This is a genomic window from Amycolatopsis sp. NPDC005961 (assembly GCF_040629235.1).
GTDB lineage: Bacteria > Actinomycetota > Actinomycetes > Mycobacteriales > Pseudonocardiaceae > Amycolatopsis > Amycolatopsis camponoti.
The window spans coordinates 1-56743 of the sequence record NZ_JBEXVF010000061.1 but is presented as its reverse complement, the minus strand read 5'-3'; the positions used below and the strand labels follow the sequence as shown (position 1 = coordinate 56743).

Below are 56743 nucleotides of genomic sequence, written 5' to 3'. Positions count from 1 at the left end.
GCGGCACGTGCAGCCGCGTGTAGGCGAGGTAGTGCGCGATCCCGGCGGGCACCAGCGGGACGAACGGCCGCACCCGGGCCCACAGCGGGCCTCCCCGGGCCGCGTCCGCCACGCAGAGCGCGAAGGCGAGCAGGGCGAGCGCGGCCGGGAGGAAGGACGCGATCGTCGCCAAGGGGAAGACCTCGGCGTAGAGCCCGGGGCCGTTGCCGAAGTCCCATTGTCCCCAGGACTTCTGCAGGGTCTTGATGATCACCGTGTCCGGCACCGCCGACCCGAGCACGACCCAGCTGAAGGCGAACCAGGGGAGCGCGACCGCCGCCGCGGCGAGCACCGACTGCCACGCCTTCTCCCAGAACCGGCGTCGCAGCGCGAAGAGCACCAGCGCGACCACGACCAGATCGAGCCGGACGAGGGCGAGCAGCCCGGTCAGGACGCCGAGGGCGACCGGCCGCCGTTCCCGCGCGAAGACCAGCAGCCAGGCGATGCCGGCCGCGCCGAGCTCGACCTCGAGCCCGATCGACGACAGCAGCAGCGGGTTCACCGTCACCAGGGCGACGGCGGCCGGCGCGAACCAGGCCGGCAGCCCCGCCCGGTCGCCGGCCCGGCGCAGCGCGAGGGCCAGCGCGACCTGGCAGAGCACGAACAGCGCGCCGGCGGCGAGCACCGCGTCGCGCAGGACCAGGGTCAGCGCGGCGAGGAGCAGGACGTTCAACGGCGACGTCGCGGTGTTCGACGTCTCGGCCGCGATCAGCCCCCAGTGCCCGTGGAAGGCGAGGTTGCGCGCGTAGGCCAGCGTGATGAACGTGTCGTCGACGAGGTGCGGGCGCACCACCGCGAAGACCAGGGCGGACACCACGGCCACCGCGCCGGGCAGCACCCAGCGCCGCGGCCGGGACTCCGGGGCCGCGATCTCGGCGGCGGGGTCCCGCCGCTGTGCCACGGTCACGGTTCGCGGGTGAGGGTGAAGTGGCCGACGCCCTTGGCCGCGGACTGCACCTGCCAGCTGTCCGGCCCGGTCGCGGGCCCCGAGCCGTACTGCAGCCGGTAGTCCGGCTTGCGCGGGGTGATCGAGCGGTCCAGCCAGTGGTAGTTCATCCGCAGCGCGAGGCTCATCAGCGGGTTCGCCGTCGCGATCCGCTGCTCGACCAGCTCTTTCGCGTGGCCGCGGTCGGAGAACTCGTCGATGATGGCGCACTCGCAGTAGTACGCGAGGGTGCCGATCTCCCCGGGACTGGCCACGCTCGCGCCGTCGAGCCGCGCGTCCAGCTCCTTGCCGACCCGCGCGTAGTCCTGCGCGCTGGCCCAGTTCCCGAAGATGACCGGCGACTTCCACGGCACGCCCTGCGCGGCGTCGACGGCCGCCGCGCTCAGCACCAGCACCCCGGTCAGCCCGAGCGCCAGCAGCGGGGGACCGGTGCGCAATGCCGTCCGCGCGCGTGCCTGCCCGAACCAGGCCCCGAAGGCCGCGACGGCGAAACTGCTCACCGTCGTCGTCGGAGCCACGTAGTACCAGTGGAACGGGCCGACGCCGATGAACGAGTAGGCGACGAAGTAGAGGATCCCGCCGGCACCCAGCGCCGCGACCGGGCCGAGCGCGGGGAACTCCGGCCAGCGCACCGAGAACCGCGCCACCGCCCACACGGCGAGCGCGACCACGCCGAGCAGCGCCGGGACGAACGCCACGAGCACGGTGACCGGGTAGCCGAGGTAGTACATCACCGGCCCGGTGCTGTAGGTCCACGGCGCGAACAGCCCCACCTGCGTCTGCTTGATCGCCAGCGTGTCGGGCACGAACGAGCCGAAGGCGACCCAGCTGAAGACGAACCACGGCGCGGCCGTCAGCACGGCGAAACCGGCGGCCGGCAGCAGCCGCCGCCGGATCGCGGGCGCGCTGAGCGCGATCACCACGACGAACACGACGAGGTCGAGCCGGGTGAGGACGGTGAGCCCGGCGGTGACGCCGAACAGGATCGGCCGGCCTTCGAGCGCGAAGACCGTCAGCACCAGCAGGACGGCGGGGATCAACAGGACTTCGAGACCGATGGCGGACAACACGAACGGGTTGACCAGGACCAGCGTGACGCCGAGGACGCCGGCGGCGGGAGGCAGGGCGAGGGTGCGGCCCAGGCGCTGCCAGGCCCAGCCCAGCGCGCCGCCGCACAGGACCGTCAGGATCCCGAGCGCGACGACCGGGTGCGGGTCGCCGGCCACCCGCGTCACCAGGGTGAGCGCCGCGAGGAGCAGGACGTTCAGCGGGGAGGTCGCGGAGTTCGCGGGCGAGCCGGGGATGATGCCCCATTCGCCGTGCACGGCGAGGTTCTTCGCGTAGGCGAGGGTGATGTAGCTGTCGTCGGTGAGACTGCCGCGCACCACCAGGAAAAGCCCGGCGCCCAGCACCGCGCCGAAGACGGGCAGCCACCATCCTCGCGCGTTCACCTGCTCCGCTTCCGTTTCCGGTAGTGCCCGTTGGCCTCTGGGAAGCGCCACCGGCGCCGGATCCGTCATCTGCCCGATCGACATGTCCCGGGGACCGTAGTGACGCTTCATTACGGCGGTGCTACGTCTCGGTTAGGTCCGGCTGCGCTGTGCAACATCACCCGGTCGTGGCACGGCCGGGTGGGCTCGCGGGGCGACCGGGTTCCACTGTGGACGACCGGAGCAGGGCTTCGGGGCCTGCGCCGCGGATCGACGTCTTGACGCCGGCCCGCTGTTCGTCGATAGTGGTAAGCCAATCCGGACGCCCGAGCACGGACGAGTCGGCGCTGAAATGTTAGCGTTAACATTTTGGAGCGACAGCCCCACGACGAGGTCGAGGGCGCTACTTGATGTGCCGGAAAACGGCCGGACGGCGCGCTGTTCCTTACCGATGAACAAAGGAGTTCATGGTGTCTGCGCTGCAAACGTTTCGCCGATTGCGCCCGCGGGCTGATCGCGGCCTCCGCCGGTCCGGTCGCCTCCGGCGCCTCCCAAGTACGCGGCAGGCAACGCCGCCGCGCAGGACTTCCTTCTGTGCCAACACCAGCTGCGTCATCCGGCTACTTCGGCGACAACACGGGTTACGGCCCCGGCCCATGGGGCATGGCCGACCTGGAGCACGACAGCACGTCCTACCCGGCGATCGGGTGACCCTTCCGGCTCCTTCCGCGCTGAACGGAGAACTTCGGTGACCGGTTCCTACACCCGGCGGCAGTGGCTGCGCGCCGTCGGTGCCACCACTCTCGCTTCCACCGCCGGACCGGCCTTCGGGGGAGTATTCGCCGACGCGGCGACCGGGGCGGTGCCCGCGGCGGTCGGCGTGGCCGCCTCCCCGTTCGCCCTCGGGCAGGTGCGGCTCACCGCGAGCCGGTGGCTGGACAACCAGAACCGGACGCAGAGCTACCTGCGCTTCGTCGACGTCGACCGGCTGCTGTACAACTTCCGGGCCAACCACCGGCTCTCCACCAACGGTGCCGCGAGCAACGGGGGCTGGGACGCGCCGAGCTTCCCGTTCCGCAGCCACGTGCAGGGGCACTTCCTGACGGCGTGGGCGCAGCTGTGGGCGGTCGCCGGCGACACCACCTCCCGGGACAAGGCCACCTACCTGGTCGCCGAACTGGCCAAGTGCCAAGCCAACAACGCCGCGGCCGGGTACACCGCCGGGTACCTGTCCGGCTTTCCCGAAGCCGACTTCGACAGCCTCGAGGCCGGACGCCTGTCGAACGGCAACGTGCCCTACTACTGCGTCCACAAGACCATGGCCGGCCTGCTCGACGTGTGGCGGTACATCGGCAGCACCCAGGCCCGCGACGTCCTGCTGAACCTGGCGGCGTGGGTCGACCGGCGAACCGGCCGGCTCGGCTACAGCCAGATGCAGTCGGTGCTGGGCACCGAGTTCGGCGGCATGAACGCCGTGCTGACCGATCTCGCCCTGGACACCGGCGACACGCGGTGGCTGGCCGTCGCCCAGCGGTTCGACCACGCAGCCGTGTTCGACCCGTTGGCGGCCGGCCGTGACCAGCTCAACGGGCTGCACGCCAACACCCAGATCCCGAAGTGGATCGGCGCCGCGCGGGAGTACCAAGCCACGGGCACCACCCGCTACCGGGACATCGCCACCACCGCGTGGACGATCACCGTCGGCGCGCACACCTACGCCATCGGCGGCAACAGCCAGGCCGAGCACTTCCGCGCACCCAACGCCATCGCCGCGTACCTGAACCAGGACACGTGCGAAAGCTGCAACACCTACAACATGCTCAAGCTGACCAGGGAACTGATCACGCTCTACCCGGACCGCGCCGACCTGGCCGACTACTACGAGCGGGCGGTGCTCAACCAGATGATCGGCCAGCAGAACCCGGCCGACGGCCACGGGCACGTCACCTACTTCAGCTCGCTCAACCCCGGCGGCCGCCGCGGCCTCGGCCCGGCGTGGGGCGGCGGCACGTGGAGCACCGACTACAACTCGTTCTGGTGCTGCCAGGGCAGCGGGCTGGAGACCCAGACCAAGCTCGCCGACTCGATCTACTTCCGCACCGGTACGACACTGATCGTGAACCAGTTCCTGCCCTCGGTGCTGAACTGGACCGAGCGCGGCATCACCGTCACCCAGACGACGTCCTTCCCGGCCGGCGACACGACCACGCTGGGGATCACCGGGAACGTCGGCGGGACCTGGGACCTGCGCATCCGCATCCCGGGCTGGACCAGCGGGGCGACCGTCGCCGTCAACGGCGTGGCCCAGAACATCGCCACCACCCCCGGCAGCTACGCCACCGTGACCCGCTCGTGGGCCACCGGCGACACGGTCACCGTCCGGCTGCCGATGAAGGTCGTCCTGCGGCCGGCCAACGACAACACGAACGTCGCGGCGGTCACCTACGGGCCGGTGGTCCTGGCGGGCAACTACGGGAACGGCACGCTCACCGGGCTGCCCACCCTCGACCCGAGCTCGATCACCCGGACCAGCGGCAGCACGCTGTCCTTCAGCGCCAAGGCGAACGGTGCCACGGTGGGCCTGGTGCCGTTCTACGACGCGCAGGGCTTCACCTACACGGTGTACTGGAACACCGGCGGGCCGGCCTCCCACTTGGTCAACGTGGGAAGCGGGCTGCTGCTGGGCATCGAGAACATGTCCACCGCCGACGGCGGCCGCGCGCTGCAGTGGACCGACAACGGCACCGCGGACCACAACTGGGAGATCGTCGCCGACGGGACCGCGGTCCGCTTCCGCAACGCCAACAGCGGCAAGGTGCTCGGCGTGCAGGACATGTCCACAGTGGACGGCGCGCAAGTCCTGCAGTGGGCGGACAACGGCACCGCCGACCACCGGTGGACGGTCGTCGACCAGGGCGACGGCACGGCGAAGATCCGCAACGTCAACAGCGGCAAGCTGCTGACGGTGGCGAACGGCTCGGCCACCGCCGGCGCGTTCGCCGTCCAGGGACCCGACAACGGCGCCGCCGCCAACCGGTGGCGGATCGTCTCGACCGGCTGATCACCGCGGGCAGGCTGATCTCGGTGCCGGATCGCCGGGATCAGCCACCGCCGCAGCCCCGGCGTGCGGCGAGAGTGACTACGTCATGGCGTGAAGACCGCGAAGAACCCGCTCCATGAAGCTGATGCTGGGACGATCGCCGGGGGCCAGTCGCATGTCCTGCACTGTCACCAGGCCACGGTCGGCGAGGTCGGACACCAGGACCCGTGCGACGCCCAGGGGAATTCGCCGATACGCGGCGATCTCCGCGACCGATTGCGACGAGCGGCACAGGAGGCAGATCGCTGCCTCTTCCCGGGAGCAGCCGTGCTCCGGAGTACGGCCTCGCTCGGTTGCCGCGATGAGCGTTTCGACGGGGAGCGTGCGCGTGGGCCGCGTACGTCCATGGGTGCGGAAGTACGGCCGGACAAGATCTGCCGTGTCCGGGTCGAGCCCTAACGCCGGCTCCACTTCGGCTCCTCACTGAAATTATCGACTGCCGGAAATTATTTGCCGGTCACCAATCGTCGGCAAGCGACCGAACGGGTAAAGCGCCGGTAACAGTCGGCGACTTCGCCGCTCGCCGCCCTCCGGTGATCGACCGTTGACGCCGTTCACCCAGGCTCCGCCCCGCAGGACGAGGTCGGAGTCCTCGTCCCGCAGCGCGGCGATCCGACGTGCGTGGCCCGGCCATCACCGTCGTCGTGGCCAGGGCCCCGACCGCCGGCAGGGCGATCCCCAGCTCCGCGCCGGGGCTCATCGGCGTCCTTCCGGCATCACCGGCGAAGTATCCCAGTCGAACGCGAGGCCGGCCTATTTGCTCGGCGCTGCCGGTTTCGCGGGTGCGGCGGCCTTCTCGATGAGCGCCTCGTCGAGTTCGACGATGCTGGTGAACTTCTTGCTCATCGGGTGCTGCGGGGTCCGGTAGCCGACCCCGTCGACCAGAACGACCGTGCTCCGCAAGGTGAACCCGGCCGTCTCGGCCGGCGTGCGCGCGGACGTCAGCAGGTCCACCAGCACCTGGAGGATCGAGGCCACCGGCACCCGCCGGACGAACTTCAGGTACAGGTAGAGGCACTGGGTCGCGCCGTCACCGTGCCCGCCGATGAGCACGTGCGTGAGCAGGCCGGGGGTGCCCGGGTTCACGAAGAAGTGGCTGCCGATGTCGAACGGCGACGGGGCCTTGCGGTTGGGCAGCCAGCCGTTCTCGAAGATGTAGAACGGCTTGCCGTCGACCCGCATCACCGGCCGCCAGAACTCCTCCTTGGCCAGGTCGTCGATCCCCTTGACCAGCTTGTTGCCGACCAGCGCGGAGACGAGCGCAGCCAGGTGCTCGAACTTGCCGGACTTGACGAACTTCAGCACCACCTCGTCGCCGGTCTCCTCGACGACCTTCTTCTTGTCCGGGCCGACCCCCGCCTTGAGCGCGGCGAGGTTGAGCACCTTGTCCTTCTTGATCCTCAGCTCGTGGTGGGAGTCTCCCGCCTCGGTCGCGAACTCGAGCGGGATGAACAGATCCCGGCGAGCGGGCAGCTTGGTCTGCAGGTAGACGCCCCGGTCACTGGTGACGAGGTTGAAGATCGGCCGGGGTGGCCGGTCCCGGGTGAAGCTCTCGAACGGGGCGTTGACGAACTCGATCCCGACCGCCCGGTTGTTGGTGTGCTCGCCGTGGAACACCTTGGTGGCGACGTCCACGAACTGCAGAATGCTCCCTTTTCCCTTGGCGTCCAGGTTGTTGACGCAGAAGTGCGGGATCAGGAAGTCCCCTTCGGCGGACTTCCGGATCCCGGCGATCGAGAGGTCACCGAAGCCCGCGGTCTCGTGGAGGAGGATCTGCGACGGCATGCCCACCGTGCGGACCCCGATACTCGGGTTGTACTTGCCCAGATCCGCGACGTCCTTCCAGTTCTTGAAGGTCAGCGCGTCGGAGGCGATCGGGTACTCCTCGGAGTAGCCGACGAGGGTGTTCCCGTCGACCGGGTCGAACTCGTGCACTTTCGCCGGGTTCGACGCCCGAGCGGGGTCGTAGGGCTTGTAGAACTTCTTGATCACCGCGTTGGTGGCCTGCACCCACCTCAGCGAGTAGGCACTGAAGTAGGAGATGTCGCCACGCGGTTCCGCGACGGGGTGGCGGGTGTCGGCGATCGGGAAATCGGTGACACCCGATCTGTTGCGGACCAGGTCCAGATAGGCGCGTGCGAGGGTCCCGTGTACCTCGAAGGTCTCCTTCGTGGCGTTGTTGGAGAAGAAGACGACGTAGTGGATGTCCGCGGGGACGCTCGGGTTGGGGTAGCTGTCGATCTTGAACTTGCCGAACGGGGACAGCACCTCGATGACGGTGTCCGGCGTGCTGGGGTGCCCGGCGAAGAAGTCCCGTTCCTTGTCGGCGAACGCCGCCGACTCCGCCGGGCTGTAGCTGTCCATCCGTCGCGGCGTCGGCGGCGTTATCCCACCGGGCGAGGTCGGGGTGGCCATCCTACACCTGCTGACCGGTCTTGGGGTCGTAGGTGACCTCCACCGCGACGACCTGGTCGGTGGGCAGGACCTCGACCCACTGGTCGAAGATCTGGTACGGGTCGGCGGGCCGGAACCCGCCGTCCAGCGGGTCGAACCCGGTCTGGTACACGGTCTCGGTGGCCAGTGTGTTGGCCATCGTGGTGTTGGCCGCCTCGAGCTCCGCGGCCAGCAGCGTGAGCACCTCGCCGATCTGCTTGCCCCGCCACTCCGGCGGATCCCCGGCCTGCCAGTCGTAGGTCAGCGTGAGGTTCTCGGTGCCCTCCACACCGGCCTTCGTCAGCCAGTCGTACGCTGCCGACTCGAAGCCCGGCCGGATGGGCAGCACCGCCTTGACCCACGCGGCGTTGAGGAACTCGTTGCGCCGCGCGTCGCCGTCGGTCTGGATAAGCCAGCCCAGCGAACTGCCCATCGGTGCCGGCTGCGAGCTCCCGGTGATCAGGTAGTTGACCCGGTACTCCTGCTCGGACGGCGGCTTGCCCGGGTCGTACCCGTCCCCGAGGTTCGTGGCGATCGCGCCCGGCTTGTTCTCCGACGACGTGTGCGAGTACCAAGTCAGCACGGTCTCGCCGAGCAGCGGGTCGTTCTTGTTCATGTACTGCGGCGCGTCGGACGGGAGCCAGATGGCCGGCGGCACCTCGTACCGGCCCAGCGAGGTCGCGCCGGCCGCGCCGGTCGAAGCGCCGGGGCGCCAGTAGTCGGGCGCCACGAAGTACAGCATCTGGTCGACGTCGAACATCTGGCGGATCAGTTCGGACGCCAGGTGCTTGTCCGGGACGATCGACTCCAGCTTCTGGATCAGCTGGGCGTAGACGGCCTGCCGCTCCTCGTTGCGCAGGTCCTCGGACGGACGCGGTTTGACCCCGCTGACCGTCTTGAGCCGGTCGGCCACCGCGTTCGCGTACGCCTGCCGCAGGATCAGCGCCACCGACCGGTCGTAGTCCGCCTGCGCGGCGGCGTTCGCTTCCTTGATCGCCTGCACGGTCGCGGACAGCGGCTCGTACACGATCGTCGCGTCGAACGGCAGGGCCATGGCGCCGTGGAAGTTGGCGTGGGTCAGCCGGATCGAGAACGAGTTCTGCGCGACGTCCGGGTTCGGCTTGCCGTGGTCCGGGTTGTCGATGACGAACCGGACGTCCGCGCCGTGGAAGTCGAGCAGGCCGATCTTGCTCACCTGGTACCCGTCGGGCGGGTCGGGCAGCGGGTTCGGGAACCAGAACTGGATGATGTTCGCCTCGCCCGCGACCGGCTTGTTGATGCCGTGGTCCTGGTTCTCCGGCTCGGTCTCGTAGTCCAAGTCGTTGTCCGGGCCCCCGCCGTGCGACTGCTGGAACGGCACCGACAGGTGGTACACCACCGACTTCTCCCCGGGTATCGGCTGCGGGGCCGGCTTCGTCACCGAGGTGAGATCGGGCGCGGGCACCACGCTGACCATCTCCCCGATGCCCAGGTGCAGGCCGGGCGCCGTACCGGTGAGGGTGCCGCCCGCGTCCGTCGACAGCCCCAGGAACACCTGCCAGGACAGCTGGTTGCCCAGGTGCTGCAGTTGCACGCCCACCTTGCGCATCTTGCGCCGCAGCTCGTAGTTGACGAGCTTGTCGGTGGTGTTCTGCACCACGTAGCGACGGCTGTTGGTGTCGGTGGTCTCGGTGCTGGTCTTGAACGTGGTCTTGAAGTTGCGCGTGATCTCGCTGGACACCTTGCTGCTCTGGGTCCGGGTGTACTTGTGGGTCAGCTCGGACGAGTGGTTGGTCGTGGTCTTGTTGCTGAACGAGGCGCTGCCCTCGGCGTGCCAGATTCCGGCGAAGCCGCCGCCGCCCGACGCGCCGGCACCCAGTGTGGTGTCGTTGGCGTTGGACTCCTTGACGGCGTCGGCGACGTCGCTCTGGTCGGTCAGGCTCTCCTCGACCTTGCGATCGGTCGTCTCGGACTGCTCCGCGGTCTGCTCGGTCAGCGTGCGCCGGGTGCTGGTCTCGATGAGCTCGACGGTGCCGCCGGGGCTGAGCCACAGGTGCCCGGCCGGCGTACCGAGGAACGTGTCGAACTCGAAGAAGTACTCCCGGAACAGGTTCACCAGGCCGACCGGGGAGAGAACCGCGTCGGTGAGCGGGTGCTCGTCGGCGATCGCGGTGAGCTCGTCGGGGGTCAGCGCGCCGGCGGTGAAGTGCTGCGCGTTCTGCCGGCCGCGCCAGCCCATCAGCGGCTGGTACACGCCGAACACCTCGCTGGCGTAGGGCAGCGTGCCGGCGAACTGGTTGACGGGGCGGCCGTTCGCGACCGGCGGCGCGGCCTTCGGCGCCGGGAGCGTCTGCACGTTGGCCACCGGACCGCCGGCCGCCGTGGCGTACGGCAGGACCGTCCACGGCCGGCCGCCGGCCCCGCCGGCCAGCAGTACCTCCCGGTCGGTCTGCCCGGCCGGTGCCACGAACGAGATGGTCTGCGGCCCGATCGCCGGCGTGGTCAGCGTCTTGCCCACGTACTGCCGGCTGAGGTTCGCGTCGTGTTCGAGGAACGCGCCGCTCAGCGCGGCCACATTCGGATACCGGCGCGGGTCCTGGACGTCGATGTCGGCCGGGACGGCCAGCGCGATGCGCGGTACGGTCGCCAGGTCGTTCTGCGACGACTGGACGGTGTAGGTCCAGACCTGGTATTCGGCGTCCGGTCCGCTTTTGGCCAAAAGTACCTTGCCGGTGAACGTGACGAGCAACGACACGTCTGCCCCCTCCAGTGAATGCAGCTTGACGGACAAGGTGCGGATGGCACGCCCACCCCCGCCTTCGGTGCTCGACCAATTCCGGTTGCCGGGCCCGATTACCAAGCTAGCCTTTTCTTCGATCGAATCCGCGAAACGCCCGCAAGTTCGCACGAAGAGGCATGAATGTGCGAACGTGGAATCAGGAAACGTCGCACTTTGGGGTCGTTTCGGCGCCGTGCGGTATTTCCGGGGCCCGTTCGGCGACCGGCACGCTATCGATCGTGCGAGACGGCGGCGCCCGGAGCTGCTCTTTCTCGACGGCGTAAGCGGCTCGCACTTCGACGTGTAGCCGTCAGCGGCCGCGCAGGAAACGGGCGAGCGTGCTTTGCTTGGGCGCCAGCCATTCGGCGATGTCGGCGACCACCGCGGATCGACGTGCTGCGGCGACTCGTCGTCCGCGACGGTCACGCGGTGGCCGCCCTCGTCGCCGAATTCATCGCCTACCTCGAGCGGACACCGCCGACCCGAGCACCGACCCCGTCGGCTACCAGCAACACGCGATCTGGCTCGACTGCGACGCATCCTCTTCCCCAGCGAGCAACCCACCCCCGACTGAGCCACGGCGCAGAACCCGGCTCGGCTAGCTTCCGCGTCGGCCGAGCAAGGCGAACCCGACGACGGCCTGCACCGCCAGGACGAGCGCCTGCGTCACGGGTGAATTGATGGTGAGCAACGCAATGGTCGTGTTGACGCCGAAGTGGACCGCGATCGACGCCGGGACGCCGCCGCGTTCGTAGGCGTAGCCGGTCAGCAGCGCCATGGGGACGACGCTGAGCGTGAACAGCAGCCCGCTCCAGCTGAGCAGGCCGAACGCGGCCTGGACGGTTCCGGGGATGAAGAACAGCGGCACGTGCCAGACGGCCCACACGACACCCAGCAGCAGGCCGGCCCGCAGGCGGGTCATCGACGCGCGCAGGCGGGGGTAGGCCGTGCCCCGCCAGCCGGGCTCCTCGGCCAGCGGGCCGCCGATCAGCATGCTGACCACGAACGGAACCGGGCCGCCGAGGGTCGCGATCAGGTTCTGTCCCGCCGTCAAGCTGAGCTCGGGACCGCCGAGGAGCTTCGCGAGCAGCGCGGCCACGACGACGGTGGCCGAGGCCAGCACCAGCAGGGGCAGCACCCACAGCCACCGCGCGCCCGGCCGGGAGCTCACCGCGTGCGCCGGGGCGGGTTCGCCGCGGCGGGCACGGCGGATCCGGAGCACGATCGCGCCGATCACCGGACCGAAGCCGCCGAGCAGGTAGGGGACGACCGTGGGAAAGCTCGTCGGCGGGCCGCCGAGCAGGATCGCGACGAGCCAGCAGGCCCAGCTCGTCGTGAACGTGACGGCCCAGAAAAGAGCGAGGCCACTTCTTTGCCGAACCGGGGAAGCGAGGGACACGTTTTCGCCTTTCCTTCGAAAAATGGGCAGCATCGAGCCCGGGAACAATTGCGGAATGGGATTTCGTCAGTGCCGGTCGGCGGCCGGAGCCGCGCCGAGCCGGCGGGCGAGCCAGCCGGAGACCTGGGCCAGCAGGTCGGCGTCGGCCGGGCGGCGCAGCTGCCGGGAGTAGGACCGCACCGACGGCCGGCCGGGGTCGCGGCGCAGCAGGTGGGTGAGGTCGTCGATCCGGTGGACCTCGACGTCGCCGGGCACCAGGCGGCGGATCACGTCCAGGTCCGCGGGGTCGACCTGGATGTCCTTGCCGCCGGTGATCGCCAGGACGGGGACGCGGATGTTCGCCAGGTCCGCGCGCGGGTCGTGGGCGAGCAGCTCGCGCAGCCACCGGGCGTTCACCGGGACTCCGGCGACGCGCGCGACGTCCGTGCTCGTCGTCTTGAGCCGGGCCAGCTGCCGCCCGCCGAACGCGCGCAGCGCCGGCCGGGCGAACGCGGGGAGATCGCGGGCGATCATCCCGGCCTGCCGGCGCAGGGCGTCCTCGCCCGGGCGGGCGAACCCGGCCAGCAGCACCACCGCGGCGACGTCCGGGTGCGCGCCGAGGGACATGGCGTGGATGGCGCCTTCGCTGTGCCCGACGACGCCGACGGCGTTCGCGCGGATGTCCGGTCGCGCGGCCAGGGCGCGCACGGCGGCGGCAGCGTCGCGGCGGTTGTCGGTGAACCCGGTCGCGCGCCAGTCGCCGGGCGTGGCGCCGACCCCGCGCCGGTCGTAGCGCAACGTGGCGATGCCGTCCTTCGCGAGCGCGGCCGCCATGGGCGCTCCATACGCCATGCGGAGCCGGCCCGTGTTGGCGTCGCGGTCCAGCCGTCCGGATCCGTGCAGCAGCACGACGGCGGGGTGCGGGCCGGCGCCCGCGGGCAGGGTCAGGGTGCCGGCCAGCCGCAGTCCGTCGTCCGCGGTGACCGTCATGTCGACGTCCCCCATGAGTGCTTCTCCCATCATTATCAATCATGCGAATGTTCTCAGTGGTGGGAACAGTATCGCATGTGAGAACATTCGTCCATGGCAACCGCGGACCTTCTCCTGCACCCCGTCCGGATGCGCATCCTGCAGGCGCTGTTCGACGCCGATCCGCTGACCACGGGGCAGCTTCGCGAGCGCATCCCCGACATCGCGCCGGCGACGATGTACCGGCAGATCGCGGTGCTGGCCGAGGCGGGCGTGCTGGAGGTGGCCGAGGAGCGGCGGGTGCGCGGCACGACGGAGCGCAGCTACCGGGTGCGCAAGGAGGAGGCGGTCGTCGACCCCGCGGCGCGCGCGGCGATGACCCTGGCGGAGCACCGCCGGGCGTACACGACGTTCGCGGCCTCGCTGATGGGCGATTTCGACCGCTACCTCGCCCACGAGAACGCCGACCCCCACGCCGACGGCGTGGTCTACCGGCAGGCGGCGGTGTGGCTGTCCGACGAGGAGTTCGCCGCGATGGTCGAGGAGATCGAACGGGCGGTCGTCTCGCGGATGGGCAACGCCCGGGAAGGCCGGATCCGCCGCGTCGTCAGCCTCGTCGTCGTGCCGGACGAACCCGGGACGGAGGCCGATACCGAGCCCGGTGGCTGAGCCGTTCGCGCCGGGAAGACCCGGCGATCGGGTGACATCGCGCGGCGCCGGGGAGCGCTAGCGTGGCGTGGCGCCGGCCGGAAGGCCGGGGGAACGGAGCTGCCGGGATGACGGACCTGGACGGACAGACGGTCGTGCTGATCGGCGGCAGCGCCGGCATCGGGTTCGAGACCGCGCGGCTGGCGCGCGCGAAGGGGGCCGACGTCGTCCTCACCGGCCGCGACCCCGCCAAGCTCGAGCGTGCGGCGGAAACACTCGGTGCGCGCAGCACCGCCGCGTTCGACGCCTCGGACGCCGCGGCGGTGGCGGAGTTCTTCGGCAGCCTGCCCGGCACGATCGACCACGTGCTGGTCACCGCGGGCGGGCCGCACTACGGGCCGTTGCTGGAGATGAGCGCCGAGGACGTGCGGACGGCGGTCAGCGACCACATCGTCGTCTCCCTCGAGATCGCCCGGCACGCCGCTCCGAAGATGCGGCCGGGCGGGGCGATCCTGCTGATGGGCGGCACCGGCGGCCGGCGCATCGGGCACGGCCTGGGCACTGTGTCGGCGGCGACCGCGGCACTGCCACCGTTCACCGCGGCGCTCGCACTCGAACTCGCGCCCGTGCGCGTCAACCTGATCGCCGCGGGCTTCGTGGACACGCCGCTGTCGGCGGCGCTGCTCGGGGACCAGCTGGAGGACCGCCGCGCCGAGCTGCGCGAGAAGCTCCCGATCGGCCGGGTGGTCGGCCCGGCCGACGTCGCCGCGCTGGCCGTCCACCTGATGACCAACACCGCCCTGACGGGCGCGACGTACGACATCGACGGCGGGCAGCAGTTCGTCTTCTGAGCGGTGGGGCCGCGCCGGGGCCACCCCGATCAGGTGGCGGTTTCCAGGGCGGCGGTCCGCAGGGCGGCGGCGACGCGGGCCGCCGGTTCCGGCAGTGGCCGGGGGACGTGGGCGAGCACGATGCGGCGTCGCTCGCCGGGGCCGCCGCGGACGGGCAGCACCCGGACTCCGGCCGGCAGCACGGATCCGAGCGCGCCGGGCACGGTGGTGATGCCGCAGCCGGCCGCGACGAGGTGCAGCTTGGCCAGCCAGTCGCGTGCGGTGTGGGCGATCTCGGGCCGTTCGTCGAGGCCGGGCCATACGCCCATCGCCTGGTCTTCGCCGGAGCCGCCGATCCAGCGGTGCCCGCGCAGGTCGGCGACGTCGATGTAGTCCCGGCGGGCGAGGGGGTGGCCGTCGGGCACGGCGACGCGCAGGCTGCGCTCGGTGAGCGTCCGCAGGACCAGGGCCGGGGTTTCGGTGTCGGGTGGGCGGAACGGCGGCGCGGAGGCCAGCAGCGCGAGGTCGACGGTGCCGGCGCGCAGGGCGCGGACCAGCGCCGGGGTCCGGCCCTCGCGGCTGAGCACGGTGATGGCGGGGTGGGTGCGCCGTAGGGCGGCGAGCGCGCGCGGCACCAGGTCGGCCCCCGCGGTGGGGAACCAGCCGAGCCGGACCGTCCCTTCGTCGCCGGGCAGCCCGGCCAGCTCGCGCGCGGTGGCGTCGAGCTGGTCGATGACGTCGGCGGCCCGGCGGACCACGAGCTGCCCGGCCGAGGTGAGCCGGACTCCGTCGTGGCGCCGTTCCAGCAACGGGGTGCCCGCCGCGCGTTCCAGGGACGCGATCTGGCGGGAGACCGCGGACTGGGTGTAGCCGAGCGCGGTGGCCGCGGCGGTGAGGGTGCCGCGCTCGGCGACCTCGCGGAACACCCGCAACGCGGTCAGCGACGCAGCGGAGAAGGACATGACTTCAACGCATACCAGGTTTGCGTTTCTTTCGCTTTTCGCATGGTCGAACCGGTCCTAGCGTGGAGTCATGAACCTGATCACCACCCCCTTCGGATTCAGCAGCACCGCCCTGGACGTCGCCCGGGGCGTCGACCTCACCGGCCGGCGGGCCGTGGTGACCGGCGCGTCGTCCGGCCTCGGCGTCGAGACCGCGCGCGCTCTGGCCGCCACCGGCGCGGAGGTCACCCTGGCCGTCCGCGACGTCGAGGCGGGGGAGCGGGCCGCGCGGGACATCGCCGCCACCACCGGCAGCACCGCGCCGCGCGTCGCGCCGCTGGATCTCGCCGATCCCGCCTCGGTCGCCGCGTTCACCGGGTCCTGGGGCGGCCCGCTGCACGTCCTCGTGCACAACGCCGGGGTGATGGCCACGCCGGAGCGGTACACGCCGCAGGGCTGGGAGCTGCAGTTCGCCACCAACCACCTCGGGCACTTCGCCCTGGCCACCGGCTTGCACGGCGCGCTGGCCGCCGACGGTGCCGCCCGGATCGTGGTGGTCAGCTCGACCGGGCACATGCAGTCGCCGGTGGTCTTCGACGACGTCAACTTCGCCTTCCGGCGCTACGACCCGTGGCTCGCCTACGGCCAGTCCAAGACCGCCAACGTGCTCTTCGCCGTCGAAGCGACGCGCCGCTGGGCGCGGGACGGCATCACCGCGAACGCGCTGATGCCGGGCGCGATCTACACGAACCTCCAGCGCCACACCGGCGGCCGCGGCAGCGGCCAGGTCCCGCCCGAGCTGATCAAGACCCCGGAACAGGGCGCCGCCACGTCGGTCCTGCTCGCGACGTCACCGCTGCTCGACGGGATCGGCGGCCGTTACTTCGCCGACTGCGAGGAGACGGCGACCATCGACCGCCGAGGCGAAGCCCCGCCCTTGCACGGCGTGGCCCGCTACGCGCTCGACCCCGAAGGCGCCGAGCGCCTGTGGGCCCTGTCGGAAACCCTGCTCGCGAAAGGAATCGCATGACCGCGAAGGTCGCCCTCGTCACCGGCGCCACCCAAGGCCTGGGGCTCGCCCTCGTCGAGGGGCTCGCCGCCCGGCTGTCCACTGAGGACACCGTGTACCTCACCGGCCGGGACGCCGGACGCGTCGCCCAGGCCGTCGAAGCACTGCCCGCCGGCGGGGCCCGGGTCCGCGGCGAGGTCCTCGACGTCGCCGGCCCCCACGAGGCCGGCCGCCTCGCGGAGCGGCTGGCCGAGCGCCACGGCGGCGTCGACATCGTGTTCGGCAACGCCGTCATGCGCGTCGGGCCCGAGGACGACCCGCGCGAGATCGTCGGCGCCTACGCCGAGGTCAACAACTTCGGCACCACCCGGCTGCTGCGGGCGTTCGCGCCGCTGCTGCGCGACGGCGGCCGGTTCCTCGTCGTGGCCAGCTCGTTCGGCACGCTGAACCACCTCGCGCCCGCACTGCACGGCCGGTTCGACGGACTGTCCTCTTTGGACGAGGTGGACAAGCAGGTGGCGGTCTGGCGCGACGCGGTCGCCGACGGCAGCGCCCGCGGCGGCGACTGGCCGGGGTTCGTCAACATCCCGTCCAAGATCGGCCAGGTCGCGGCCGTGCGTGCGCTCGCGGGTCAGCGGCGGGAAGCCGACCTGGCCCGGGACATCCTGCTGGCCGCCGTCTGCCCGGGCATGATGAACACCCCGACGTCGGCGATGTGGTGGGACGTGCGCGACGCCCCGAGCCCCGCCCAGGCCGCGGAAGTGCTGCTGGATCTCGTGTTCCGGCCCGTGGACCCCGCCCAGTACGGCGAGCTGGTCCGCGACGGCGAGGTCCTGCCCTGGCGATGACCCCCGGTCAGGCCGGTGGCGGCGCCTGGAGCCCGGAGAACACGGCGGCGATCAGGCGCCGCCCCTGTGCCGCGCCCTCGTCGTCGTTCGCGACGCGCCACAGGAAGCTCATCAGCATGATGATGTCGGCCGGGTCGTGGCCGGGGGCGATGGTGCCCTCGGCCACGCAGGCGTCGACGAGCTTCTTCACCGCCGCGGTGGTCGGCGCCCACGAGTCGCTGATCACGTTCTGGGCGGCGGCGCTGTGCAGGGCGTCGCCGAGGCCGTGCTTGATGCGGATGTAGGCCGACAGCGTCTCGAACCACTCGATGAAAGCGGCTTTCGCGGACGAGTGTTGGGCCAGCACGTCGTCGGCGGTGGTGGTCAGGCGTTCGATGTCGTGCTCGTAGGCCGCGAGGATCAGGTCCTGCCGGGTGGGGAAGTGGCGGTAGAGCGTTCCGGCGCCGACGCCGGCGCGCTTGGCGACGTCGTTCAGCGGCACGAGCGGGTCCGCCGCGAACAGCTCGTGGGCGGCCTCGATGATCGCGACACGGTTGCGCGCGGCGGCCTTCCGCTGCGTGCCGTAGGTGCCCGGCGTCTGGTCGGTCATGACTCGATGATGCCTCACGCTTTGACATGCGGAGAACTCTCCGCTAGTTTCGGGGGTACTTCCGGAGAATCCTCCGCGAGTTTACCCCTGGAGAACCCCTCATGCGTTACGTGAAGCTCGGCACCACCGGCCTGGACGTCTCGCCCATCGCGATCGGCGCGATGACCTACGGCGAGCCCGACCGCGGCCACCCCGTGTGGTCCCTGGGCGAGGAGCGGGCCCGCCCCCTGATCAAGCACGCCCTGGACGCGGGCATCACCTTCTTCGACACCGCGAACATGTATTCCAACGGCTCCAGCGAGGAAATCCTCGGCCGCGCGCTCAAGGACTTCGCCGACCGCGACGACGTCGTGATCGCCACCAAGCTGCGCCACCCCATGCGGCCCGGTCCCAACGGGAAAGGCTTGTCCCGCAAGGTGATCATGACCGAGGTCGACCACAGCCTCCGGCGGCTCGGCACCGACTACATCGACCTCTACCAGATCCACCGCAACGACCACGCGACGCCGCTGGAGGAGACCCTCGAAGCGCTGCACGACCTGGTCAAGGCGGGCAAGGTGCGCTACCTCGGCGCGTCGTCGATGTTCGCCTGGGAGTTCGCCAAGGCCCTGCACCTGCAGAAACAGCACGGCTGGGCGCGGTTCGTGTCCATGCAGGACCACTACAACCTGCTCGCCCGTGAGGAAGAACGCGAGATGATCCCGCTGTGCCTGGACGAAGGCGTCGGCACGATCATCTGGAGCCCCCTGGGGCGCGGCCGGCTGGCCCGCGCCTGGGACGAAGCGAAGTCGACCGCCCGGTCCGACACCGACGGCGCCTACGCCGACCTGCTCTACTCGCCGACGGAGGAGGCGTCGAACCGCGCGATCATCGACGCGGTCGGGAAAGTCGCCGCCGAGCACGGCGTGAGCCGCGCGGCGATCGCCCTGGCCTGGCTGCACCGCCAGCCGGTGGTCACCGCCCCGCTGGTCGGCGCCGGTTCGACCAAGCAGATCGACGACGCCATCGCGTCCTTGGACGTCGAGCTCACCGACGAAGACGTCCGCGCCCTCACCGCCCCCTACACGCCGCGGTACGACTGGCAGGGCGTCTCGGACGAGGCGACCATGGACGCGATCCGCGCCCGCGTCCCGGGCATGGCGCTGAAGTGACGCCGATCATCCGCTCCGGCCCGGCTGCCCGCGCCGGAGCAGTCCTGCTCTTCCTCGGTCCGCTGGTGTCGTGGGTGGCCGAGCTGATCACGGCGTCGGCCTGGCAGAGCCCGCACTATTCGCCGTTCTACAACTGGGTCAGCCACCTGGGACTGACCGGTCCGAGCCAGGTCGCGTTCGGGCAGGTGGGGAACTCCCCGCTGGGAGCGGTCATGGACGTCGGCTGGGTGCTCTACGGCGTCATCCTGATCACGGGGGCGCTGCTCACTTTCGACCTGCGTGGGGGACCGCGGCCGACCGTGATCGTGGTGCCGGCGATCCTGGCCGGCGTCGGGGTGTCCCTCGTCGGGATCTTCCAGGGATCCACCGCGAACGTCGCGAACGGCCTCATCGCGTTCCACACCTACGGTGCCCAGGGGGTGATGATCGCCGGGAACCTGATGGCGATCGCCGTCGGGGTCAACGGTTCCCGGATCGGACTGGGGCGCGGCCGCTCCGTCGCGAGCGTCGTGCTGGGCATCGTCGGGCTGGTCGCGTTCACGGTGTTCATGGCCGATGTGTTCACCGGCTGGGCGTGGAACATCGGCCTGTTCGAACGCGCCGTGATCTACCCGATCATGATCGGCCACGTCGTCCTCGGCGGTGGCCTCATCGCCCGCATCGCATCCGGCGGGGGCATGCTGCCGGTCGCGGTTTCGGGTTGAGTCTCCGACAAGGGGGATCGTTCCGCCGACCTGGCACACCCCGGACGGCGCCCTTCGTCGTCGCGCTAGAGGTCGATGACGACCTTGCCGTGCACGTGCCGGCCGGCCTGGAGTTCCGCCGCCTGGCGGATCTGGTCGATCGGGAAGCTTGCCGCGATCGGCACCCGGATCCGGCCCGCCGCGACCAGGCGGGCGATCTCGTCCAGTGCGCCGGGAGCGGCGTTCGCGCCGTTGGCCCCCGGCACGCCCTCGACCTGCACCGCGATGGTGCAGATGCGGTCGGCCGGGACGCCGAGTTCCTTTGCGGTGTGCGCTGTTTCCGTTCCGTGCAGGTCGATCGCGGCGGTGACGCCGCCGGGGGCGAGGGCTCGGACGCGGTCGGCCAGGCCGTCGCCGTACGTGACCGGCTCGGCGCCGAGGTCGCGCAGGAAGTCGGACGATGTCGCCGATCCCGTCCCGATCACGCGCGCTCCCGTGAGCCGGGCCAGTTGGACGGCGAACACCCCGACTCCGCCCGCCGCGCCGCCGATCAGCAGGGTGTCGTCCGGGCCGGGGGAGACCACGGCGAGGGCGGCGGCTGCCGTGCGGCCGGCGATCGCGAGGGTGGCGGCGGTGCGGTCGTCGACGCCGTCGGGGGTGTGGCGGGCTTCGTTCGCCGCGATCTCGCCGGCCGCGTCGATCACCACGAAGCCGGCGACCGCGCGGGACAGGGCGCTCCCGAACACCCGGTCGCCCGGTGCGAAGGCGGTCACCCCCTCGCCCACCTGGTCGACCACTCCCGCGTAGTCGGACCCGAACCCGGCCGGCAGGCTCAAGCCGAACCGGGCGGCGGTGTCCGCGTCGGCGGTCATGATCCAGTCCATCGGGTTGAGACCGGCCGCGGTGACCCGCACCCGGACCTGGCCGGCGCCGGCCCGCGGCGCGGGAATCTCCCGGACGGCCAGGACTTCGGGACCGCCGAACGCGTCGAGCTGGACTGCCCTGCTCGTGGCCGCCGACGGGTGAGCGTTCTGGTGCTGCATGGGCGCCTGTCTCCTTGGGGTGAGGGAACGCAGCGAAACGGACTATGCTCCGTTTACCAGAACGACCCTAACACAACCGGAGCGTGATCCGTTTTGGCTGACGTGGAGACGCGGGGACCCCGCGCGGACGCGACCCGCAACCGCGACCAGTTGCTCGCGGTCGCGACCCGCATGTTCGTCTCGGCCGACGCCGAGCCGTCGATGCGGGCGATCGCCCGCGAGGCCGGGGTCGGCATCGCCACGCTCTACCGGCACTTCCCGACCCGTGAGTCGCTGGTCGACGCGGTCTACCGGGACCAGGTCGTGCGGCTGACGACGGGGGCCGGCGAGCTGCTCGGCGAGCTGCCGCCGGCCGCGGCGATGCGGCGCTGGATGGACTTGTTCGGGGACTGGATCGCGACCAAGAACGGCATGCTCGACACGCTGCTCGCGATGATCGAGGCGGGCGAGATCGCCCATGCCCGGACCCGGACCGAGCTGCTGGCGGCCATCGACACGATCCTCGACGCCGGCCGCGCGGCGGGCGACCTCCGCTCCGACGTCACCGCCGAAGACATCGCCGCGTCCCTCATCGGCATCTTCACCGTGGCCCCCCGGCCCGAGCACGAAGCCAAGGCCGGTCGCCTGCTGAACCTGCTCATGGACGGCCTCCGGCCCACGGCCCGGCCGGTCTGAGCCCGGTTCCGGGCGGCGTGGTCGCGGAAAGCGATCAGTGGCCCGGGGAATGGCGACACCACCCCGGCCGAGGCCGCCTCTCAGGAGCGCGCGGTGCGGCGGCGCAGGTCGCCCGGCGTGAGGCCGAAGTGCTTCTTGAACATCCGGCTGAAGTGGGCCGCGTCGGTGATGCCCCAGCGCTGGGCGACCTGGATCACCGGCTCGTCCACCGCGGCCGACGAAAGGTCGCGATGGGCGGCCTGCAGCCGCTGCTCCCGCAGGTAGCCCGCGACCGTCGTGCCGTCGCCGGAGAAGATCCGGTGCAGGTAGCTCAGCGAGAGGTTGCAGGACGCCGCCACGTCCGCCGGGGACAGCTTCGGGTCACCCAGGTTGCGGACGATGAACGACTTCGCCAGTGACAGGTGGATCTCCGGTGGGCTGCCGCCGATCCCGTCCTCCGACATCAACGCGACGTACACGCTCACCATCGCCTGCTGCAGGGCCAGTTGCTGGCGCGGAGCGGCCTCCGTCACCTGCCGCGCCATCGACGTGAGGAGCGCGGCAGCCGCGGTGCCGACGCCCTCCTGGGAGGAGAAGATCCGTGCGGTGTGGTCCTTCTGCACCTTCTCCGGCACCGGGAGCAGCCTCTTCGGCAGCAGGCAGATCGTGAACTGGAATTCCTCGCCGGTCCGGAAGGCGAACGCACGGGAGCTGTCGTAGAACAGCAGATCGCCCGGCGTCAGGGTGGCGGTCCGGCCGTCTTGCTCCACCGTCGCCTGACCGTGGTCCTGCAGCAGGAGGTGGAGGACTCCGGGGTCTTCGGTGCGGATGTCGCGGGTCCGTCGTTCGAACGTGTGCCGGGTGGCGCGGATCCGCCGCAGCCGGGTTTCGGCGACGTCGCCACCGGCGACCCTCCCGCGCAGGGCGGACCCGACCGGCTCGACCGCGAGCGGCACGAACTGGTCGCACACGATCGAGCGCCAGTAGTCGACGCGTTCCGGGGGCGGCCGGTCCGCGGCATCGATCTGCACCGCACCTGACATGGGCCAACAGTGCGACGCGACCGGAACCTTGTCAACTTCGTGCGGGGTCCGCGGGCCCTTCGCTGTACCTCCGTGCCCTGACATTGACTCTCGCTATCCAAGGCCGTCGCACCTCGTTGACCCCGGCGCGCCGCGGGCATTCGATCGCTCGCAGACACCGGACCTTGACGAGGAGAAACCATGGAGCTCCCCTCACGCAGCGCGATCGAGGGCCTCGCCGGCGAGCTGAGGCTGGGCATCGCTCCCGGGGACCTCGACGTGTACCACGCCGCGACGACGGGCCTGCTCGGCTCGTGGGCCGTCGTCGACGACCTGTACGACGCCGAGGTGGCCCCGACGGCTCCGCGGCGGGAATGGTCCGAGCCGGCCGACAACCCGCTGGGTGCCTGGTACGTCACCACCGAGCTCACCGGACGCCCGGACGGACCCCTGGCCGGGCGGCGCGTGGCCGTCAAGGACAACGTCGCCGTCGCCGGGGTCCCGATGATGAACGGGTCGGAGACGGTCCGGGGCTTCGTCCCGAAGGTGGACGCGACCGTCGTGACGCGCCTGCTCGACGCCGGGGCGACCATCGCGGGCAAGTCGGTGTGCGAGGACCTGTGCTTTTCCGGCGGTTCGCACACCGCGAAGACCGGGCCGATCCGCAACCCGTGGGACCTGGACCGCACGAGCGGCGGTTCGTCGAGCGGCAGCGCCGCCCTGGTCGCGGCCGGCGAGGTCGACCTGGCGATCGGCGGCGACCAGGGCGGCTCGATCCGCATCCCCGCGTCCTTCTGCGGGGTGGTGGGGCACAAGCCGACCTTCGGGCTGGTGCCCTACACCGGCGCGTTCCCGATCGAGCAGACCCTCGACCACCTCGGCCCGATCGCGCCGACGGTCGCCGACGCCGCGGCCATGCTGACCGTCCTCGCCGGCGCGGACGGCAAGGACCCCCGGCAGCTGATCGGCCTCGCCGGAATCGACTACGTCGAAGCGCTGGAGCTGGACCGTGGCCTGCGGATCGGGGTCGTGGCCGAAGGTTTCGACCAGGCCAACTCCGATCCCGGCGTCAACGCTGTGGTCCGGCGGGCCGTCGAGAGCCTGACCGCCGCGGGGCACGTGGCCGAGGAGGTGCCGATCCCGTGGCACAAGCACGGCGCCGCGATCTGGGACGTCATCTCCGTGGAGGGCGCGACGTGGCAGATGGTGCAGGGCAACGCCTACGGACTCAACTGGAAGGGCGCCTACGACCCGGATCAGATGGCGTTCTACGGCCGGCAGTGGCGACAGGATCCGTCGGCGTTCTCGGAGACGGTGAAGCTGGTCGCCCTCGGCGGCACGTACGCGTTGCGGAACGGCTATGGCGCGGGCTATGCGAAGGCCCGCAACCTCGAGCGCGTCCTGGCCGCCGCCTACGACACGGCTCTCGCCACCTACGACGTCCTGGTGATGCCCACGCTCCCGATCACCGCGAGCCCGATCCCGTCCGAGGACGCACCGGTCGAAGAGATCATCGGCCGCGCACTGGAGATGGTCTCCAACACCGCACCGTTCGACGTGACCGGTCACCCGGCCTGCTCGATCCCCGCCGGCCTGTCCGGCGGCCTGCCGGTCGGGCTGATGGTCGTCGGCCGGAAGCACGACGACGCCGGCGTGCTGGCCGCCGCCCACGCTTTCGAACGCACGCTCGGAACGCTCACCGCGCCCGATTACCACAAGGAGCTCAGCGCATGAACGGAGTATTCGACCTCGCCGGCACCGACGGCCTCGGTCCGGTCGTCGTCCCCGACGAGGAACCGGTCTTCCGGACGGAGTGGGAGAAAGCCGTGTTCCCGATGTTCGCCCTGTGCTTCCGGGCGGGCTTCTTCGGCGTCGACCAGTTCCGGCACGGCATCGAGCTGATCGACCCGGCCGTGTACCTGAAGTCGCCGTACTACGAGCACTGGGTCCACACCGTCGAGCACTACGGCGAGCAGCTCGGCAAGCTCGACCTCGCCGAGCTCGACCGCCGGACCGAGTACTACCTGGCCCACCCGGACGCCCCGCTGCCCGAGCACGCCGACGACCCCGACCTGCTCGCGTTCGTCAACGCCGTCGTCCCCGCGGGCGCCACCGCGAAGCGCGAGCCGGCCAAGCCGGCCCGGTTCGAGGTCGGCGACGTCGTCCGCGTCGACCGGTCCTCGCCGAAGGGCCACACCCGCCGGGCCCGCTACATCCGCGGTGCCGTCGGTGAGGTGGTGCTGGCCCACGGCGCCTTCATCTACCCCGACACCGCCGGCAACGGGCTCGGCGAGCACCCCGAGCACGTCTACACCGTCCGGTTCACCAACGACGAGCTGTGGGGCGCCGACCACGCCGAGCCCAACGGGTCGGTCTACTTCGACGTCTGGGACCCCTACCTCGAGCTCGCCACCACCGCCGAAGGAGCGCACGCATGAGCGCGAAGATCCGTACCCAGGAAGAGATCGCCGCCCGCGTCAAGGCGCTGGAGTCGATGCTCATCGAGCAGGGGGTCATGACGACGCAGGCCATCGACCGGATGGTCGAGATCTACGAGCACGAGGTCGGGCCGCAGCTGGGAGCCAAGGTCGTCGCCAAGGCCTGGAGCGACCCCGGGTTCAAGGCCCGGCTCGTCGAGGACGCGTCCGAAGCGTGCAAGGAGCTGGGGATCAGCGGCCTGCAGGGCGAGGACATGGTCGTGGTGGAGAACAGCGCCACGGTGCACAACATCATCGTCTGCACCCTCTGCTCCTGCTACCCGTGGCCGGTGCTCGGCCTGCCGCCGAACTGGTACAAGGACCCGCAGTACCGCGCCGCGATCACCCGGGAGCCGCGCAAGGTCCTGCGCGACGCGTTCGGCTTCGACGTCCCCGAGGACGTCGAGGTGCGGGTGTGGGACTCCAGCAGCGAGATGCGCTACTGGGTGCTGCCGCGGCGCCCGGCCGGCACCGAGGGGTGGACCGAGGAGCAACTGCTCGCCCTGGTCACCCGCGACTCGATGATCGGCGTCGGCCCGGTCGCCGAGGTCGCCTGATGTCCGCCACGACGACCCTCCCGGCGCCGTACCCCAGCGCCGCGGCCCTCGGGGAAACGCGCCGCGAGGTCGAGCAGCTCGTCTGCGGGATGCCCGGCGGCGACCCGGGTTTCGAGCACCCCTGGGAAATCCGGGCGTTCGCGATGGCCGTCACCGCCCACCGCCGGCTCGGGTTCGACTGGTCGGAGTTCCAGGGCGCACTGATCGCGTCCATTCAGGACTGGGAGTCGAGCGACATCCCGTGGTCCTACTACCGGCACTGGGTTTCCGCTCTGGAAGTGGTGATGGCCAAGGCGGGCGTGCTCGACGCGGCCGCGCTCGACGTGCAGACGGAGGAAGTCCTGGCGCTGCCGGCCAACCGCAACCACCACGAGGCGCACACCGAGCCGATCGCCGTCGACCCCGCGCGCACCGTTCCCGCCTGACCCGGAAGGAAATCCCATGACCCAGCGCATCATCGTCGCGAAGGGCAAGATCGCGACCACCCACCTCGGCATCACGCTCACAGTCCTCGCGCTGCTGGGCGTTCTGTTCCTCCTGCAGGAGAACGGGTTCGCCCTCTCCGCGCAGGCCGCCCATTACCTGCACGAAGCCACCCACGACGCGCGCCACGCCCTCGGCGTCCCGTGTCACTGAGCGGCAGGGGACAGCTGATGGACACCGTTCCCCTGGGCCGCACCATCGGCTACGGCGCTCTCGCGGGCGTCGTGGCCGGGGTGACCGGATCCGCCGTCATGTACTGGCTCGTCGAGCCGTTGATCCGCACCGCGATCGCCCTCGAAGACGCGGAGGCCGACGAGCACGCCGGCCACGCGCAGGCCGCGGGGGAGGTGGTGACGCGGGGCGAGCAGGTCTCGTTCGGCCTGGCCACCGTGGTCGTGGTCGGAATCCTGATCGGCATCGCCTTCGCACTCGTGCACCGGTTCCTCCGGGCGAGGCTGCCCGGCAGTGGCTCGCCCGCGTCGTCGGTGATGGTGCTGGCCGGGCTCGGTTTCGTCTCCTTCACCCTGGCCCCGGCCCTCGTCATCCCGGCGAACCCGCCCGCGGTCGGCGACCCGATGACCGTCGACGTCCGCACCCTCACCTACCTGGGGACGATCGTGGGCGCCGTCGTCCTGACGGCCGTGGTCACCAGCGTCGCGCGCGCCGGGAACCTGACGCACGGAGCGCGGGCGATCGCCGCCACCGCCGTGGGAATCGCCGGAACGGCCGTCCTGTTCTGGGCGCTGCCGGACGTCGCCGACCCGGTGCCGCCGACCGTCCCGGCCGACCTGATCTGGCACTTCCGCGTCGCGTCGCTGGCTCAGATCGGCGTGATGTGGCTCGTTCTCGCCGCCGTCTTCGCTTTCCTGGCCTCCGGCCGCCCCCGGCTCGGTGCATCCCCGGGTCCGCAGCGCGCCCAGGCCCGGTGAACGCGTCCGGGCCGCGGGTCCGGATGTGCCGGGGCTGCTGCTGTGGCACCACCCGCAAGCATCCCGATGTGGACCACGAGGGCATCGCCGACGTCCTCGGCACCGCGATCGGGCCCGAAGCGCGGCTCACCCGCGTCGGCTGCCTGTGGGCGTGCGACCTCTCGAACGTCGTGGTCGTGAACCCGGGCGTCGAGGGGCGCCGGCGAGGTGCCCGACCGGCCTGGGTCACGAAGGTCAACACCGTCGAACGGGCCCGCGCCGTCGCCGACTGGGTGCGCCGCGGTGGCCCGGGCCTCGCCGAGCCACCGGAAGAACTCGGCGAGGTGCTGTCCGCGGCCGGGCTCCGGCGGGTGAGCGCCCCCGGCCGGTGACCGTCCAGAACGTTTTCGTCAAGGAGGAAGCACCATGGAATCCGCGATCGACACCCACCTGCAGTGCCCGCGCACCCTGTCCCGGCGGGTCCCCGACGACTACCGGCCGCCGTTCCCGATGTGGGTGGCCCGCGCCGGCGCCGGCCTCCAGCAGGTCGTCATGGCCTACCTCGGTGTCCAATACGGACAGGACGCGCAGCGCCCGGCCGCCCTGGCCGCGCTCCGCCACCTCGCCGGCACGTTCGAGGGCGCGGACGGCCCCGTCCACCACGACCTCACCGACCACGTCGACGACTCCGGCCACCACAACCTCATGGCCGTCGGCTACTGGAGCGACCCGGCCGCCTTCTGCCGCTGGCTGCGCTCCGACGAGGTCAAGGGCTGGTGGGACGCCGACGAGCGGCTTACCGACGGCCTCGGTTACTTCCGGGAAGTCATCACGCCCCGCGCGGACCAGTTCGAGACCCTGTACGCGTTCCAGGACGACCTGCCGGGCGTCGGGAGCGTCATGGGGGAGATCAGCGACGAGATCAGTGAGCACGGCTACTGGGGTTCGATGCGGGACCGCATCCCGCAGTCGCAGACCGACTGGTTGCAGGCCGACGGAAACCTCACCATCGTCTCCGGTGATCCGGGCAAGGGTGGCCGGGTGGTCGTCCGCGGCCACGACAACATCGCCCTCATCCGCTCGGGCCAGGATTGGCGGGCCGCGGGGGAGGAAGAGCGCTCGCTCTACCTCGACGAGCTCCTCCCGCCACTGGAGGAAGGCATGGACTTCCTCCGGGACAACGGCGAGACGCTCGGCTGCTACAGCAACCGGTTCGTGCGCAGCATCGACCTCGACGGCAACGACCTCGACGAGAGTTACAACATCGGCCACTGGCGGTCGCTGGAGCACCTCGAGCGGTGGGCCGAGTCCCACCCGACCCACCTGCGGATCTTCGTCACGTTCTTCCGGGTGGTGACCGGCTTGGAGAAGCTGCGCCTCTACCACGAGGTGTCGGTGTCCGACGGCCGCGAGCAGATCTTCGAGTACGTCAACTGCCACCCCCGGACCGGCATGATGCGCGACGCCCGCCCGCCGGCCGGCGCCTGACCCGCTTCTCCGAGCCGGAGCTGCCCCCGCCCGGCCCGGAGAAGCCCACCACCCCTGTCCACGAAACGCCCGCTTCGAGGAGCCCGACGATGAGCACCCCCACCCCGCCGCGGCGTCCGCCGGTCATCGACCTTCGCGACGCCCGTGACCGGCTGCACGACTTGCGCGCGTCCTACGCCGAAGCCGTCGCCGCGTTCCGGTGGCCCGACGTCGGCCCGAGCTTCAACTTCGTGCACGACTGGTTCGACACCTTCGCCCGCGGCAACGACCGGCCCGCACTGGTGATCACGGAGGAGGACGGACGCCGGGGCGAGTACTCCTTCGCCGACCTGGTCACCCGCTCCGAGCAGGTGGCGGCGCACCTCGCCGCCCACGGCGTGCGCGCCGGCGACAGCGTCGTGGTGATGCTCGGCAACCAGGTCGAGCTGTGGGAGAGCATGCTGGCGCTGATCCGGCTCGGGGCGGTCATCATGCCGACGACGACCGCCGTCGGCTCCGCCGAACTGACCGACCGGCTGGACCGGGGAAGGGCGCGGGCGGTCATCTGCAACCCCGCCGACGCGCCGAAGTTCGACGAGGTTCCGGGCGGCTACCTCCGCTTCGCCGTGGGCAGCGTCGACGGCTGGCTGGACTACGCCGCCGCCTACGACGGCGGTCGTCCGGCGGTTCCGCATCCGGGCAACGCCAGTACGGCGCGGCTGCTCCTGTACTTCACGTCCGGCACGACCAGCCGGCCGAAGCTCGTCGAGCACACCCACGTGTCGTATCCCGTCGGGCACCTGTCGACCCTGTACTGGCTCGGCCTGCGGCCCGGCGACGTGCACCTCACCATCTCCAGCCCGGGCTGGGCCAAGCACGCCTGGTCGAACTTCTTCGCGCCCTGGCTCGCCGAGGCCACCGTCTTCGTCTACAACTACGGGCGCTTCGATCCGGCCGCGCTGCTGACGCGGATCCGCGAGGAGGGCGTCACCTCGTTCTGCGCCCCGCCGACGGTGTGGCGGATGCTCATCAACGCCGACCTGTCCGGCGGCCCCGGCTCGCTGCGCGAGGTGATCGCCGCCGGCGAACCGCTCAACCCCGAAGTCATCAGCCAGGTCGAGAAGCGCTGGGGCCTGACCATCCGGGACGGCTTCGGCCAGACCGAGACGACCGCGTGCGTCGCCAACACACCAGGCCAGCCGGTCAAGGCCGGATCGATGGGCCGGCCGCTGCCGGGCGTCCCCGTCGTGCTGGTCGATCCGCTGACCACCACGGTCGTCGACGGTCCCGGCGAGGGAGAGATCTGCCTGGACCTGGCGCGACAGCCGGTGAGTCTCATGACGGGCTACCAGGGTGACGTCGAGCGCAACGCCGAAGTGATGGCGGGCGGCTTCTACCACACCGGCGACGTCGCCTCCCGGGACGAGGACGGCTACCTCACCTACATCGGCCGCACCGACGACGTCTTCAAGGCGTCCGACTACAAGGTCAGCCCGTTCGAACTCGAGTCGGTCCTGATCGAGCACCCGGCCGTCGCCGAGGCGGCCGTCGTCCCGGCGCCGGACCCGGTCCGGCTGGCGGTCCCGAAGGCCTACATCTCGCTGGTGGCCGGCCACGAGCCCGACGCGGAGACGGCGCGCTCGATCCTCGCCCACGCCCGCTCGCACCTGGCGCCGTACCTGCGGGTGCGCCGGCTGGAGTTCGCCGAGCTCCCCAAGACCATCTCCGGCAAGATCCGCCGGGTGGAGCTGCGGCAGCGCGAAACCGAGGTCGCGCACGGCCGGACGGCCGGGGAGTACCGCGACGACGACTTCCCGGACCTGAAGGGCTGAATCGGCGGACTGGTCAGCGTCAGCCGAGACGTGAGGGGTCAGCCGGGCGTCGGAGGGACGACGCCGACACCTCCGCAGCCGAGTTTCAGCGCCTTTCCCGGGGCGCGCAGCAGGGGTCCGTCGGGCCACCAGCTCTGGACCGGAGCCAGGCCGGGGTCGAGGAGGTCGTATCCGTCGAACAGCCGCCGCAGCTCGGAGCCGGTGCGGCAGCGCAGACGACGGCCGGAGTGGATGTGCCACACCTGCTCGACGGATCGCGCCAGATCGGGGTCGTCGACCGGTTCGATCCACCCGCTGAGCGCCAGCGCCGATCCGGGTGCCAGCAGGCTGCGGTACCCGGTCAGCGCCGCGCTCAGGCGGTGGTCGTCGAGTTCGTGCTGGACGCCGCGGGTCATCAGCACCGCGACCGGCCGGCGGAGGTCCAGGACCGACCACAGCTGCTCGTGGTCGAGCAGCCGGTGCGGGTCGAGGTGATCGCCGGACACGATGTGCGTGGCGTCGTTGTCTTCCAGCAGCGCGCGGCCGTAGCTGAGCAGCAACGGGTCGGTGTCGGTGTAGGCGACGGTCGCGTCGCGGTTGTGGCGCTGGGCGATCTGGTGGGTGTTCTCGTGGGCGTGGGGCAGGCCCGCGGCGAGGTCGAGGAACTGGTCGATGCCTCGGTGGGCGAGGTGCCGCACGACGCGGACGTGCCAGGCGCGGGTGGCGCGGAGCAGCTCGGTGAAGCCGGGTGCGGTCTCCTCGAGCGCGGCCAGCGCTTCGCGGTCGAGAACGTAGTTGTCGGTACCGCCGAGGGCCGCGTTGTGAATCCGCGCCGGGGAAGCAACGGGGAGCCGCCACGTCCTGGCGGTGAAAAGACCAGGCGGTGGTGCGAGTGTCATGCCGTGAACCTCCGGCACCTCAAGGAAAACAGAGCATGTTCGCGCAGGTGGGCAGCCTAACAACTTCGGTAACTTCTGTGACCAGTTTGGTCGTGACACGAAGGAATGGTTCGTGGCGGCCCGATATCCACCCGAAGTGGGTTTCGGACGACCCCGAAGGTCGTGCGGTCGAAGGTCTGCCGCCGTCCGGGTGTCTTGTTCGGCTACCGACCGTCGTCGGTCACCATGGAGCGATGTCGCCGTCCGCGTCTTCGCCTTCGAGCCCGGCCGGGCCGGGCCTGCTGTACCTCGTGAAGCAGCTCGAGCTCGCCGTCCGGGCCCGGCTGGACGACGTGCTCCGCCCCGTCGCGCTCACGCCGTTGCAGTACACCGCCCTCACCGTGCTGGAGCGGCGGCCGGGGCTCACGACGGCCGAGCTGGCGCGGAACTCGTTCGTCACCGACCAGGCGATGGCCGACATGGTGGTCGCGCTCGAGCGGCTGGGCTTCATCGTGCGGGACGGCGATCCTCGCGACCGGCGGCGGCGGGTGATCCGCTTGACGGGCTCCGGTGCGGACATCCTCGGTCGTGTCCGTGACGACGTGGTCGCGCTCGAAGAGCGGCTGGTCTCCCAGCTGCGTCCGCGCGACGCGGCTCGGTTCCGTGAGTACGTCGTCGCGTGCCACGCCGCGCTTTCGGATCGTCCCTCGCACTGACCTCCGGCCGAATAAAGACAGGAAACCTGTACATCTCGGTGGGGCTGTGGCACTGTGCTCGCCAGTGATTCCGCGACGAGCCGGGTGAGGCGACCCGGGTAAAGGGGCACGAGCATGCGCAGGTGGTATGGCCGCGTCGTGGCGCTGGCCGGCTCGATCATGCTGGCGATCGGCCTTACCTCGGGCGTCGCCGCCGGGGCCGCGAGCGGGCACCACACCGGGCAGCTGCCGGACGGGGCCACCTGGGTGGCCGACGTGCCGGACGCCTGGAACGGCACGACCATCCTGTACAGCCACGGTTTCGGCCCGCTCGCCGCCCAGAACGCGCCGAACGACGAGACGAAGCAGGCGTTGCTCGGCAGCGGCTACGCGCTCGTCGGCTCGTCGTACAGCGGCCCGTCGTGGTGGGCGCTCGCTTCGGCGGTGCGCGACCAGTTCGGTGCTTTGACGGCCCTGGAGCAGCTCACCGGGAAGCCGCGGCGCACGATCGCGTGGGGCACGTCGATGGGCGGCCTGGTCAGCGCACTGGAAGCCGAGGACGGCGGACGTCGGCTCGACGGCGTCCTGAGCACGTGCGGGCTCGTCGCCGGCGGCCTGAACCTGAACAACTACCAGCTGGACGGCGAATACGCGCTGGCGCACCTGCTCGCACCGGCCCAGGACGTCAAGCTCGTGCGGTTCGCGAGCCCGGACGAGGCGAGCGCGTCGGCCGCCGCCCTGACGAAGATCGCCACCGACGCCCAGGCCACCCCGGCCGGGCAGGCGCGCATCGCGCTGGCCGCGGCCCTCATGAACGAGCCAGGGTGGTTCACCGGCGCGACACCGCCGGCGCCGACCGACTACGCGGGCCAGGAAGCCCAGCAGCAGCAGGAACTTTCGCAGTTCGTCCTCGGGTTCGTCGTCACCGGTCGCTACCAGATCGAGCTGGCCGCGGGCGGCAACAGCGCGTCCACCGCGGGTGTCGACTACCGCAAGCTGCTCGGTGACAGCAGCCACGCCCGTCAGGTCCGGGCCCTGTACCGCGCGGCGGGGCTCGACCTGGAAGCCGACCTCGCGACCCTCACCCGTGACGCCGACATCCGGCCGGATCCGCAGGCGGTGCGCACCCTCGCGCGCACGTCGACGGTGACGGGCCGGCTGCGCGTGCCGACGCTGGACATCCACACCACCGCCGACCAGCTCGTGCCCGTGGAGCAGGAGGACTGGTACGGCGAGCAGGTGCACCGGGCGGGCGCCGGGGGCTTGCTGCGCCAGGCTTACGTCGGCGCGACCGGCCACTGCGCGTTCCAGCCGTCGGAGAGCATCGCGGCGTTGCACGCGCTGGAGTCCCGCATCGAGACCGGCCGCTGGGGCCACGTCGCGAGCCCGGAGCGCCTCAACGAAGCCGCCGACGAACTCGGCGGGGCCGGTCGCTACGTCCGGTTCGATCCGCCGGAGCTGACCGGCGCCGGTCGTCGTTGACCGGGCGACGCCGACCCGCCCGAGGCGGGTCGGCGATCGACCCTCACGTCCTCCGGGCGGACGTCGCTGTCCGGCCGGGTGTCTCGAGCAGGCCGGCCAGCAGCTGGAGTCGCTCGTGGTCCGGGCCGCCCGGCTTCGCCGTGTAGACGATGAGCACCGGCCCGGGGGCGCCCGGCATCGGGTAGGCGTCCCAGTCCAGGTTCAGCTCGCCGACCAGCGGGTGCTCGACGCGCATGCGGCCGCGGGTCGTGTCCTCGACGTCGTGGCGGGCCCACAGCGTTGCGAACTCCGCGCTGCGCACCGCCAGCTCACCGACCAGTTCGACCGCGCGGGGGTGCCCCGGTTCGGCCGCGACCTGGGCCCGCAGCATGCCGGTCAGCTCCGCGACCGTGGCCGCCCGCTCCGGGCACGCCTGGTCGGCTTCGGGGTGCAGCAGCATCGCCAGCAGGTTCCGCTCGGTCCGCGGCAGCTCGGTGAACGTGCCCAGCAGCGCGCCGGCCAGCGGGTTCCAGGCCAGCAAGTCCAGGAAGCGCCCGACGACCAGGGCGGGCGACGTCGTCGCGTGCAGCAGCCGCAGCGTCGTCTCCGGTACCTCCTCCGGCGGGTACACCCGAGCCGGCCGGGCCGGGGTGCGCGCGGCGGCGGCGAGGCTGTGCAGGTGCCGGGTCTCCTCGGCGGAGAAGTTCAGCGCGCGGGCGATGGCGTCGAGGACCTGGTCGGAGGGCCGCACGTCGCGGCCCTGCTCCATGCGCTGGTAGTAGTCCGAGCTCACCCCGGCCAGCAGGGCCAGTTCTTCGCGGCGCAGCCCGGCGACGCGCCGTCGCGGGCCCGGCTCCAGGCCGACGTCCTGGGGCCGCAGCCGCGTGCGCCGGGTCCGCAGGAAATCGGCGAGCGCGCGGCGGGGGTCGTCGGTCATCGGTTCAGTATGCCCGCGGGGTGACCGCCGAAGGTGGGTCTGGCGGTCCCAGGAAAACCCGGACGCCCGTGCGGCCCGGCGACGGGCCCAGGATCGGTGCCGCACCAGCCGATCACGAAAGGACAATGCGACATGAAGACCGCACAGATCACGAGCTTCGGGCCGCCGGAGGTCCTCCGGGTCACCGAGACCGAGCGTCCCTCGCCCGGTGCCGGTGAGGTCCTGGTGGCGGTCGAGGCGTCCAGCGTCAACGGGCACGACACGATCGTCCGCGCCGGTGGGCTGAAGATGGTGTCGGGCCGGAAGTTCCCGCTCGGTGTCGGCCTGGACTTCGCCGGTGCCGTCGTCGCGGTCGGGCCCGGCGTCGAGGGCTACCGCGCCGGGGATCGGGTGTGGGGGATGGTGCACCCGCGGCAGCGGCACACCACGGCCGCGGCGGCCGAGTACGTCGTGGTTCCCGCCGCTCGCCTCGGTCTCGCTCCCGCGGGTGTCCCGGCGGTCGAGGCGGCGTCCCTGGTCGTGGCGGGCAGCACCGCGTTGATCGCGTTGCGCGACAGCGTCGGGCTGGGCGAAGGCGAACGGGTCTTGGTGCGCGGCGCTGCGGGCGGTGTCGGTACCGCGGCGGTGCAGCTGGCCCACGCGATGGGCGGCCACGTGACCGCGCTGGCCCGCGATCGCCACGCTGCCGTCCTGCGCGATCTGGGAGCCGACGCCGTGCTCGACTACGGCACCACGACTTCCGACGCGATCGGGCCGTTCGACGTCATCGTCGACACGGTCGGGTCCGAGTTGCACTGCTACCGCGCCAGGCTGGGCAAGGGCGGCCGGATGGTCACCGTCGGACTGTCGGCCCCCGCGCTGGCCGCGATCGCGGCGTCGGCCATCCACGGCTCCCGGCGCATCCGCACGTTCAGCGCCAATCCCGACTCGGCTGTGTTGAGCGATCTGGCCGGCTTCGTCACCTCCGGTGCGCTGCGCCCGACGGTGCACAGCGTGTACCCGCTGGCCGACATCGCCGCCGCGCACGAGGCGTTCGAGCGCGGCGGTGTCATGGGTAAGCACGTACTCGCCACCGGCCTCGCGTGAGCTGCCGTCCGGCCACGCCTGGGCAAGCGGTTGATCACCGGGGTTCGCCGAACCAGTGGCCGAGCGCCGGTTCGAGGTCGTCGGGGTTGCCGGCCCAGCACACGTACCCGTCCGGGCGGATCAGCATCGGTTCGGCCTCCGCGCCCTGGCCCGCGCGGTCCACGCGGTCCGGCCAGAGGGCGGCGACCTTGGCGAACCGGTCGGCCGGGTCGATCAGGACGCCGCGTCCGCGCCGCAGCAGCTCGTGCGACCGGAGCGGGCCGAGGTCGTGATCCGGCGCGGGCAGGCCGACGAGCGGGTGGTCCTCGGCGCCCGGCATGGGGTAGCGGATGCCCATCCCGGACAGCATGTCGTCGAGGTGGTACTGCACCGCCGGCAGGTGCGTCAGGGCCGCGAACAGTTCCTTGGCGGCGACCAGATCCGGGTCGCCGGTGCCCTGCTGGTCCATCAGCAGGCTCTGCGCCTGGACGTTGCGCAGCACGGCGGCCGCGACCGGGTGGCGTTCGGCGTGGTAGGTGTCGAGCAGGGGTTCCGGGGCCCAGCCGTGCACGGCGGCACCGAGCTTCCACCCGAGGTTGAGCGCGTCCTGGATCCCGGTGTTCATGCCCTGCGCACCGATCGGGAGGTGGACGTGGGCGGCGTCGCCCGCCAGGAACACCCGCCCGTGCCGGTACCGCGCGGCCTGGCGGGCCGCGTTGGTGATGCGGCGGGCGTAGCGCAGTTCCAGCAGCCGCACCCGGGAGCCGAAGACGGCGCGCAGGCCGTCGCGGATCTCGTCCTCGGTGACCGGAGCCTCGCGGGGCAGTGACCGGCCCGGCCCGCCCAGCGAGAGCCGGCGCAGCGGCCTGCCCTGCGAGTCGGTGCCGAGCGGGAACACCGACACCCAGTGCCCGTCCGCGCTGCGGCCGTGCGTCATCGCCAGGTCCTCGCCGCCCAGCCGCACGTCGGCGGCGACGGTGGTCATCGTGCCCGGCCGGCCGGGGAACTCCGCTCCCAGCAGCGACCGCACCGTGCTGCGGCCGCCGTCGGCGGCGACCAGGTACCGGGAGCGGATGACACCGCGGCTCGCGAAGGTCGCGGTGACCCCGTCGCCGTCCTGGGCGACGCCGGTCAGCTCGTGGTCGCGCCGCACGGGGATGCCCTGGGCGGCAAGGTGTTCTTCGAGGAATCCCTCGATCGCCACCTGCGGGATGGACCGCCACGGATGCCGGTGCCGCTCCCGGGTGAGCGGGAGCGTGATCCCGGCGAAGTGGGCGGTGCCGAGCGGGAAGTTTCCCGTCGCCAGCAACGGTTCCAGCAAGCCACGCTGGTCGAACGCCTCCTGCGTGCGCGACTGCACGCCGCCCGCTTTCGACAACGTGCTGCGCTGCGCCAGCTTGTCGACGAGCACGGCCGACACTCCCGCCAGCCGCAGTTCGTGGGCCAGCGTCAGGCCGGTCGGTCCGGCGCCGACGACGAGCACGTCGGTATTCATGGTTTCTCTCCCCTGGTTGTGCCGATCGGGACGAGAGCAACACTCCGTCCACCGGCCCGGCTGCGCCAGAAACAGACTGGAGTTCGCTGATATCCGACGTCGACTAGGCTTGAGCCGGTGGAATCCGACTACGACGAGCTGGACCGCCGGCTCGTGCACGCCTTGCAGGTCAACGGCCGGGCCCCGTTCAGCACGATCGGCGAGGTGCTCGGCGTGTCGGATCGCACCATCGCCCGCCGGTACGCCCGGCTGCGGTCGGCGGGGGCGGTGCGGGTGATCGGTGGGGTCGACCCGACGGCGCTGGGCGCGGTGCTGTGGTTCCTGCGGGTGCGCTGCGCGCCCGCCGCGTCGGTCCCGGTCGCCGAGGCGCTGGCCCGCCGCCCCGACACCTCCTGGGTGAGCATCACCTCCGGGGGCACCGAGATCAGCTGCACAGTCCTTACCGAGAGCGAAGCCGACAGCGAGGCACTGCTGCTGACCAAGCTGCCCCGCACCCCACGCGTGGAGGGCGTGACCGCCCACTCGGTGCTGCACGCGTACTACGGCGGCCCGGACAGCCTGGTCGCCAAGCTCGGCTCGCTGGACGAAGCGGCGATCGAGCGGCTGCGCCCGCCGCCGGTGCCGCACCGGCCGGGGCCGGTGCGGCTCGACGACGGCGACCGCAAGCTCCTCGCCGCGCTCGCCACCGACGGGCGGGCCGAGTTCGAGCACCTGGCCGCGGTGACCGGCTGGTCGCCCACCACGGTCCGGCGCCGGATGGCCGAGCTTCGCGAACGCGGGGTGCTGTACCTGGACATCGACGTCGACGGAAGCCTGTTCGGGGTCGGCACCCGCACTCTCCTCTGGCTGTCGGTCGCCCCCGCACACCTGGAGGAGGCCGGTGCGGCTCTGGCCGGACACCCGGAGATCGCGTTCGCCGCCGCCACGACCGGGCCGACAAACCTGTACGCGAGCGTGGTGTGCGCGAACCAGCGGGAGCTGTACCGCTACCTGACCACCCGGGTGGCCGCACTGCGCGCCATCACGCACATCGAGACCGCGCCGGTGATCAAGACCGTCAAACGGGCCGCCACCAGGACCTGACGACCGAGCCGCACGCATCGAAGTGCCGGAAGCAAGAACGCTTCACCCGGCCGCGCACGCATACCGGGCCACGCGCCGGGTACCCGCGAGCATGACGTCGATCGGGTACTTCCTGTCCTGTGAGCAGTACGGTCCGCGCGAGCTCGTCGCCCAGGCGCGAGCGGCCGAGGCGGCCGGTTTCGAGCGGCTGTGGATCTCCGACCATTTCCACCCGTGGAACGACGAGCAGGGGCAGAGCCCGTTCGTCTGGTCGGTGATCGGCGCGCTGTCGGAGGCGGTCTCCCTGCCGGTGACGACCGCGGTGACCTGCCCGACGATCCGGCTGCACCCGGCGGTGATCGCCCAGGCGGCGGCGACCGCGGCGGTGCAGCTCGACGGCCGGTTCGTGCTCGGGGTGGGGTCGGGGGAGGCGCTCAACGAGCACGTTCTCGGTGACCCGTGGCCGTCGGTGGGGGAGCGGCTGGCGATGCTCGAGGAGGCGATCGAGGTCATCCGCGAACTGCACGCGGCGGGCATCCGGGGCGAGGCGGTCAGCCACCGCGGGCCGCACTACCGGGTGCAGGAAGCCCGGATCTACACGGTGCCCGACCGGCCGGTGCCGATCTACGTCTCCGGTTTCGGGCCGCAGGCCACCGAGCTCGCCGGCCGGATCGGGGACGGCTACTGCACCGTCACCCCGGACGCCGACCTCGTTCGCGCGTTCCGGGAGTCCGGCGGGGGCGACAAGCCGGTGCAGGCGGGGATGAAGGTGAGCTGGGACGCCGACCCGGAGGCGGCGCTCGACGTCGCGCACCGGCTGTGGGCCAACGACGCGTTGCCGGGCCAGCTCGCGCAGGTGATGCCGCGGCCGCAGGACTTCGAGGCGGCGATGGAGCTGGTGCCGCGCGACGCCGTCGCCGAGGCGATCGTGTGCGGCGACGACCCGAAGGCCCACGTGGACCGGGTCCGCCAGTACGTCGAAGCCGGGGTGGACGAGGTGTACGTCCAGCAGATCGGACCGGACCACGACGCGTTCTTCCGGGGCTGGCAGGAGCACGTGCTCCCGGAGTTCCGCTGAGCCGCGACCGTTCTCGAAGTCTCCGGTGACAAGCTCGGGCCGGCTCAGCCGCGTGACCACCGCTGGTTCGCGGCACCGGTGCAGGGCCAGATGACGAACGGGGTGCCGTTCGTCGTCCCGTGACCGGTCACGTCGAGGCACTTGCCGGAGCCGACGTTGACGACCGCGCCGCCCGCCTGGACCCGCCACTGCTGCGTGGCGGCGCCCGTGCAGTCGTGGATCTGGATCGCCGTCCCGTCCGCGGTGGCGCCGCCGGCGGTCTCGAGGCACTTGGTGTCGAACACCTTGAGCTGGTTGCTCGTGGTGGACGTCCACGCCTGGTTGGTGCCGTTGTTGCAGTCCCACAGCGCCGGGACCGTGCCGTTGGCCTGGTTCGCCGCGGGGACGTCGGCGCACTTGCCCGACTCCTGCCCCTTGAGGATGCCGGGGGTGTCGCCGCGCGCCCACTTCTGGTTCGCGCCGCCGTTGCAGCCCCACAGCACCAGCGCGGTCCCGGGGACCGTGCCGTGCCCGGTGGCGTCGAGGCACTTGCCCGACCCGGCGTTGACGACCGAGCCGTCCGCGGTGATCGCCCACTGCTGGGCGGCGCCGCCGGTGCAGCCGGAGATCCGGACGGGGGACCCGTCGGTGGCGCCGCTCGCGTCCAGGCACTTGGTGCCGTAGACCATCAGCTGCTTGGCCGGGGTCGCGGTCCAGCTCTGGTTGGCGCCGCCGGTGCAGTCCCAGAGGGCGACGGCGGTGCCGTCGGTCTGGCTCGCCGCCGGAACGTCCGCGCACAGGCCGGATTCCTGGCCCTTGAGGATGCCGCCGTAGTTCCCGTCCGCGTTCGGGGTGACGGAGAAGTTGTCGAAGAGGTTCGTCTGGTACCCCACGACCCCGACGCCGGCGAGGCCGGTGGTGAACGCCGTGTCGGTGACGGCGCCGAGCGTGGCGCCGTCGAGGCTCGCGGTGATCCGGTTGCCGCTGAAGCCGAGTTTGATGTTGTGCCAGGTGTTCAGGCCCAGTGCCGCGTGGGTGCCGGACGCGAGGGTGGTGAGGACGCCGCCGCTGCTGTTCTTCGCGATCGACCACGCGCCGGTGTCGGCGATGCGCAGCTGGTAGGCCGCCTGGTGGCTCTGCGGTCGGTTCTGCGTGCCGGCCCGGCCGAGCAGGGTGACGGTGCCGGCCTGCTGCAGGTCGACGTCCGTGCCGACGGTGTAGTTGCTCCACTGTGGATCGCCGACGAGGGTGAAGGCGTCGCTGTCGTCCTGCCAGTTGATCGGGCGGACCGGCGCGACCTGCTGCAGGCACTGCCCGCCCCGGCCGGCCGCGCACGGCCGGACCTCGTACGAGCCCTGCATGTCGGAGAAGTACTTGGCGGCGCTGCGCGTGCTGTAGCCGTCGAAGTCGTCCGAGTACGGCAGGCTCAGGTTTCCGGCCGCCGGACTGGTCGCGGTGCCCTTTCCCTGGCCGGTGGTCGTGGTGACCGAGTAGATCCGGTTCGGTTGCAGGGTCAGGGAATACGTTCCCGACGCCGGGGTGACATCGGCCTGCTTCACGAAGTGGTCGGTGGGGTTCGACGACCCCAGGTCGGTCGACCAGACGTGCACGGTGCCGGTGTTCAGCCCACCCGAGGCGGTGACGTTCACGGTCTGGGCGGCGCTCGCGCCGGTGGTTTCGTAAATGGTCGAGTAGTCGGTGCCGTTCGCTGCCCGCAGGGAGATATAGCTGCCGTTCGCGCGGTTGCCGCCGAGGTAGCCGCTCGCCGAACCGGTCAGGAACTTCCAGCCGGGCTGGGTGAACTGGGCCACCTGCGCGTTGGCCCACAGGTTCTTCCCGAGCTGGTAGGCGCCCGACCACGGGGTGTTCGCGGTCGCGAGGCCGACCGTGCTGTAGGGCAGGTCCGAATACAGCGCGGCCACCAGCGGCCAGTTCATGAACCCGGTCATCTGGCCGTCGAGGTAGCCCCGGGTGATGGTGCGGATGTAGGCGGCGGAACCGGTGTTGAAGTCCTGGGAGCCGAATTCGCTGGCCCACAGGGGTTTCCCGGTGGCGACGGCGTTCGCGGACGACGCGCACGTCGTCGCGTCCGAAAGGTAGCCGCACGGGTAGTGCGAGCCGACGACGCCGACCGCGGCGTTGAAGCCGCTGTCGGACAGCATGTCGTCGGCGGTGTTCCAGCTGCTGTCGTCGCCGACGACCTGCACGGCGCCGTAGCCGCGGGAGTTCAGCGCCGCGCGCAGGTTCTTGTACCAGGTCTTGTCGTGGCCGCGTTCGTTCCAGCCGCCGAGGTAGCCGATCGTCAGCCCGTGCCGCTTCGCGCAGTCCAGCCAGGAGATGTCGTAGTCGATCATGTCCTGGGACCAGAAGTTCCCACCGCCGACCCAGCCCGGCGCGGCCCAGGGCAGCGCCACCAGCTTGATCCCCGGATTGCGGGCGACGGCCTGTTCGCCGAGCCAGAACTCGTAGCCCGCGTTGCAGTCGATGTCACCGCGCACGTGCTGGTGGCTGGGTTCGGAACCGTCGGTCGAGTTCGCGTCGCCGCCGATCTCCAGTTTCAGCAGCTGGACGGCGGCACCGTAGCCGGGCTTGAACAGGTAGTCGAGGATCTGGGCCCGTTGCGCGGGCGGGTAGTCGATCAGCAGGCGCGAGTTGCCGCCACCGCCGCTGATCGCGCCGACGCCGTCGAAGGTGCGCCCGGTGCTGCCGCCGTCGACGGCGATCGTGGTGGTGGCCGCGCCGGCGGGTGCCGCGGTCACCCCCAGGGTCGTCGTGGCGAGCAGGACGGGCAGGAGCAGGCGGAGGAGCGTGGAGCCGCGCATGGAGTACTCCTTCGAGGCCTCGGCGGTGAGGAGCTCAGGAGATCGACGGTAGCGTTCTCCTGATCATTGGTGAAGCCGCCGAAGGTTCCGGCCGGGGAGGTTGTCCGGCGGTTTGTCCAGTTGCGCACCGGCTGCTGTTGTATGGTGTGTCATATATCAGAGCGCTCGCCCGGTCCGGTCTGGGTCTCTCGGCGCGTCGGCGGACTTCACCTCCCAGTCCTCTGGAGGCCCAGTGGAATTCGATCGTCGCACGGCGTTGGCCCTCGGCACGGTGGGCGTGGCGACGGCGGGCCTGTCGACGTTCGGCGTCTCTTCGGCGGGCGCAGCCCGTGCGGCACTCGCCGGTCCGGTGACCGAAACCCTGCTCCTGACCGGCGCCGACGCCGACCACACCGTCGACTGGGAGTTCCAGGTCACGGCCGGACGGCGCGCGGGGGAGTGGAGCACGATCCCGACGCCGTCGAACTGGGAGTGCCACGGCTTCGGCAGCTACCACTACGGCGGGGACCTCGTCCCGGAGGAGAAGGGGAACTACCGCCACCGGTTCACACCGCCGGCGTCCTGGGCCGGGCGCCGGATCTTCCTGGTGTTCGAAGCCGCCATGACCGACGCCGACGTGCGGGTCAACGGCGTCTCCGCCGGGCCGGTGCACCAAGGCGGCTTCTACCGCTTCCGCCACGACGTGACGGATCTGCTGAGGCTCGGCGAGCCGAACCTCCTGGAAGCGACCGTCAGCAAGGAATCGGCGGACAACTCGGTGAACGACGCCGAGCGCCGCGGTGACTTCTGGAACTTCGGCGGGATCTTCCGGCCGGTGACGCTGGAAGCCCATCCGGCCGCGCGAATCGACCGCGTCGCGATCGACGCCCGCGCGGACGGGACGTTCGCCGCCCACGTCACGCTCGCCGGGGTGACCGGGGCGGCCCGGCTGACGGCGCAGCTGCGCCGGCTCGACGGCACGGCCGTCGGCGACGCCTTCTCGGTCGCCGTGGCGAGCGGGGCCACCGGTGCGGACCTGACCACCACCGCGGACCGGCCTCCCTTGTGGACCGCCGAAACGCCGAACCTCCACCAGGTCGAGCTGACCCTCGTAGACTCCGGCGGGACTCCGTCGCACAGCACCGTCGAGCGCTTCGGCTTTCGTACGGTCGAGGTCCGGGCCGGTGATGGCATCTACGTCAACGGCCGGCGGATCGTCCTCAAAGGAGCGAACCGGCACACCTTCTGGCCGACCTCCGGCCGGGCTTCGAGCCCGCGCCTCGCCCGGCTGGACATCGGGCTGATGAAGGACATGAACATGAACGCCGTCCGGATGTCGCACTACCCACCGGACGCGTACTTCCTCGACCTCTGCGACGAACTCGGGCTCTACGTCCTGGACGAGCTGACCGGCTGGCAGCGCCGCTACGACGAGGGTGTCGGGGCTCCGCTGGTCGAGGCCCTGGTGGAGCGCGACGTCAACCACCCGTCGATCCTGTTCTGGGACAACGGCAACGAAGGCGGCTGGAACACCGCGCTGGACGACGACTTCGGCCGGTACGACCCGCAGCGGCGGGCGGTGCTGCACCCCTGGACGACCTTCAGCGGCGTCGACACCAGCCACTACCAGACCTACAGCAGCACCGCGAGCAAGGCCGCCGGCGCCACGATCTTCATGCCGACCGAGTTCCTGCACGGCCTCTACGACGGCGGCGCCGGAGCCGGCTTGAACGACTACTGGAAGCTGATGGGCGGGTCGCAGCGTTCGGCGGGCGGCTTCATCTGGGCGCTCGTCGACGAAAGCGTCGTGCGTGACGACCGCGGCGGGGCCCTCGACACCAACGGCAGCCGCGCTCCCGACGGCATCCTCGGCCCGTACCGTGAAAAGGAAGGCAGCTTCTTCACGATCAAGGACATCTGGTCACCGGTCCAGCTGGCCAATTCCGCTTACTACGACTCGGTTTTCCCGGCGTCGTTCGACAAGACCGTGAAGCTCGTGAACCGCTACGACTTCACGAACCTCCGGACGTGCCGGTTCGGCTGGCAGCTGCTGGCGTTCCCCGCGCCCGGTGCGGGGCCCGGTCACCAGGTGCTCGCCGAAGGCCAGGCGGCGGCGCCGGACGTCGCGCCGGGGGCCACCGGCGCGGTGACGCTCGGCCTGCCCGCCGACTGGACCGGGGCCGACGCGCTGCGGCTGAGCGTGACCGATCCGGCCGGCCGCGACATCGCGGGCTGGACGTGGCGCGTCCGCAAGGCGCCGGACCTCGCCGCCCGCCTGGTCCGCCCGGCGACCACCGGGAGCGTCGTCATGACCGAGACCGCCGTCGACGTCACGCTCGTCGCCGGGGCCACCCGGGTCACCATCGGCAAGGCCGACGGCCGGCTGACCGGCGTGCGCCGCGCCGGCTCGCCGGTGTCGCTGGCCAACGGTCCCGCCCCGGCCGGCGGCGCGGCCGCCCTGACCGGGTTCAGCCACTTCCGCGACGGCACCGGCTGGGTCGCGCAGGCGGACTACAGCGGCGACCTGACGTCCGTGCGCTGGCGGCTGGACGCCAACGGCTGGCTGCGGCTGGAGTACCGCTACCGCGCCACCGGCGACCACGACCACCTCGGCGTGAACTTCGACTACCCCGAGGGGAACGTGCGCGGCCTGACCTGGCTCGGGGACGGGCCGTACCGCGTCTACAAGAACCGGTTGCGCGGGGTGCGGCCCGACGTCTGGCACAAGCCGTACGACGACACCGCGACCGGGGCGAGCGGGTTCGCGTACCCGGAGTTCAAGGGCTACCACGCCCGGACCTGCTGGGCCGTGCTGGACACCACCGAAGGCGCGATCACGGTGGTCGCCGCGGAGGAGGGCCTGTACCTGAGGTTGTTCACCCCGGCCGTGGGTCCCGACCCGCAGAACGCCGTGGTGACCTACCCGGCCGGCGGAATCTCGCTGCTCGACGGTATTTCCCCGATCGGCAACAAGTTCCACGGCGTCGCGGCGCTGGGCCCGGAGAGCCGCCCGAACGCCGCCACCGGCGACTACCACCGCACCGTGTACTTCCGCTTCGACGCGTGAAGCCCGCCCACAGCGAAAGGCCGAGAATGTTTCCCTCGAGTTCCCGCCGGCGTGTCCTGGCCGCGGTGATCGCCGCCGTCGCCGCGGTGGCGGTGGTCGTGCCCGCGGCTTCCGGGGCTTCCGGGTTCACGGTGACCGGCGTGGCGTCCGGACGGTGCCTCGACGTCGTCGGCAACAGCACCGCGGCGAAGACGCGCGTGAACATCTACGACTGCAACGGCCAGGCCAACCAGGCGTGGACGTTCACGGCGGCGGGCGAGCTGCGGGTGTACGACGGCGCGATGTGCCTCGACGTCGCCCACGCGAGCACGACGTCCCCGGCCGACGCCCAGATCTACACCTGCAACGGCGGCGCCAACCAGAAGTGGCGGATCAACGCCGACGGCACGATCACCGGCGTGCAGTCGGGTCTCTGCCTGGACGTCACCGGGGCGGCCACCGCCAACAGCACCCTGGTCGGCATGTACACCTGCACCGGCGGAGACAACCAGAAGTGGCGGACGGTCCTTGGTGACACCCAGTCGCCGAGCGTGCCGGGCGACCCGCGGGTGAGCGACCTGGTCTGCGACGCCGTGACGTTCGCGTGGAACGCGTCCGCCGACAACGTGGGCGTGGCGTTCTACGACGTCTACCACGACGGACAGCTGATGAAGTCGGTGAGCGGAAGCACCCTGTCGACGAGCCTGACCGTGGTCGGCGGCGTGACCTGGGGCCTGTACGTCAACGCGCGCGACGCTGCGGGCAACGTCTCGCAGGCCAGCACGACGGTCCCGATCACGCCCCCGCAGTGCCAGCCGGACGACCAGGCGCCGACCGCGCCCACGAACCTGACCGGCGCCGCCTCCGGCACGACGGTGACCCTGAACTGGGCCGCGGCGACGGACAACATCGGCGTCCGGGCTTACGACGTCTACCGCGGCGGCGTCAAGGTCGGTGCGGTCACCGGGAGCGCCACCGCGCCGCCCGCGACCACCTTCGTCGACAGCGGCCTGGCGGCGAACACGAGCTACGAGTACTCCGTCGTGGCGCGGGACGCGCAGGCGAACGTGTCGCCGCCCAGTGCGACCACGACCGTGACCACCGGCGCGGCCTGTGGCGACTCCGTGTGCGCGGTGACGCAGATCGCCACCGACACCGACATCCCGTGGGGCCTGGTGACGCTGCCGGACGGCACGATCCTCTACACGCGGCGCGACGCCCACGACATCGTCCACCTGAACCCCGCCACCGGCGCCAAGACGTCGGTGGGCACGGTCCCCGGGGTGGACAACACCGACGGTGAGGGCGGCCTGCTCGGCCTGGCCGTCTCGCCCGGGTTCGCCGCCGACCACTGGCTCTACCTCATGCACACCTCGCCGTCCGACAACCGGATCGTGCGGATCAAGCTGGCGGACGGCCAGCTCGACACGGCATCGGAGCAGGTCCTGCTCAGTGGGTTGCTGCGCAACAAGTTCCACAACGGCGGCCGGCTGCGCTTCGGTCCCGACGGCAAGCTCTACGCCACCACCGGCGACGCCCAGAACGGCGACAACGCGCAGAACAAGGCGAGCCTCAACGGCAAGGTCCTGCGGCTGAACCCGGACGGCAGCGTGCCTGCGGACAACCCTTTCGGCACCTACGTGTGGAGTTACGGCCACCGCAACCCGCAGGGACTCGCGTTCGATTCCCAAGGACGGTTGTGGGAACAGGAGTTCGGCAACTCGGTGATGGACGAAACCAACCTCATCACCAAGGGCGGCAACTACGGCTGGCCGGCGTGTGAAGGCACATCCGGGACGTGCGGCACCGTGGGCTTCATCGCACCGAAGCGGACGTACTCCACGGCGGAAGGCTCCTGCTCCGGCATCGCCATCGTCCGCGACGTGCTCTACGTCGCCTGCGAACGCGGCACCCGGATGTACCGGGAGGTGATCAGCGGCAGCGACCTGACCGACGTCCAGGCGTACTTCAACGGCACCTACGGGCGGCTGCGCACGGTGGAACCCGCACCCGACGGCGGCTTGTGGCTGACGACCACCAACAACGGCGACAAGGACAGCATTCCCGACAACAGCAACGAGAAGATCTTCCACGTGACCCTCGGTGGGGCCTCGGCCGCGAGGACAACGGCACCCGTCAGGAGCCGTTAGTCACGGACGACGGCTGGGGGAATTGCCTGGTTCGCCGCTTCGTCCGGATCGTGGGGGAGATGGTCGAGCCGCCGGGCTCGACCGTCGGCGACCGGCGGCATGTATAGTCCGCCGCATGCGCGGGATCATCATTCCTCGGCGCGCCGGCTGAACCAGGTCGCCGGCGTGCCGAATGTCGTGCGCCGCCTTCCGGGACCTGGTCCGGATCTTTCCCAGAATCCGCCTGAGGAGATCCGTCATGACTCACACCGCTGCCGTCAGCCCACGCCCGGAGCCGGTCACCAGCCGGGCCACTGAGGCCTCCCCCGAATTTCCGTTGCACCGCACCGTCGCGGCGCACGTGGTCGGCGGTCTTGCCGGCGTCCTGCGCGTCGTCAGCCTGCTGCACAGCCGCCGCTACCCGGTGCGCAACCTCAGGATCGACGTCCGCGACGGGGGTGGTCGAAAGCCGTGTCGAGTGCACGGTCTGGCTCACCGCGACGGCGACCGCGCTGCTGCTGGAGAGGCTGAACCGGATGCCGGCCGTCGTGTCGGCCGAAAACGTCTGACGACCACGACGGGAGAGCCGGGTCCCGGCGTCACCGCCCGGCTCGTGCGCGGACGTCGGCGATCCCGGTCAGGACGGCGGTGGCGAACGCCGCGGGCCGCACGATCGGGACGTCGTGGTCGTCCGGCAGCTCCAGAACCCGGGCCCCGAGCTGGTCGGCGAGCTGCCGTTGCGAACGAGGGGCGCAGACGGTGTCCTGGGTCGTCAGGACGACGGCCGCGGGTGTGCGGCGCAACGCGGCCACTCGGTCGCGCAGGTCGTAACGGCCGACCGCGCGTCCCATCGTGAAGACGCCGGTGACCGGCGCGCGGGTCAGCTCGGTGTGGAACCACGACCACCGAGCGGCGAGATCCGGCGACGTCCGTCTGCTCAAACCGAAGTAGCGCGGGAAATCGACCGGCCGAACCCCAAGCGGGCGAGCGGGGCACCGGCGGCGATCAGGCGCCACACGGTCCGGTCGCGCAGGCTCTGCCGGTAGCTCAAGGCCGTCGCGGCCAGCACGAGCCCGGCGACCAGGTCCGGCCGGGCCAAGGCCAGGTGCAGCCCCACCGGGCCGCCCAGGGAGTAGCCGCACACGATGACTTTTTCGATGCCGAGGAAGTCGAGCAGCGCCGCGGCGTCCTCGGCGACGTCCTCGATCTCGAACGGGCGCCCGCTCGCCAGGCCCCTCCCGTGTCCCCGCTGGTCGTGGCCCACGAACGGGATCCCCGCGGCCACCAGCTCGGGCATCACGCCGAAGTAGTTGACGTCCAGCGACCAGGACCAGCCGTGCAGCAGGAGAACCGGTGGCCCGGTGGTGCCCGGCGGCCGGTGCTCGCGGACGAAGAGCTCGCCCTTGCCCGGCAAGGTGAGCAGGCGCCCGGGCGGCAGTCCCGGATCCCAGGACCGGCCGTTCGCCTCGACGCGGGTCGAGCCGAGGGCGGCGAGCAGACGTCGTCGCAGCCGGCGGGCAGCATCGTCCATGGCGGGGAACGTTACTGGCAGGTGGTCAATAGTCAATCTTCGTTCCGCCACGCGGTCAGAGCAGGTCGATCGCGCGGAGCACGAAGAACGCCGCGGTGCCGAGCACGAGCACGGCGACCACGATCAGCGCGACGACGGCCGGGGCCCGCGAGGGAATCGGCTGGGGGTGGGACAGGCCCGAGGTCTGGCCGGCGTCGGGCGGGGTGTCACCCGGGGCGACCGAGCCGCCGGGTTCGAGACCGGGCGCGTCCTCGGGCTCCGGTCCGGGCGCGGTCACGACCACGCCTTCACGGGGTCCACCAGCTGTTTCGCGCCGAACCCGGTTCGGGTCTGTTCGTCGTCCATGCCCGGACGGGTACCCCGGTGGCCCCGCTTAACCGCTCACCGGCCGGCCGGCGCCGGAAATCCGCCCGTTCGGGCGGCCAGCCGGTCGAGCAGTGCGATCCGGCCGTGGTTGGGCACCGAGCGCAGCGGGTGACCGGCCAGACCCCACCGGTGCAGGAGGGTGTTCGCGGCGGTCCAGCCGGTGGTCGCCGCGCGTTCCATCAGGGCGACCGGCAGGTCGACGCGGATCGCGTCACCGGCGAGGAGCAGACCGGGCTGAGGTGTCTCGACCGTGGGCCGGTGGGCGAAGCCGCCGACCGGGAACAGCGGGCAGTCCTCGCGCACCAGGGTGCTCGCGCCGACCACACGGGCGTCGGCGGTCTCGGGGTAGAGCCGGTGCAGGAGCTTGTCCAGGTCGTGGGCGACCCGGCCGGTGTCGTCGCCGGCGGCGTAAGCGTGCAGCTCGACGACCGAGCCGTGGTGCCGGCGGGCCCACCGGCGCGCTTCCCCTTCGTACCGGTCCAGGACGCTGATGTTGTCCAGCGGCCGGAGACCGCCGGTGCCGAGGAACGCGGCCCGGGTCGCGTCGACGGGCCGGTCGAGCCACAGCCGGCGCACCACGAAGGGGGGAGCCGTGCGCAGCCGGGCCACTCTCGCGCGCCAGTCCTCGGTGCCCAGCCCCGGCGAGCCGGCCACGACGCGCCGCAGTCCCGGCACGTCGCAGGCGAGGACGACGGCGTCGAAGAACTCGCCGTCGACGAGGAACCCGCCGGGGCGCGGCTCGACGGCCGTGACGGACACCCCGGTGCGGAGGTCGGTGCGCCGCGAGGTGAGGTACTCGCCCAGCGGGTCCCAGAGTGCCCGCGGGAAGGGCTCGGCCGGCACGTCGAAGAGCAGGCCTTCGGCGGAACCGAGGAAGTACAGGTGGAACATCGTCGCCAGCTCGGCGGCCGACAGCTCGGCCGGGTCGGCGAAGAAGCTGCGGGAGAACACCTCGAACGCCAGGTGCCGGGCCGCGACGGGGAAGTTGATCGCGCTCAGGAACGTCGCCGCGTCGACGTGGTCGAGCTGCTCGTAGACCCGGGGCACGCCGACGCCGGCCAGGGGCAGCGCGCGCCGGCCGTCGAGGCGCAGCAGGTCGCGAGCCCGGAACGTGGGGCTGCGCAAGGCGAACGCCAGCGCGTTCAGCGGCGGGGTGCGCGGCAGCCCGGCGAAGGTGTCCGTGCGGCCGAGCGCGTCGACCAGCGGGTAGTCCGCCACCGGCGTGAGCCGCCGCAGCCCGGGGTCGGTGCGCGCGAGCAGTGCGCGAAGGTTGTAGTACTGGCGGAAGAACGCGTGGAAGCCGCGGCTCATCGTGACCCCGGTGCCGTCCGGCAGGCGCTCGGCCCAGCCGCCGGCCCGCCCGCCGAGGTACCGCTCGCGCTCGAACACCGTGACCTCGACGCCGCGCTCGGCGAGGCCGGTCGCGGCGGTCAGCCCGGCGATGCCGCCCCCGACCACGGCGGCACGCGGACGGCGGCCGAGCGCGCCGGCGTCCGGGAGCCCCGGCGACGCGGGGTGGAGCTCGGCGCGGCGGTCGCGGACCGGCGTCACGGCCGGGTGCCCAGGACGGTGTGGACGATCCCGCGTGACCAGCCGGGCATCGTGCCCGTGCGGACGTCGGTGAAGCCGGCGCGCGTGAGCCGCGCACAGAGGTCGGCGACGCCGTCGAAGGCGAGCACGCTGCGGCGCAGGTGCCGGTACAGCGTCGCGTCGCCGGTGGCGAGCCGGCCCAGCGGGATCACGACGGCGCCGCACACCGCGTTCCACACCCAGCGGGCGCGCCGCGAGTCCCGCACCGAATACTCGTGGAGCGCGATGCGGCCGCCCGGGCGCAGCAGACCGTGCAGCTTCGCCAGCTGGGCGTCGGGATCGGCGAGGTTGCGCACCAGGTAGGCGGCGAAGATCGCGTCGAAAGGCCGCGCGGCTGTCAGGTCCTCCACCGGCGAGTGGACGAACCGGACGTCTGCCGGCCACCGTTTCGCGCGCGCCCGCGCCAGCATCCCGGCGGACGCGTCGACCGCGGTGACGCGCGCGCCCGGCGCGGCCCGCAGCAGCGCGGCGGTCGACGCGCCGGTGCCGCAGCCGGCGTCGAGGACGTGCAGCCCGGCGCCCCCGCCGGGCAGCCCGAGGCGGCGGGCGGAGATCCGCAGGTCGCGGTGGTAGCCCGGGTTGGCGCCGACGAGCCGGTCGTAGGCCGCGGCGCCCCCGTCGAACGCGGACGGTACCTCGGTTCGCGGCAAACCGGTGCGGGACAACAGGCTCATGCACTGTCCTTTCGGGACTGGGCGCCACGTTCCCACAGCAGCAGGACCGCGGTGACCATGGCGTAGCCGAAGAGGAAGTCTTCGACCGGGATGTCCCAGGGGAACCGCCACCCGGTGATGCCTTCGGGCGCGTACCGGACGATCGGAGCGGAGAGCTTGGTCAGCCAGCCGTCCACCGGGACCTGGAAGGCGGTCACGATGGCCATCGTGACCCAGTAGGCCGGCCGGCGCAGCAGCCCGGTCCGCAGGACGAGCAGCTCCGCGGCGACCACGACGAGCACGGCGGCGACGGCGGGAACCGTGTAGCCCCAAGGCATCAGCGCGGCACCCGCTCCCGGCGGCGCAGCAGCCGCGTGACGACCCGGCCGGTCAGCTGCACGGCCTCGTAGGTCAGCAGCCCGCAGATCGGGACGACGACGAAGAACAGCACCTCTTCGAGCGGGATCCCCAGCGGGACGCCCACGCCGGTGACGAAGGCGGGGTCGAAGTCCCACACGCCGGCGGTGATCGCGACGGCGTCCCAGACCAGGAACACCGCCGCGACGGGCAGCACGGCGCGCGCCAGCAGCCGCGGCCGCCGGTACACCCGGGCACCGGCCAGCTCCAATGGCAGCGTCACGACGACGCAGGCGGCGAGGACGAGCAGGTACTCCAGCTTGCCCACCTCAGGCCACCGCCACCGGGTGGCGGTGCCGCGCCCACCGCGCGCGGACGAGCGCGTCGCCGGCCGCCAGCAACCGGCGGTGCCGCGGCACGCGGGCGCGCCCGCCGAAGACGTTGAAGCCCGCGGCCTCGATGCGGTCGAGGATGCCGCCGTAGAGCGTGAACGCGGTCTCCACGCACGGCCGGGACGCCGGGTGCAGCATCGCGATCCCCGGCCGGGCCTCGGCGTAGATCCGGCGCGTCCGCGCGACCTGACCGGCGAGCGCCCGCCGGACCCGGGGATCGAGCCTCCGGGCGCGGGCGCACCACCGCAGCCGGTCGCGGTCGACGCCGTCCGCGGCGAGCTCGTCGGCCGGCAGGTAGACGCGTCCGCGGCCGAGGTCCTCGGCGACGTCGCGCAGGAAGTTGGTCAGCTGGAACGCCTTCCCGAGCGCGGCGGCGCGCGGGGCCGCCTCGGCGCGGGCGACGACGGTGCCGAGCACCGGCAGCACCTGCAGCCCGATCACCTCGGCCGAGCCGTGCACGTACTCGTCGAGCGCGGCCCGGGTCGGGTAACCGGTGACGGTGAGGTCCATGCGCATGGACGCGAAGAACGCGCGGAAGTGCGGCTCGGGAATGGCGTAGCGGGACACGGTGTCGAGGACCGCGGTCAGCAGCGGGTCGTCGCTGTGGCCGGCCGCGAGCTCGGCGAAGAAGCGCCGCTCGACGTCGTGCAGGGTGACGGCGATGCTCTCCGGGGTGGCGCCGGGCTCCGGCTCGTCGACGAGGTCGTCGAGGCGGCGCGCGAACGCGTAGAGCGCGTGTACCGCCGGGCGCTGGGCGGGCGAAAGCATGCGGGTGGCGAGGAAGTAGGTCCGGCCGTGCCGGGCGTTGACCTCCCGGCACCGCCGGTAGGCCTGGCGCAGCCGCGGGTCGGTGATGCCGGCGGCGTCGAGCTCGCGGTGCGTCATCGGGCTCCCTTCGCGGCGAGATCGACCGTGGTGCCCGCGGTGCGACGGGTCCCGGTGATCCGGTCCGCGGCCAGCCGGCCGGAGAGCAGCACCGTCGGGACGCCGACGCCGGGGACGGTCCCGCCGCCGGCCAGCACCACGTTCTCCGTGCCGGGTGGCAGGTTCCGCGGGCGGAACGGTCCGGTTTGGACGAACGAGTGCGCGTAGCTGAACGGTGTGCCCGCCACCAGCCCGCGGCGGGCCCAGTCCGCCGGGCTCAGGACGTGGGAAAGCTCCGGGGTGAAGCCGGGCAGCAGCCGCGATCGGACGTGCTCGAGGACCTCGTCGGCGTACGGCCCGGCCTCGACGTCCCAGTCGCGCGGACCACGCTCGAGGTTCGGCACCGGCGCGAGGATCGAGAACAGCTCCTTGCCCGGCGGAGCCAGCGACGGATCGGTCGCCGTGGGGCGGGTGATCAGCAGGGAGGGGTCGCTCATCCGCCGTCCCTCGGTGATCAGCTCACGGAACGTCGAGCGCCAGCCGTGCCCGAAGGAGATCGTGTGGTGCCCGGGCGGATGCTCCGCGGGACCACCGGCGTGCAGCACGAGCGCGGACGGCGCCGGCCGCAGCGGCACCGGACGCCGTGGCGTGCGGCCGAGCAGCCGGTAGCTCTCGGGTGGTTCGGTGGTCAGGACGACGGCGTCGGCTTCGATCCGGTCACCTCGGCTCGTGTGCAGGGCGGTGACCCGGGTTCCGCGGCGTTCGAGCGCCGTCACGGCCGCGCCGAAGCGGAATTCGACCCCGGCGCCGGTCGCCGCCTGAGCCATCGCCCGCGGGACGGCCGCCATGCCGCCTTCGGGGAAGTACACGCCGCCGACGGTGTCCATGTAGGAGATGACCGCGTACAGCGCGAGAGCCCGCATCGGCGATTCCCCGGCGTACAACGCCTGGAAGGTGAAGACCCGCTTGAGCCGCTCGTCGGTCAGGAAGGCGCCGATCCGGGTGTCCAGGCGCCGGAAGCCGCCGAGCGCCACGAGGCGGGCGAGGTCGGGGGAGAGCAGTCCGAGCGGCGAGTCGAAGTTGGCGGCGACGAACCGGTCGAACTCGGCGCGGTGGAGGCGGGTCAGCCAGTCGCGCAGCCGCCGGTAGCCCGCCGCCTCGGCCGGGCCGGCGAAGTCCCGCACGGCGTCGGTCATCCGGTCGCCGTCGGAGAACACCGGCAGGCTCGAGCCGTCGGCGAACCGGGCGGTGTAGGCGGGGTCGAGCCGGGTCAGCCGCAGGAGGTCCGCCAGGTCCGCGCCCACCGCGGCGAAGGCGTCGCCGAGGATCTCCGGCATGGTCAGCACCGTCGGGCCGGTGTCGAGCCGGTAGCCGGCGAGGTCCACCCGCCCGGCCCGGCCGCCGGGCCAGGGGTCGCGCTCGAGGACGATGACCGAGCGGCCCCGCCCGGCCAGGTGCAGGGCGGCCGAGAGCCCGGCCAGCCCGGCGCCGACGACCACCACGCGGTCGGTGCGGCCGCGGACCGTCCTCATCGGACCCGCTCGGTGCAGCGCAGCGCCAAGGAGGTCAGCGCGTCGGCCGGCTGCTGGGGGAGGCCGGCGAGGTCGAGCACCTCCAGCGCGTGCCGGACCCGGTCGTCGGCGAACTTCTCCAGCTGGTCGCGGGCGCCGGTCGCGGTGATCAGCCGCTGCCAGCGCTCGACGGCGGCGGAGTCCACGACGTCGAGGGCCAGCAACTCCGCCAGCTCGGCGCGCTGCGAGCGGCCGGCCAGCTCGGCGGCGAGCACGACGACGGTGGAGGCCTTCCGCTCGCGCAGGTCGTCACCGACCGGCTTGCCGGTGACGGCCGGGTCGCCGAACACCCCCAGCAGGTCGTCGCGGAACTGGAACGCCTCCCCGACCAGGCCGCCGTACGTGCCCAGAGCCGCGCGGACGCGCTCGTCGCACCCGGCCAGCGCGGCGCCGAACTCGAGCGGGCGGCGCACGGTGTAGTTGCCCGACTTGCGGCGGACGACGTCGAGGACGTCACCCCACGGGGGCAGTGCGCGGGCGTCGTTCACCAGGTCGTCGAGCTGACCGACGGCCAGTTCGGAGCGCAGGTGGTCGTAGACCGGCCAGCCGCGGGCGAGCACCTCGGCGGGCAGGCCGCATTCGCGCAGCAGCTGCTCGGACCAGACGAGGAACAGGTCGCCGGCGAGGATCGCGGCCGACTCGCCGAAGCGCGTGGCGGAGCCGCCGAGCTCCCTTTCGGCGTGCCAGCGGGCGAACGTGACGTGCAGCGCCGGACGGCCGCGACGGCGTTCGGAGCCGTCCATGACATCGTCTTGGGCCAGCGCGAAACAGTGCAGCAGTTCGAGCGCCGACGCGGCCCTCAGTGCCGCTTCGTCGTCCGGCTTGCCGCACCGCCAGCCGGCGTAGGCGAACAGCGGCCGCAGGAACTTCCCGTCGGCCACGAAGTCCGGCAGCGCGGTGACCGCCGCGGTGGTCGCGGCCCGCCCGGTGAAGTGCTCCCGCACCCGGTCGCCGACGAACTCCCGCACCGCGTCGACGCAGTGGCGGGCCAGGCCGTCCAGCCAGGCGGCGGTCACGTCGGCGTCGGAGATCACTGTCATCCGGGCTCCTTCGGTCGACGCGGGACATTCGATACACGATCGATGCGTCTGCTCGGACTTTCCCCGGAAGACCCGGGGATAAACGAGGTTCCCTCGAACGAGAAGCCACGGCCCACCGTGCACGTTCGCTGCGGGGCGTCCACGATGAAGCGGTGACCGTCAGCCAGCGCATCGCCGGGCTCTGGCCGCGGCGATGGCCCGTCCAGCCGTTCCGCGAGCCGAGCTGGGCCAATCAGGAGCCGACCTACCGGGACTGCTCACCCGCGCTCATCGAAGCCGCCGGCAAACGCGCGTCCGCGCGTCCGTCCGGCAACTGGTTCGTCCTCGGCGCCAGCCGGTCGGTGCGGCCGGACCGCCCGTTCGGGGTGACGGTCGGCGGCCGGGAGCTCGTGGCCTGGCGTGACCGCGACGGCGGGGTCCGCGTCGGCCCGGGCGCTTGCCCGCACCTGGGCGCGCCCCTCGCCGACGCCCGGCTGCACCGGGGCGAGCTGGTCTGCCGGTGGCACGGCCTGCGGCTGGGCGGTGATCGTCGCGGCGCGTGGTCGCCGGTTCCCGCGCACGACGACGGCGTGCTCGTCTGGGCCCGCCTCGACGAGATCGGGCGCGAGCAGCCGACCGAGCGGCCGGTGGTTCCCGCCCGACCCGGTGGCGGTGCGCGCATCGACGCCGTCGCCACGCTCAGCGGCGTCTGCGAGCCGGAGGACGTGGTGGCGAACCGGCTCGATCCGTGGCACGGCGCCTGGTTCCACCCGTACTCCTTCGCGCGTCTGCGGGTGCTTTCCGCGCCGCGGGGCGTCGAGGTGGCCGAGGAGGACGACCGCTTCCTGGTCGAGGTGACCTTCCGGCTCGCCGGCCGATGGGGAGTCCCGGTCGTGGCCGAATTCGTCTGTCCCGAGCCGCGCACGGTGGTGATGCGCATCGTCGAGGGCGAGGGGGCCGGCAGCGTGGTGGAAACGCACGCGACGCCGCTGGGCCCCGGTGCGGACGGGCGTCCCCGCACCGCGGTGATCGAGGCGACGATCGCCGCGTCGGAGCGCCCCGGGTTCGCCGTCGCGGCCAAGCTGGCACCGGCGATCCGCCCGCTCGTGCGCCACACGGCGGCGCGGTTGTGGCGCGACGACCTCGCGTATGCCGAGCGGCGGTACGCCTTGCGCGCGTGAACAGGGCCGGCGGCGAGGGACTTACCGGGCGGCCACCCGGAAGAGGGCGGGGACCAGGATCAGCAGCGGGACCGTGAGCCAGTAGGCCACGGCCTTGAGCTTCGGTGCCCGGAAAGCGAACAAGGCGTTCAGGCCGAACACGACCAGTCCCGTGAACAGCAAGAAGACGAGGCCGAGCGGTTGAGGGGAACGCCGATCAGCCAGACCTGATGGGGGCGAAGCCGGCCGCGGACCATGCGGTCATCCTGCCGGAGTGGCGGCACGGCCAGGCCACCCGACGGGACCGTGATGGCGGAGCGGGCCGTCACCCCCGAACCGGGAGGGTGCGCGGATTTGACGGAAACGGGGTGCTCTTCCGTGGCTCCCCCGAAGATGATTCCGATCTTCACCCTATCCATGCTGCTTCCCGCTTTCGAAGG

51 protein-coding genes (1 of these 51 cut by a window edge) are annotated in these 56743 nt (G+C 71.8%); 25 read left to right on the top strand and 26 right to left on the bottom strand.

Going from position 1 to position 56743, the window contains the following annotated elements; translation table 11 throughout:
- Both ABZ342_RS37740 and ABZ342_RS37735 read right to left on the bottom strand, forming a co-directional pair.
- Positions 1-946, bottom strand: the 5' portion of a protein-coding gene (locus ABZ342_RS37740) for a hypothetical protein (RefSeq protein WP_360483616.1). 563 nt of this gene lie to the left of the window's left edge; the window shows 946 of its 1509 coding nt (coding positions 1-946); its start codon is at positions 944-946; the stop codon falls past the left edge of the window.
- The gene (locus ABZ342_RS37735; protein WP_360483613.1) at positions 943-2436 is read right to left on the bottom strand and encodes a hypothetical protein; all 1494 of its coding nucleotides are present in this window, start codon (positions 2434-2436) and stop codon (positions 943-945) included. Before ABZ342_RS37735 ends, ABZ342_RS37740 begins: the two co-directional genes overlap by 4 nt.
- A gap of 727 nt (positions 2437-3163) precedes the next feature.
- On the opposite strand from ABZ342_RS37735, the gene ABZ342_RS37730 reads away from it, so the two are divergent.
- Positions 3164-5476 carry a beta-L-arabinofuranosidase domain-containing protein gene (locus ABZ342_RS37730; RefSeq protein WP_360483610.1) on the top strand — a complete coding sequence of 771 codons (2313 nt, stop codon included), beginning with the start codon at positions 3164-3166 and terminating at the stop codon, positions 5474-5476.
- Between the two features lie 78 nt (positions 5477-5554).
- Here the strand turns inward: ABZ342_RS37730 and ABZ342_RS37725 are convergent, their stop codons facing one another.
- The 5 genes from ABZ342_RS37725 to ABZ342_RS37705 all read right to left on the bottom strand — a co-directional run bounded on the left by ABZ342_RS37725 (position 5555) and on the right by ABZ342_RS37705 (position 13089).
- Positions 5555-5926: a DUF742 domain-containing protein gene (locus tag ABZ342_RS37725; RefSeq protein ID WP_155542617.1), complete on the bottom strand. Its 372-nt coding sequence runs from the start codon at positions 5924-5926 to the stop codon at positions 5555-5557.
- Positions 5927-6268: 342 nt separating this feature from the next.
- On the bottom strand, positions 6269-7879 hold the full coding sequence (locus ABZ342_RS37720) for a hypothetical protein (RefSeq protein ID WP_360483607.1): 1611 nt from the start codon (positions 7877-7879) through the stop codon (positions 6269-6271).
- A 52-nt stretch (positions 7880-7931) separates the two neighbouring features.
- Positions 7932-10682, bottom strand: coding sequence for a hypothetical protein (locus ABZ342_RS37715; protein ID WP_360483604.1), 2751 nt, complete (start codon positions 10680-10682; stop codon positions 7932-7934).
- A gap of 622 nt (positions 10683-11304) precedes the next feature.
- The gene (locus ABZ342_RS37710) at positions 11305-12105 is read right to left on the bottom strand and encodes a CPBP family intramembrane glutamic endopeptidase (RefSeq protein ID WP_360483601.1); all 801 of its coding nucleotides are present in this window, start codon (positions 12103-12105) and stop codon (positions 11305-11307) included.
- 66 nt (positions 12106-12171) lie between these two features.
- Positions 12172-13089 (bottom strand): alpha/beta fold hydrolase, encoded by a 918-nt coding sequence (locus ABZ342_RS37705; RefSeq protein WP_360483598.1) that lies wholly within the window; start codon positions 13087-13089, stop codon positions 12172-12174.
- Positions 13090-13167: 78 nt separating this feature from the next.
- On the opposite strand from ABZ342_RS37705, the gene ABZ342_RS37700 reads away from it, so the two are divergent.
- Both ABZ342_RS37700 and ABZ342_RS37695 read left to right on the top strand, forming a co-directional pair.
- The gene (locus tag ABZ342_RS37700) at positions 13168-13722 is read left to right on the top strand and encodes a helix-turn-helix domain-containing protein (RefSeq protein WP_155542622.1); all 555 of its coding nucleotides are present in this window, start codon (positions 13168-13170) and stop codon (positions 13720-13722) included.
- A 107-nt stretch (positions 13723-13829) separates the two neighbouring features.
- Positions 13830-14552 carry an SDR family oxidoreductase gene (locus ABZ342_RS37695; protein WP_360483595.1) on the top strand — a complete coding sequence of 241 codons (723 nt, stop codon included), beginning with the start codon at positions 13830-13832 and terminating at the stop codon, positions 14550-14552.
- A 29-nt stretch (positions 14553-14581) separates the two neighbouring features.
- Here ABZ342_RS37695 and ABZ342_RS37690 read toward each other — a convergent pair whose 3' ends face one another.
- Positions 14582-15493, bottom strand: coding sequence for a LysR family transcriptional regulator (locus ABZ342_RS37690; protein WP_360483592.1), 912 nt, complete (start codon positions 15491-15493; stop codon positions 14582-14584).
- Between the two features lie 70 nt (positions 15494-15563).
- Here ABZ342_RS37690 and ABZ342_RS37685 point away from each other — a divergent pair, with 70 nt between their 5' ends.
- Positions 15564-16502, top strand: a complete 939-nt coding sequence (locus ABZ342_RS37685; protein ID WP_360483589.1) for an SDR family NAD(P)-dependent oxidoreductase — start codon at positions 15564-15566, stop codon at positions 16500-16502.
- Positions 16499-17329 (top strand): SDR family NAD(P)-dependent oxidoreductase, encoded by an 831-nt coding sequence (locus ABZ342_RS37680; RefSeq protein ID WP_360483586.1) that lies wholly within the window; start codon positions 16499-16501, stop codon positions 17327-17329. Before ABZ342_RS37685 ends, ABZ342_RS37680 begins: the two co-directional genes overlap by 4 nt.
- A 7-nt stretch (positions 17330-17336) precedes the next feature.
- Here ABZ342_RS37680 and ABZ342_RS37675 read toward each other — a convergent pair whose 3' ends face one another.
- On the bottom strand, positions 17337-17918 hold the full coding sequence (locus ABZ342_RS37675; protein ID WP_360483583.1) for a TetR/AcrR family transcriptional regulator: 582 nt from the start codon (positions 17916-17918) through the stop codon (positions 17337-17339).
- A 101-nt stretch (positions 17919-18019) separates the two neighbouring features.
- Between ABZ342_RS37675 and ABZ342_RS37670 the strand changes: the two genes are divergently transcribed.
- Together ABZ342_RS37670 and ABZ342_RS37665 are read left to right on the top strand one after the other, a co-directional pair.
- Positions 18020-19069, top strand: a complete 1050-nt coding sequence (locus ABZ342_RS37670; RefSeq protein WP_360483580.1) for an aldo/keto reductase — start codon at positions 18020-18022, stop codon at positions 19067-19069.
- Positions 19066-19773, top strand: coding sequence for a DUF998 domain-containing protein (locus ABZ342_RS37665; protein WP_360483577.1), 708 nt, complete (start codon positions 19066-19068; stop codon positions 19771-19773). The genes ABZ342_RS37670 and ABZ342_RS37665 overlap by 4 nt, the downstream gene beginning before the upstream one ends.
- Positions 19774-19838: 65 nt before the next feature.
- Here ABZ342_RS37665 and ABZ342_RS37660 read toward each other — a convergent pair whose 3' ends face one another.
- The gene (locus tag ABZ342_RS37660; protein WP_360483574.1) at positions 19839-20795 is read right to left on the bottom strand and encodes an NADP-dependent oxidoreductase; all 957 of its coding nucleotides are present in this window, start codon (positions 20793-20795) and stop codon (positions 19839-19841) included.
- A 93-nt stretch (positions 20796-20888) separates the two neighbouring features.
- Here ABZ342_RS37660 and ABZ342_RS37655 point away from each other — a divergent pair, with 93 nt between their 5' ends.
- The gene (locus ABZ342_RS37655; RefSeq protein ID WP_360483571.1) at positions 20889-21470 is read left to right on the top strand and encodes a helix-turn-helix domain-containing protein; all 582 of its coding nucleotides are present in this window, start codon (positions 20889-20891) and stop codon (positions 21468-21470) included.
- An 80-nt stretch (positions 21471-21550) separates the two neighbouring features.
- On the opposite strand, the gene ABZ342_RS37650 is transcribed toward ABZ342_RS37655, so the two are convergent.
- Positions 21551-22492 carry a helix-turn-helix domain-containing protein gene (locus tag ABZ342_RS37650; RefSeq protein ID WP_196425292.1) on the bottom strand — a complete coding sequence of 314 codons (942 nt, stop codon included), beginning with the start codon at positions 22490-22492 and terminating at the stop codon, positions 21551-21553.
- 180 nt (positions 22493-22672) lie between these two features.
- Here ABZ342_RS37650 and ABZ342_RS37645 point away from each other — a divergent pair, with 180 nt between their 5' ends.
- The 9 genes from ABZ342_RS37645 (at position 22673) to ABZ342_RS37605 (ending at position 30195) form a co-directional block, all read left to right on the top strand.
- Entirely contained in the window at positions 22673-24205 is a 1533-nt protein-coding gene (locus tag ABZ342_RS37645; RefSeq protein ID WP_360483568.1) for an amidase, read from the top strand.
- On the top strand, positions 24202-24909 hold the full coding sequence (gene nthB, locus ABZ342_RS37640) for a nitrile hydratase subunit beta (protein ID WP_360483565.1): 708 nt from the start codon (positions 24202-24204) through the stop codon (positions 24907-24909). Before ABZ342_RS37645 ends, nthB begins: the two co-directional genes overlap by 4 nt.
- On the top strand, positions 24906-25505 hold the full coding sequence (nthA, locus tag ABZ342_RS37635; protein WP_360483562.1) for a nitrile hydratase subunit alpha: 600 nt from the start codon (positions 24906-24908) through the stop codon (positions 25503-25505). Before nthB ends, nthA begins: the two co-directional genes overlap by 4 nt.
- On the top strand, positions 25505-25930 hold the full coding sequence (locus ABZ342_RS37630) for a nitrile hydratase accessory protein (protein WP_360483559.1): 426 nt from the start codon (positions 25505-25507) through the stop codon (positions 25928-25930). Before nthA ends, ABZ342_RS37630 begins: the two co-directional genes overlap by 1 nt.
- 16 nt (positions 25931-25946) lie before the next feature.
- The gene (locus ABZ342_RS37625) at positions 25947-26141 is read left to right on the top strand and encodes a CbtB-domain containing protein (protein WP_155542636.1); all 195 of its coding nucleotides are present in this window, start codon (positions 25947-25949) and stop codon (positions 26139-26141) included.
- Positions 26142-26158: 17 nt separating this feature from the next.
- Positions 26159-26917 (top strand): CbtA family protein, encoded by a 759-nt coding sequence (locus tag ABZ342_RS37620; protein WP_360483555.1) that lies wholly within the window; start codon positions 26159-26161, stop codon positions 26915-26917.
- A 68-nt stretch (positions 26918-26985) separates the two neighbouring features.
- The gene (locus ABZ342_RS37615; RefSeq protein ID WP_360483552.1) at positions 26986-27288 is read left to right on the top strand and encodes a hypothetical protein; all 303 of its coding nucleotides are present in this window, start codon (positions 26986-26988) and stop codon (positions 27286-27288) included.
- A 34-nt stretch (positions 27289-27322) separates the two neighbouring features.
- Complete coding sequence (locus ABZ342_RS37610; RefSeq protein ID WP_360483549.1) at positions 27323-28384, top strand: phenylacetaldoxime dehydratase family protein; 1062 nt, start codon at positions 27323-27325, stop codon at positions 28382-28384.
- Between the two features lie 89 nt (positions 28385-28473).
- Positions 28474-30195, top strand: coding sequence for an AMP-binding protein (locus ABZ342_RS37605; protein ID WP_360483546.1), 1722 nt, complete (start codon positions 28474-28476; stop codon positions 30193-30195).
- Positions 30196-30233: 38 nt separating this feature from the next.
- Here the strand turns inward: ABZ342_RS37605 and ABZ342_RS37600 are convergent, their stop codons facing one another.
- Complete coding sequence (locus tag ABZ342_RS37600; RefSeq protein WP_360483543.1) at positions 30234-31073, bottom strand: SAM-dependent methyltransferase; 840 nt, start codon at positions 31071-31073, stop codon at positions 30234-30236.
- A 233-nt stretch (positions 31074-31306) separates the two neighbouring features.
- On the opposite strand from ABZ342_RS37600, the gene ABZ342_RS37595 reads away from it, so the two are divergent.
- Both ABZ342_RS37595 and ABZ342_RS37590 read left to right on the top strand, forming a co-directional pair.
- A complete protein-coding gene (locus ABZ342_RS37595; RefSeq protein ID WP_360483540.1) occupies positions 31307-31768 on the top strand; it encodes a MarR family transcriptional regulator in 462 nt (153 codons plus the stop codon).
- Between the two features lie 114 nt (positions 31769-31882).
- Positions 31883-33229: an alpha/beta hydrolase gene (locus ABZ342_RS37590; RefSeq protein WP_360483537.1), complete on the top strand. Its 1347-nt coding sequence runs from the start codon at positions 31883-31885 to the stop codon at positions 33227-33229.
- A gap of 43 nt (positions 33230-33272) precedes the next feature.
- Here the strand turns inward: ABZ342_RS37590 and ABZ342_RS37585 are convergent, their stop codons facing one another.
- On the bottom strand, positions 33273-34145 hold the full coding sequence (locus tag ABZ342_RS37585) for a helix-turn-helix transcriptional regulator (protein ID WP_360483534.1): 873 nt from the start codon (positions 34143-34145) through the stop codon (positions 33273-33275).
- Positions 34146-34277: 132 nt separating this feature from the next.
- Here ABZ342_RS37585 and ABZ342_RS37580 point away from each other — a divergent pair, with 132 nt between their 5' ends.
- Positions 34278-35231, top strand: coding sequence for an NADP-dependent oxidoreductase (locus ABZ342_RS37580; RefSeq protein ID WP_360483531.1), 954 nt, complete (start codon positions 34278-34280; stop codon positions 35229-35231).
- A gap of 34 nt (positions 35232-35265) precedes the next feature.
- On the opposite strand, the gene ABZ342_RS37575 is transcribed toward ABZ342_RS37580, so the two are convergent.
- Positions 35266-36705, bottom strand: coding sequence for an FAD-dependent monooxygenase (locus ABZ342_RS37575; protein ID WP_360483528.1), 1440 nt, complete (start codon positions 36703-36705; stop codon positions 35266-35268).
- Positions 36706-36822: 117 nt separating this feature from the next.
- On the opposite strand from ABZ342_RS37575, the gene ABZ342_RS37570 reads away from it, so the two are divergent.
- Both ABZ342_RS37570 and ABZ342_RS37565 read left to right on the top strand, forming a co-directional pair.
- Positions 36823-37788, top strand: coding sequence for an Lrp/AsnC family transcriptional regulator (locus ABZ342_RS37570; RefSeq protein ID WP_360483525.1), 966 nt, complete (start codon positions 36823-36825; stop codon positions 37786-37788).
- A gap of 91 nt (positions 37789-37879) precedes the next feature.
- The gene (locus ABZ342_RS37565; protein WP_155542656.1) at positions 37880-38845 is read left to right on the top strand and encodes a TIGR03557 family F420-dependent LLM class oxidoreductase; all 966 of its coding nucleotides are present in this window, start codon (positions 37880-37882) and stop codon (positions 38843-38845) included.
- A 44-nt stretch (positions 38846-38889) separates the two neighbouring features.
- Here the strand turns inward: ABZ342_RS37565 and ABZ342_RS37560 are convergent, their stop codons facing one another.
- A complete protein-coding gene (locus tag ABZ342_RS37560) occupies positions 38890-41646 on the bottom strand; it encodes a ricin-type beta-trefoil lectin domain protein (RefSeq protein WP_360483521.1) in 2757 nt (918 codons plus the stop codon).
- Positions 41647-41878: 232 nt separating this feature from the next.
- Between ABZ342_RS37560 and ABZ342_RS37555 the strand changes: the two genes are divergently transcribed.
- Positions 41879-44692, top strand: coding sequence for a glycoside hydrolase family 2 TIM barrel-domain containing protein (locus ABZ342_RS37555; protein WP_360483518.1), 2814 nt, complete (start codon positions 41879-41881; stop codon positions 44690-44692).
- A gap of 26 nt (positions 44693-44718) precedes the next feature.
- A complete protein-coding gene (locus ABZ342_RS37550; RefSeq protein WP_360483516.1) occupies positions 44719-46821 on the top strand; it encodes a PQQ-dependent sugar dehydrogenase in 2103 nt (700 codons plus the stop codon).
- Positions 46822-47399: 578 nt separating this feature from the next.
- Here the strand turns inward: ABZ342_RS37550 and ABZ342_RS37545 are convergent.
- The 10 genes from ABZ342_RS37545 to ABZ342_RS37500 all read right to left on the bottom strand — a co-directional run bounded on the left by ABZ342_RS37545 (position 47400) and on the right by ABZ342_RS37500 (position 55164).
- Complete coding sequence (locus ABZ342_RS37545; protein ID WP_360483514.1) at positions 47400-47741, bottom strand: hypothetical protein; 342 nt, start codon at positions 47739-47741, stop codon at positions 47400-47402.
- Positions 47738-48331, bottom strand: coding sequence for an alpha/beta fold hydrolase (locus ABZ342_RS37540; protein WP_360483511.1), 594 nt, complete (start codon positions 48329-48331; stop codon positions 47738-47740). Before ABZ342_RS37540 ends, ABZ342_RS37545 begins: the two co-directional genes overlap by 4 nt.
- A gap of 55 nt (positions 48332-48386) precedes the next feature.
- Positions 48387-48608 (bottom strand): DUF6480 family protein, encoded by a 222-nt coding sequence (locus tag ABZ342_RS37535; protein ID WP_155542661.1) that lies wholly within the window; start codon positions 48606-48608, stop codon positions 48387-48389.
- A gap of 104 nt (positions 48609-48712) precedes the next feature.
- A complete protein-coding gene (locus ABZ342_RS37530) occupies positions 48713-50248 on the bottom strand; it encodes an FAD-dependent oxidoreductase (protein WP_360483507.1) in 1536 nt (511 codons plus the stop codon).
- Positions 50245-50961: a methyltransferase domain-containing protein gene (locus tag ABZ342_RS37525; RefSeq protein ID WP_360483504.1), complete on the bottom strand. Its 717-nt coding sequence runs from the start codon at positions 50959-50961 to the stop codon at positions 50245-50247. The genes ABZ342_RS37530 and ABZ342_RS37525 overlap by 4 nt, the downstream gene beginning before the upstream one ends.
- A complete protein-coding gene (locus tag ABZ342_RS37520) occupies positions 50958-51281 on the bottom strand; it encodes a lycopene cyclase domain-containing protein (RefSeq protein WP_196425435.1) in 324 nt (107 codons plus the stop codon). Before ABZ342_RS37520 ends, ABZ342_RS37525 begins: the two co-directional genes overlap by 4 nt.
- Positions 51278-51625: a lycopene cyclase domain-containing protein gene (locus ABZ342_RS37515; RefSeq protein WP_155542665.1), complete on the bottom strand. Its 348-nt coding sequence runs from the start codon at positions 51623-51625 to the stop codon at positions 51278-51280. The genes ABZ342_RS37520 and ABZ342_RS37515 overlap by 4 nt, the downstream gene beginning before the upstream one ends.
- A gap of 1 nt (position 51626) precedes the next feature.
- A complete protein-coding gene (locus tag ABZ342_RS37510) occupies positions 51627-52574 on the bottom strand; it encodes a phytoene/squalene synthase family protein (RefSeq protein WP_360483501.1) in 948 nt (315 codons plus the stop codon).
- Entirely contained in the window at positions 52571-54085 is a 1515-nt protein-coding gene (gene crtI / locus ABZ342_RS37505) for a phytoene desaturase family protein (RefSeq protein WP_360483498.1), read from the bottom strand. The genes ABZ342_RS37510 and crtI overlap by 4 nt, the downstream gene beginning before the upstream one ends.
- Positions 54082-55164: a polyprenyl synthetase family protein gene (locus ABZ342_RS37500; protein ID WP_360483495.1), complete on the bottom strand. Its 1083-nt coding sequence runs from the start codon at positions 55162-55164 to the stop codon at positions 54082-54084. The genes crtI and ABZ342_RS37500 overlap by 4 nt, the downstream gene beginning before the upstream one ends.
- 152 nt (positions 55165-55316) lie before the next feature.
- Between ABZ342_RS37500 and ABZ342_RS37495 the strand changes: the two genes are divergently transcribed.
- Positions 55317-56324 carry a DUF5914 domain-containing protein gene (locus ABZ342_RS37495; RefSeq protein WP_360483492.1) on the top strand — a complete coding sequence of 336 codons (1008 nt, stop codon included), beginning with the start codon at positions 55317-55319 and terminating at the stop codon, positions 56322-56324.
- Positions 56325-56345: 21 nt separating this feature from the next.
- Here ABZ342_RS37495 and ABZ342_RS37490 read toward each other — a convergent pair whose 3' ends face one another.
- Positions 56346-56486, bottom strand: coding sequence for a hypothetical protein (locus ABZ342_RS37490; RefSeq protein WP_360483489.1), 141 nt, complete (start codon positions 56484-56486; stop codon positions 56346-56348).
- Positions 56487-56743: the final 257 nt, after the last annotated feature.

Excerpts from the sequence above, each read along its gene's own strand:
- ABZ342_RS37720 (WP_360483607.1), bottom strand. The coding sequence starts at position 7,879 with ATGGACAGCTACAGCCCGGCGGAGTCGGCGGCGTTCGCCGACAAGGAA.
- ABZ342_RS37705 (WP_360483598.1), bottom strand. The coding sequence starts at position 13,089 with ATGGGGGACGTCGACATGACGGTCACCGCGGACGACGGACTGCGGCTG.
- ABZ342_RS37700 (WP_155542622.1), top strand. The coding sequence starts at position 13,168 with ATGGCAACCGCGGACCTTCTCCTGCACCCCGTCCGGATGCGCATCCTG.
- ABZ342_RS37695 (WP_360483595.1), top strand. The coding sequence starts at position 13,830 with ATGACGGACCTGGACGGACAGACGGTCGTGCTGATCGGCGGCAGCGCC.
- ABZ342_RS37690 (WP_360483592.1), bottom strand. The coding sequence starts at position 15,493 with ATGTCCTTCTCCGCTGCGTCGCTGACCGCGTTGCGGGTGTTCCGCGAG.
- ABZ342_RS37685 (WP_360483589.1), top strand. The coding sequence starts at position 15,564 with ATGAACCTGATCACCACCCCCTTCGGATTCAGCAGCACCGCCCTGGAC.
- ABZ342_RS37680 (WP_360483586.1), top strand. The coding sequence starts at position 16,499 with ATGACCGCGAAGGTCGCCCTCGTCACCGGCGCCACCCAAGGCCTGGGG.
- ABZ342_RS37675 (WP_360483583.1), bottom strand. The coding sequence starts at position 17,918 with ATGACCGACCAGACGCCGGGCACCTACGGCACGCAGCGGAAGGCCGCC.
- ABZ342_RS37670 (WP_360483580.1), top strand. The coding sequence starts at position 18,020 with ATGCGTTACGTGAAGCTCGGCACCACCGGCCTGGACGTCTCGCCCATC.
- ABZ342_RS37660 (WP_360483574.1), bottom strand. The coding sequence starts at position 20,795 with ATGCAGCACCAGAACGCTCACCCGTCGGCGGCCACGAGCAGGGCAGTC.
- ABZ342_RS37650 (WP_196425292.1), bottom strand. The coding sequence starts at position 22,492 with ATGTCAGGTGCGGTGCAGATCGATGCCGCGGACCGGCCGCCCCCGGAA.
- ABZ342_RS37645 (WP_360483568.1), top strand. The coding sequence starts at position 22,673 with ATGGAGCTCCCCTCACGCAGCGCGATCGAGGGCCTCGCCGGCGAGCTG.
- nthB (WP_360483565.1), top strand. The coding sequence starts at position 24,202 with ATGAACGGAGTATTCGACCTCGCCGGCACCGACGGCCTCGGTCCGGTC.
- nthA (WP_360483562.1), top strand. The coding sequence starts at position 24,906 with ATGAGCGCGAAGATCCGTACCCAGGAAGAGATCGCCGCCCGCGTCAAG.
- ABZ342_RS37630 (WP_360483559.1), top strand. The coding sequence starts at position 25,505 with ATGTCCGCCACGACGACCCTCCCGGCGCCGTACCCCAGCGCCGCGGCC.
- ABZ342_RS37625 (WP_155542636.1), top strand. The coding sequence starts at position 25,947 with ATGACCCAGCGCATCATCGTCGCGAAGGGCAAGATCGCGACCACCCAC.
- ABZ342_RS37620 (WP_360483555.1), top strand. The coding sequence starts at position 26,159 with ATGGACACCGTTCCCCTGGGCCGCACCATCGGCTACGGCGCTCTCGCG.
- ABZ342_RS37610 (WP_360483549.1), top strand. The coding sequence starts at position 27,323 with ATGGAATCCGCGATCGACACCCACCTGCAGTGCCCGCGCACCCTGTCC.
- ABZ342_RS37605 (WP_360483546.1), top strand. The coding sequence starts at position 28,474 with ATGAGCACCCCCACCCCGCCGCGGCGTCCGCCGGTCATCGACCTTCGC.
- ABZ342_RS37600 (WP_360483543.1), bottom strand. The coding sequence starts at position 31,073 with ATGACACTCGCACCACCGCCTGGTCTTTTCACCGCCAGGACGTGGCGG.
- ABZ342_RS37595 (WP_360483540.1), top strand. The coding sequence starts at position 31,307 with ATGTCGCCGTCCGCGTCTTCGCCTTCGAGCCCGGCCGGGCCGGGCCTG.
- ABZ342_RS37590 (WP_360483537.1), top strand. The coding sequence starts at position 31,883 with ATGCGCAGGTGGTATGGCCGCGTCGTGGCGCTGGCCGGCTCGATCATG.
- ABZ342_RS37585 (WP_360483534.1), bottom strand. The coding sequence starts at position 34,145 with ATGACCGACGACCCCCGCCGCGCGCTCGCCGATTTCCTGCGGACCCGG.
- ABZ342_RS37580 (WP_360483531.1), top strand. The coding sequence starts at position 34,278 with ATGAAGACCGCACAGATCACGAGCTTCGGGCCGCCGGAGGTCCTCCGG.
- ABZ342_RS37575 (WP_360483528.1), bottom strand. The coding sequence starts at position 36,705 with ATGAATACCGACGTGCTCGTCGTCGGCGCCGGACCGACCGGCCTGACG.
- ABZ342_RS37565 (WP_155542656.1), top strand. The coding sequence starts at position 37,880 with ATGACGTCGATCGGGTACTTCCTGTCCTGTGAGCAGTACGGTCCGCGC.
- ABZ342_RS37560 (WP_360483521.1), bottom strand. The coding sequence starts at position 41,646 with ATGCGCGGCTCCACGCTCCTCCGCCTGCTCCTGCCCGTCCTGCTCGCC.
- ABZ342_RS37550 (WP_360483516.1), top strand. The coding sequence starts at position 44,719 with ATGTTTCCCTCGAGTTCCCGCCGGCGTGTCCTGGCCGCGGTGATCGCC.
- ABZ342_RS37540 (WP_360483511.1), bottom strand. The coding sequence starts at position 48,331 with ATGGACGATGCTGCCCGCCGGCTGCGACGACGTCTGCTCGCCGCCCTC.
- ABZ342_RS37525 (WP_360483504.1), bottom strand. The coding sequence starts at position 50,961 with ATGAGCCTGTTGTCCCGCACCGGTTTGCCGCGAACCGAGGTACCGTCC.
- ABZ342_RS37510 (WP_360483501.1), bottom strand. The coding sequence starts at position 52,574 with ATGACGCACCGCGAGCTCGACGCCGCCGGCATCACCGACCCGCGGCTG.
- crtI (WP_360483498.1), bottom strand. The coding sequence starts at position 54,085 with ATGAGGACGGTCCGCGGCCGCACCGACCGCGTGGTGGTCGTCGGCGCC.
- ABZ342_RS37500 (WP_360483495.1), bottom strand. The coding sequence starts at position 55,164 with ATGACAGTGATCTCCGACGCCGACGTGACCGCCGCCTGGCTGGACGGC.